Annotated in this window: 52 protein-coding genes and 3 pseudogenes (2 of these 55 cut by a window edge); 26 read left to right on the top strand and 29 right to left on the bottom strand. The window is 60.3% G+C overall.

Annotated features, from left to right (window positions below; genetic code table 11):
* Positions 1–295, bottom strand: the start of a protein-coding gene (locus DQ405_RS09450; protein WP_168423974.1) for a hypothetical protein. Its footprint begins 491 nt before the window's first position; 295 of the gene's 786 nt are visible here — the first part of the coding sequence; the start codon lies at positions 293–295; the stop codon falls past the left edge of the window.
* Positions 296–363: 68 nt separating this feature from the next.
* Complete coding sequence (locus DQ405_RS09445) at positions 364–1,329, bottom strand: alpha/beta hydrolase family protein (protein ID WP_168423973.1); 966 nt, start codon at positions 1,327–1,329, stop codon at positions 364–366.
* Between the two features lie 151 nt (positions 1,330–1,480).
* On the opposite strand from DQ405_RS09445, the gene aroC reads away from it, so the two are divergent.
* The 7 genes from aroC to DQ405_RS09410 all read left to right on the top strand — a co-directional run bounded on the left by aroC (position 1,481) and on the right by DQ405_RS09410 (position 6,208).
* On the top strand, positions 1,481–2,572 hold the full coding sequence (gene aroC, locus DQ405_RS09440) for a chorismate synthase (protein WP_168423972.1): 1,092 nt from the start codon (positions 1,481–1,483) through the stop codon (positions 2,570–2,572).
* A gap of 75 nt (positions 2,573–2,647) precedes the next feature.
* Positions 2,648–3,799, top strand: coding sequence for an MFS transporter (locus DQ405_RS09435; protein WP_168423971.1), 1,152 nt, complete (start codon positions 2,648–2,650; stop codon positions 3,797–3,799).
* Positions 3,796–4,416: a methylthioribulose 1-phosphate dehydratase gene (locus DQ405_RS09430; protein WP_168423970.1), complete on the top strand. Its 621-nt coding sequence runs from the start codon at positions 3,796–3,798 to the stop codon at positions 4,414–4,416. Before DQ405_RS09435 ends, DQ405_RS09430 begins: the two co-directional genes overlap by 4 nt.
* A gap of 82 nt (positions 4,417–4,498) precedes the next feature.
* A complete protein-coding gene (locus tag DQ405_RS09425) occupies positions 4,499–5,047 on the top strand; it encodes a 1,2-dihydroxy-3-keto-5-methylthiopentene dioxygenase (protein ID WP_168423969.1) in 549 nt (182 codons plus the stop codon).
* Positions 5,047–5,730, top strand: a complete 684-nt coding sequence (gene mtnC / locus DQ405_RS09420) for an acireductone synthase (protein WP_168423968.1) — start codon at positions 5,047–5,049, stop codon at positions 5,728–5,730. Before DQ405_RS09425 ends, mtnC begins: the two co-directional genes overlap by 1 nt.
* A gap of 73 nt (positions 5,731–5,803) precedes the next feature.
* A complete protein-coding gene (locus DQ405_RS09415) occupies positions 5,804–6,013 on the top strand; it encodes a PLD nuclease N-terminal domain-containing protein (RefSeq protein WP_168423967.1) in 210 nt (69 codons plus the stop codon).
* A 3-nt stretch (positions 6,014–6,016) separates the two neighbouring features.
* Positions 6,017–6,208 (top strand): PLDc N-terminal domain-containing protein, encoded by a 192-nt coding sequence (locus DQ405_RS09410; RefSeq protein WP_168423966.1) that lies wholly within the window; start codon positions 6,017–6,019, stop codon positions 6,206–6,208.
* An 8-nt stretch (positions 6,209–6,216) separates the two neighbouring features.
* Here DQ405_RS09410 and DQ405_RS09405 read toward each other — a convergent pair whose 3' ends face one another.
* On the bottom strand, positions 6,217–7,212 hold the full coding sequence (locus tag DQ405_RS09405; RefSeq protein WP_446730872.1) for a DNA-3-methyladenine glycosylase family protein: 996 nt from the start codon (positions 7,210–7,212) through the stop codon (positions 6,217–6,219).
* Positions 7,213–7,347: 135 nt separating this feature from the next.
* Between DQ405_RS09405 and speE the strand changes: the two genes are divergently transcribed.
* Both speE and DQ405_RS09395 read left to right on the top strand, forming a co-directional pair.
* A complete protein-coding gene (speE, locus tag DQ405_RS09400) occupies positions 7,348–8,208 on the top strand; it encodes a polyamine aminopropyltransferase (RefSeq protein WP_168423965.1) in 861 nt (286 codons plus the stop codon).
* Positions 8,209–8,638: 430 nt separating this feature from the next.
* A complete protein-coding gene (locus tag DQ405_RS09395; RefSeq protein WP_168423964.1) occupies positions 8,639–8,980 on the top strand; it encodes a ribonuclease E inhibitor RraB in 342 nt (113 codons plus the stop codon).
* 11 nt (positions 8,981–8,991) lie between these two features.
* On the opposite strand, the gene DQ405_RS09390 is transcribed toward DQ405_RS09395, so the two are convergent.
* Complete coding sequence (locus tag DQ405_RS09390) at positions 8,992–9,948, bottom strand: LysR family transcriptional regulator (RefSeq protein WP_168423963.1); 957 nt, start codon at positions 9,946–9,948, stop codon at positions 8,992–8,994.
* A gap of 105 nt (positions 9,949–10,053) precedes the next feature.
* On the opposite strand from DQ405_RS09390, the gene DQ405_RS09385 reads away from it, so the two are divergent.
* Positions 10,054–10,809 carry a sulfite exporter TauE/SafE family protein gene (locus DQ405_RS09385; RefSeq protein ID WP_168423962.1) on the top strand — a complete coding sequence of 252 codons (756 nt, stop codon included), beginning with the start codon at positions 10,054–10,056 and terminating at the stop codon, positions 10,807–10,809.
* A 21-nt stretch (positions 10,810–10,830) separates the two neighbouring features.
* On the opposite strand, the gene DQ405_RS09380 is transcribed toward DQ405_RS09385, so the two are convergent.
* Positions 10,831–12,219 (bottom strand): MATE family efflux transporter, encoded by a 1,389-nt coding sequence (locus tag DQ405_RS09380; RefSeq protein ID WP_168423961.1) that lies wholly within the window; start codon positions 12,217–12,219, stop codon positions 10,831–10,833.
* Between the two features lie 121 nt (positions 12,220–12,340).
* Between DQ405_RS09380 and pdxB the strand changes: the two genes are divergently transcribed.
* The 9 genes from pdxB (at position 12,341) to DQ405_RS09335 (ending at position 23,159) form a co-directional block, all read left to right on the top strand.
* Entirely contained in the window at positions 12,341–13,486 is a 1,146-nt protein-coding gene (gene pdxB / locus DQ405_RS09375) for a 4-phosphoerythronate dehydrogenase PdxB (RefSeq protein WP_168423960.1), read from the top strand.
* 1,147 nt (positions 13,487–14,633) lie between these two features.
* Positions 14,634–16,373, top strand: a complete 1,740-nt coding sequence (gene ltrA, locus DQ405_RS09370) for a group II intron reverse transcriptase/maturase (RefSeq protein WP_168423959.1) — start codon at positions 14,634–14,636, stop codon at positions 16,371–16,373.
* Positions 16,374–16,524: 151 nt separating this feature from the next.
* Positions 16,525–18,567, top strand: a complete 2,043-nt coding sequence (dnaX, locus tag DQ405_RS09365; RefSeq protein ID WP_168423958.1) for a DNA polymerase III subunit gamma/tau — start codon at positions 16,525–16,527, stop codon at positions 18,565–18,567.
* Between the two features lie 15 nt (positions 18,568–18,582).
* Positions 18,583–18,909 carry a YbaB/EbfC family nucleoid-associated protein gene (locus DQ405_RS09360; protein ID WP_025241324.1) on the top strand — a complete coding sequence of 109 codons (327 nt, stop codon included), beginning with the start codon at positions 18,583–18,585 and terminating at the stop codon, positions 18,907–18,909.
* Positions 18,910–19,020: 111 nt separating this feature from the next.
* The gene (recR, locus tag DQ405_RS09355) at positions 19,021–19,620 is read left to right on the top strand and encodes a recombination mediator RecR (RefSeq protein WP_168424047.1); all 600 of its coding nucleotides are present in this window, start codon (positions 19,021–19,023) and stop codon (positions 19,618–19,620) included.
* Between the two features lie 217 nt (positions 19,621–19,837).
* Positions 19,838–20,827 (top strand): ABC transporter substrate-binding protein, encoded by a 990-nt coding sequence (locus tag DQ405_RS09350; protein ID WP_168423957.1) that lies wholly within the window; start codon positions 19,838–19,840, stop codon positions 20,825–20,827.
* A 97-nt stretch (positions 20,828–20,924) separates the two neighbouring features.
* Positions 20,925–21,671, top strand: a complete 747-nt coding sequence (locus tag DQ405_RS09345) for an ABC transporter ATP-binding protein (protein ID WP_168423956.1) — start codon at positions 20,925–20,927, stop codon at positions 21,669–21,671.
* Positions 21,668–22,441 carry an ABC transporter permease gene (locus DQ405_RS09340; protein ID WP_168423955.1) on the top strand — a complete coding sequence of 258 codons (774 nt, stop codon included), beginning with the start codon at positions 21,668–21,670 and terminating at the stop codon, positions 22,439–22,441. Before DQ405_RS09345 ends, DQ405_RS09340 begins: the two co-directional genes overlap by 4 nt.
* Before the next feature lie 13 nt (positions 22,442–22,454).
* The gene (locus tag DQ405_RS09335; RefSeq protein ID WP_168423954.1) at positions 22,455–23,159 is read left to right on the top strand and encodes a transporter substrate-binding domain-containing protein; all 705 of its coding nucleotides are present in this window, start codon (positions 22,455–22,457) and stop codon (positions 23,157–23,159) included.
* An 18-nt stretch (positions 23,160–23,177) separates the two neighbouring features.
* On the opposite strand, the gene DQ405_RS09330 is transcribed toward DQ405_RS09335, so the two are convergent.
* The 4 genes from DQ405_RS09330 to hemN all read right to left on the bottom strand — a co-directional run bounded on the left by DQ405_RS09330 (position 23,178) and on the right by hemN (position 26,581).
* Positions 23,178–23,777 carry an SCO family protein gene (locus tag DQ405_RS09330; RefSeq protein WP_168424046.1) on the bottom strand — a complete coding sequence of 200 codons (600 nt, stop codon included), beginning with the start codon at positions 23,775–23,777 and terminating at the stop codon, positions 23,178–23,180.
* A gap of 20 nt (positions 23,778–23,797) precedes the next feature.
* The gene (locus DQ405_RS09325; RefSeq protein ID WP_168423953.1) at positions 23,798–24,346 is read right to left on the bottom strand and encodes an adenine phosphoribosyltransferase; all 549 of its coding nucleotides are present in this window, start codon (positions 24,344–24,346) and stop codon (positions 23,798–23,800) included.
* Positions 24,347–24,362: 16 nt separating this feature from the next.
* Positions 24,363–25,097 carry a fumarate/nitrate reduction transcriptional regulator Fnr gene (gene fnr / locus DQ405_RS09320; RefSeq protein ID WP_168423952.1) on the bottom strand — a complete coding sequence of 245 codons (735 nt, stop codon included), beginning with the start codon at positions 25,095–25,097 and terminating at the stop codon, positions 24,363–24,365.
* Positions 25,098–25,201: 104 nt separating this feature from the next.
* A complete protein-coding gene (gene hemN / locus DQ405_RS09315) occupies positions 25,202–26,581 on the bottom strand; it encodes an oxygen-independent coproporphyrinogen III oxidase (protein ID WP_168423951.1) in 1,380 nt (459 codons plus the stop codon).
* A gap of 201 nt (positions 26,582–26,782) precedes the next feature.
* Here hemN and nadE point away from each other — a divergent pair, with 201 nt between their 5' ends.
* Positions 26,783–27,610 (top strand): ammonia-dependent NAD(+) synthetase, encoded by an 828-nt coding sequence (gene nadE / locus DQ405_RS09310; RefSeq protein WP_168423950.1) that lies wholly within the window; start codon positions 26,783–26,785, stop codon positions 27,608–27,610.
* Between the two features lie 57 nt (positions 27,611–27,667).
* Here nadE and DQ405_RS09305 read toward each other — a convergent pair whose 3' ends face one another.
* The 12 genes and pseudogenes from DQ405_RS09305 to ccoN (DQ405_RS09250) all read right to left on the bottom strand — a co-directional run bounded on the left by DQ405_RS09305 (position 27,668) and on the right by ccoN (DQ405_RS09250) (position 39,751).
* Entirely contained in the window at positions 27,668–28,393 is a 726-nt protein-coding gene (locus tag DQ405_RS09305) for an urease accessory protein UreH domain-containing protein (RefSeq protein WP_168423949.1), read from the bottom strand.
* Positions 28,386–28,595, bottom strand: coding sequence for a cbb3-type cytochrome oxidase assembly protein CcoS (ccoS, locus tag DQ405_RS09300; protein ID WP_168423948.1), 210 nt, complete (start codon positions 28,593–28,595; stop codon positions 28,386–28,388). Before ccoS ends, DQ405_RS09305 begins: the two co-directional genes overlap by 8 nt.
* A gap of 46 nt (positions 28,596–28,641) precedes the next feature.
* Positions 28,642–31,086 (bottom strand): heavy metal translocating P-type ATPase, encoded by a 2,445-nt coding sequence (locus tag DQ405_RS09295; RefSeq protein WP_168423947.1) that lies wholly within the window; start codon positions 31,084–31,086, stop codon positions 28,642–28,644.
* A 7-nt stretch (positions 31,087–31,093) separates the two neighbouring features.
* Positions 31,094–31,597: a FixH family protein gene (locus DQ405_RS09290; RefSeq protein ID WP_168423946.1), complete on the bottom strand. Its 504-nt coding sequence runs from the start codon at positions 31,595–31,597 to the stop codon at positions 31,094–31,096.
* 10 nt (positions 31,598–31,607) lie between these two features.
* Complete coding sequence (ccoG, locus tag DQ405_RS09285; protein ID WP_168423945.1) at positions 31,608–33,020, bottom strand: cytochrome c oxidase accessory protein CcoG; 1,413 nt, start codon at positions 33,018–33,020, stop codon at positions 31,608–31,610.
* A 134-nt stretch (positions 33,021–33,154) separates the two neighbouring features.
* Positions 33,155–34,072, bottom strand: coding sequence for a cytochrome-c oxidase, cbb3-type subunit III (gene ccoP / locus DQ405_RS09280; RefSeq protein WP_168423944.1), 918 nt, complete (start codon positions 34,070–34,072; stop codon positions 33,155–33,157).
* Positions 34,073–34,255, bottom strand: a complete 183-nt coding sequence (locus DQ405_RS09275) for a cbb3-type cytochrome oxidase subunit 3 (RefSeq protein ID WP_168423943.1) — start codon at positions 34,253–34,255, stop codon at positions 34,073–34,075. It abuts the gene before it with no gap.
* 6 nt (positions 34,256–34,261) lie between these two features.
* Positions 34,262–34,873 carry a cytochrome-c oxidase, cbb3-type subunit II gene (ccoO, locus tag DQ405_RS09270; RefSeq protein WP_168423942.1) on the bottom strand — a complete coding sequence of 204 codons (612 nt, stop codon included), beginning with the start codon at positions 34,871–34,873 and terminating at the stop codon, positions 34,262–34,264.
* Between the two features lie 11 nt (positions 34,874–34,884).
* Entirely contained in the window at positions 34,885–36,312 is a 1,428-nt protein-coding gene (gene ccoN / locus DQ405_RS09265) for a cytochrome-c oxidase, cbb3-type subunit I (RefSeq protein WP_168423941.1), read from the bottom strand.
* A gap of 357 nt (positions 36,313–36,669) precedes the next feature.
* On the bottom strand, positions 36,670–37,605 hold the full coding sequence (ccoP, locus tag DQ405_RS09260) for a cytochrome-c oxidase, cbb3-type subunit III (protein ID WP_168423940.1): 936 nt from the start codon (positions 37,603–37,605) through the stop codon (positions 36,670–36,672).
* A 100-nt stretch (positions 37,606–37,705) separates the two neighbouring features.
* Positions 37,706–38,317 carry a cytochrome-c oxidase, cbb3-type subunit II gene (gene ccoO / locus DQ405_RS09255; protein ID WP_168423939.1) on the bottom strand — a complete coding sequence of 204 codons (612 nt, stop codon included), beginning with the start codon at positions 38,315–38,317 and terminating at the stop codon, positions 37,706–37,708.
* A gap of 10 nt (positions 38,318–38,327) precedes the next feature.
* A pseudogene (gene ccoN, locus DQ405_RS09250) lies at positions 38,328–39,751 on the bottom strand (cytochrome-c oxidase, cbb3-type subunit I).
* An 83-nt stretch (positions 39,752–39,834) separates the two neighbouring features.
* On the opposite strand from ccoN (DQ405_RS09250), the gene DQ405_RS09245 reads away from it, so the two are divergent.
* Positions 39,835–40,518, top strand: coding sequence for an alpha/beta family hydrolase (locus DQ405_RS09245; RefSeq protein WP_168423938.1), 684 nt, complete (start codon positions 39,835–39,837; stop codon positions 40,516–40,518).
* 79 nt (positions 40,519–40,597) lie between these two features.
* Here DQ405_RS09245 and DQ405_RS28525 read toward each other — a convergent pair.
* From DQ405_RS28525 to acnA, 3 genes and pseudogenes are all read right to left on the bottom strand, one after another.
* Positions 40,598–41,137 (bottom strand): annotated as a pseudogene (locus DQ405_RS28525) (methyl-accepting chemotaxis protein); the annotation flags it as partial.
* A gap of 696 nt (positions 41,138–41,833) precedes the next feature.
* A pseudogene (locus tag DQ405_RS28520) lies at positions 41,834–42,166 on the bottom strand (PAS domain-containing protein); the annotation flags it as partial.
* Between the two features lie 195 nt (positions 42,167–42,361).
* The gene (gene acnA / locus DQ405_RS09235) at positions 42,362–45,037 is read right to left on the bottom strand and encodes an aconitate hydratase AcnA (RefSeq protein WP_168423936.1); all 2,676 of its coding nucleotides are present in this window, start codon (positions 45,035–45,037) and stop codon (positions 42,362–42,364) included.
* 298 nt (positions 45,038–45,335) lie between these two features.
* On the opposite strand from acnA, the gene rlmM reads away from it, so the two are divergent.
* Together rlmM and tusA are read left to right on the top strand one after the other, a co-directional pair.
* The gene (gene rlmM / locus DQ405_RS09230) at positions 45,336–46,385 is read left to right on the top strand and encodes a 23S rRNA (cytidine(2498)-2'-O)-methyltransferase RlmM (protein ID WP_168423935.1); all 1,050 of its coding nucleotides are present in this window, start codon (positions 45,336–45,338) and stop codon (positions 46,383–46,385) included.
* A 64-nt stretch (positions 46,386–46,449) separates the two neighbouring features.
* Positions 46,450–46,701: a sulfurtransferase TusA gene (gene tusA / locus DQ405_RS09225; protein ID WP_168423934.1), complete on the top strand. Its 252-nt coding sequence runs from the start codon at positions 46,450–46,452 to the stop codon at positions 46,699–46,701.
* A 120-nt stretch (positions 46,702–46,821) separates the two neighbouring features.
* Here the strand turns inward: tusA and DQ405_RS09220 are convergent, their stop codons facing one another.
* The 3 genes from DQ405_RS09220 to coxB are packed head-to-tail and all read right to left on the bottom strand — an operon-like array spanning position 46,822 to position 50,602.
* On the bottom strand, positions 46,822–47,181 hold the full coding sequence (locus DQ405_RS09220; RefSeq protein ID WP_168423933.1) for a hypothetical protein: 360 nt from the start codon (positions 47,179–47,181) through the stop codon (positions 46,822–46,824).
* A complete protein-coding gene (gene ctaD, locus DQ405_RS09215) occupies positions 47,181–49,712 on the bottom strand; it encodes a cytochrome c oxidase subunit I (RefSeq protein ID WP_168423932.1) in 2,532 nt (843 codons plus the stop codon). The genes DQ405_RS09220 and ctaD overlap by 1 nt, the downstream gene beginning before the upstream one ends.
* A complete protein-coding gene (coxB, locus tag DQ405_RS09210; RefSeq protein WP_168424045.1) occupies positions 49,709–50,602 on the bottom strand; it encodes a cytochrome c oxidase subunit II in 894 nt (297 codons plus the stop codon). Before coxB ends, ctaD begins: the two co-directional genes overlap by 4 nt.
* Before the next feature lie 147 nt (positions 50,603–50,749).
* On the opposite strand from coxB, the gene DQ405_RS09205 reads away from it, so the two are divergent.
* Entirely contained in the window at positions 50,750–51,214 is a 465-nt protein-coding gene (locus DQ405_RS09205) for a DUF2231 domain-containing protein (protein ID WP_168423931.1), read from the top strand.
* Between the two features lie 65 nt (positions 51,215–51,279).
* On the opposite strand, the gene DQ405_RS09200 is transcribed toward DQ405_RS09205, so the two are convergent.
* Both DQ405_RS09200 and DQ405_RS09195 read right to left on the bottom strand, forming a co-directional pair.
* The gene (locus DQ405_RS09200) at positions 51,280–51,693 is read right to left on the bottom strand and encodes a CopD family protein (RefSeq protein ID WP_168423930.1); all 414 of its coding nucleotides are present in this window, start codon (positions 51,691–51,693) and stop codon (positions 51,280–51,282) included.
* Positions 51,694–51,843: 150 nt separating this feature from the next.
* Positions 51,844–52,695 carry an ion transporter gene (locus DQ405_RS09195; protein WP_168423929.1) on the bottom strand — a complete coding sequence of 284 codons (852 nt, stop codon included), beginning with the start codon at positions 52,693–52,695 and terminating at the stop codon, positions 51,844–51,846.
* A gap of 239 nt (positions 52,696–52,934) precedes the next feature.
* On the opposite strand from DQ405_RS09195, the gene moaA reads away from it, so the two are divergent.
* Together moaA and smc are read left to right on the top strand one after the other, a co-directional pair.
* Positions 52,935–53,930, top strand: a complete 996-nt coding sequence (gene moaA, locus DQ405_RS09190; protein WP_168423928.1) for a GTP 3',8-cyclase MoaA — start codon at positions 52,935–52,937, stop codon at positions 53,928–53,930.
* A gap of 485 nt (positions 53,931–54,415) precedes the next feature.
* Positions 54,416–56,251, top strand: the 5' portion of a protein-coding gene (gene smc / locus DQ405_RS09185) for a chromosome segregation protein SMC (protein ID WP_168423927.1). 1,653 nt of this gene lie beyond the right edge of the window; 1,836 of the gene's 3,489 nt are visible here — the first part of the coding sequence; the start codon lies at positions 54,416–54,418; the stop codon falls past the right edge of the window.

Genomic DNA, 56,251 nt, shown 5'->3' with positions numbered 1-56,251 from the left:
AGCGCAGCTCTTTAGCGCGATGATCCGCCCAGACTTCCAGTACATTGTGCTTCTTCGACAAGACCTGACCCGGTAGCCGCACGAACAGCTTCAACAGGCTCTGCTGTGGCGTATGCCGTTCGACTTGAGCCAGCTCAACGAACCTAAGCGGCCGTGGACCGGTATCTCGGTCGGTCGGCAATGGCGCCAGGCGCAGCAACCGAAACCGATCCGGGGTTAGCGCTGCCCAGGGATGCGGCGGCGGTGTGTCAGGCGCGGGGGCCTCGCTGTTGGGTAATGGTGAGTTGTCAGTCATGTCGGCGTCCTGGGCCTGCTCCGGTCGAGTCGTTGCGGCAGGCAAGAAGCGTATCGGCCGACGAGCGGCTAACTGGAGGCTGGCGATATGCGGTGTTTGTGCAGGAATTGACTAATCCGTTCCGTCAGTGCGTGAGCGATAGGCAGCTCGGGCCGATCGTAGGACGCGGTTTGCCCTGCAGGATCCATCGGGACGATGCGCAGCACGTGATTCATCCCTTTTATGAGCGTCAACTCGGCGTCTTTTCGGGCTCGCTGCAGCGCTTCGGCATCCTCGCGTCCGACCTGAATGTCGTGCGTGCCCTGAATGATCAGCGCAGGCGCGGTCGTGTTGCCAAAGGCTCTCGCCGGATCCTGGCGAAACAGTGAGATCAGATAGGGCTGCACGCTGGGGCGAAACAGCACCTGTAGTGCATCCGGCACCTGCTCGTGGATGCGCTCCGCCTTGAGTTCATCGATCAGGTAATGCGCGGTCGCCAGCAGTGGCGGCGGCAGTCGGCCCTGGAGCTGCTCACGCAGCACCAGGTCGATGGGCCGACCGCTGCCTGCAATGCTGATCAATGCGGCGGGATCGACAGCCGCCGCAGCCAGGCTGGCAAATAATGCGCCTTCGCTGTGGCCGATCAGCACCACATTGGAGAAGCGTGAATCCGAGTTCAACAGCCGTGCCCAGGCCACTGCGTCAGTGACGTAGCTATCCACGCTCAATTGGCTTTCATCGGGCGCTGCAGCGCGGCTCTGGCCAACGCCGCGTTTGTCATAGCGCAGACTGGCTATGCCGTGCTTGGCAAGCGCTTGCGCCAGTCGCTTGAGGCTATCGTTGCGGCCCATCGGGTTGTTGCCGTCCCGGTCGGTGGGGCCCGATCCCGCGATCAGCAGCGCAACCGGAACGGGCTCGCCGGTCTTCGGTAGTAGTAGGCTGCCATGCAAAGTGCCATCCGGCACCTGCACGGCCATGGTCTGGTTGAGCAGCGTTCGTGACTGTGCGTGCGGGACGAGCATGGCGAGGAGGGCAAGCAGTAAGAAGAAACGCATGAGCTGAATTCAATCATCAGTGATCGGGTTGGACGCGAGGCGAACCGCTTGGTTCGCCGAAGCAGTGCGCGTCGCCACCAGAGACGGTGAAACCTGCAGCGGCTCGGGTATACTTCCGGCCCCTGTTTAGGTCGATCGCGGAGCGCCCTGCATGTCCGGCAACACATACGGCAAGCTGTTCACCGTCACCACCGCTGGTGAAAGCCATGGTCCAGCGCTGGTCGCCATCGTTGATGGTTGCCCGCCGGGGCTGGAGCTGACCGTTGCAGACCTGCAGCGAGACCTCGATCGGCGCAAGCCCGGTACAAGCCGGCACACCACCCAGCGTCAGGAAGCGGACGAGGTCGAGATTCTTTCCGGCGTGTTCGAGGGGCGCACCACCGGCTGCCCGATTGGTTTGTTGATTCGCAACACTGACCAGAAGTCCAAGGACTACTCGGCGATCAAGGACCAGTTTCGTCCTGCCCACGCCGACTACACCTATCACCACAAGTACGGTCTGCGTGACTACCGAGGCGGCGGCCGCAGCTCTGCACGCGAAACTGCCATGCGAGTCGCCGCCGGTGCCATCGCCAAGAAGTACCTGGCGTCGCTGGGGATTCAAGTGCGTGGCTACATGAGCCAGCTGGGACCGATCGAAATTCCGTTCAAAACCTGGGACAGCGTCGAGCAGAACGCCTTCTTCAGTCCTGACCCAGACAAGGTGCCGGAACTGGAAGCCTACATGGACCAGTTACGCCGTGATCAGAACTCAGTCGGCGCCAAGATTTCGGTGGTCGCCGAAGGCGTGCCACCCGGTCTTGGTGAGCCGATTTTCGATCGCCTGGATGCAGACCTGGCTCACGCCCTGATGAGTATCAATGCGGTCAAGGGCGTGGAGATCGGCGCCGGTTTCGCCAGTGTCGCTCAGCGCGGCACCGAGCATCGTGACGAGATGGCCCCAGACGGCTTCCTGTCGAACAATGCCGGTGGTGTGCTCGGCGGCATTTCCTCCGGCCAGCCGATCATCGCGCACCTGGCGCTCAAACCGACGTCCAGCATCACTACGCCGGGCCGCTCGATCGATGTCGACGGTAATTCGGTGGATGTCGTTACCAAGGGCCGGCACGACCCCTGCGTCGGCATCCGTGCCACGCCGATTGCCGAAGCGATGATGGCCATCGTGCTTCTGGACCATCTGCTGCGTCATCGGGGGCAGAATGCCGATGTGTTGGTGCGCACCCCGGTGCTAGGGCAACGATGAGCGTGAAGCTGGAAGCCTGAAGCCGGAGTTTCACTTTATGCGGCGGCTTCGCTTCCAGCTTCTGGCTTTCAGCTTATGACTGCTTCTCTTCCCTACTGGCGCCTGTCCGGCTTCTATTTCTTTTATTTTGCGCTGCTCGGTTCTGCCGCGCCGTTTCTTGGTCTGTACTTCGATCACCTCGGTTTTTCCGCCGAACGCATTGGCGAACTGGTCGCCATTCCGATGCTGATGCGCTGCCTGGCTCCGAACCTATGGGGCTGGCTCGGGGATGCTACCGGCCAGCGCCTGGTGATCGTGCGGCTTGGTGCGCTTTGTACGCTGCTTTCGTTTAGCCTGATCTTTTACAGCAAAAGCTACGCCTGGCTGGCGCTAGTGATGGCATTGCATGCGTTTTTTTGGCACGCGGTGCTGCCGCAGTTCGAGGTGATCACCCTGGCGCATTTGCGCGAGCAGGCTTCACGCTACAGTCAGATCCGCCTGTGGGGCAGCATTGGCTTCATCGTTGCGGTGGTGGGGCTTGGTACCCTGTTCGAACGTTTGAGTCTGGATATCTATCCCGTGGCAATGATGGTGGTCATGGCCGGTATCGTCATCAGCAGCGCATGGGTACCCAATGCGGCGCCGGAGCAGAGGCCGGAGCTGGATGGGCAGGGTGGCTTTCTCCGCCAGTTGTGCCGCCCCGGCGTGCTGGCATTCTTCGTCTGCGTCGGTCTGATGCAAGTCAGCCACGGTCCTTACTATACCTTCTTCACGATTCATCTCGAAGCGCTTGGCTATGGTCGCGGCATCATCGGCTTGCTTTGGGCGCTGGGCGTGGTCGCCGAGATCCTGCTTTTTCTGGTGATGGCTGCGCTGATGGCGCGCTTTTCGTTACGCCAGGTCCTGGTGGCGAGTTTCGTGCTTGCGGCGATACGCTGGCTGTTGCTGGGCACGCTGGCCAATCATCTGGGTGTGCTACTGATTGCGCAGTTGATGCATGCGGCCACGTTCGGCAGTTTTCATGCGGCGGCGATCCATTTCGTCCAGCGCAGCTTCGGCCATCGGCAGCAGGGGCAGGGGCAGGCTCTGTACGCGACCCTCGCGGGTGTTGGCGGGGCGCTAGGTGCGCTCTACTCCGGCTACAGCTGGGCCAGCCTTGGTCCGCTATGGACCTTCGCCATTGCCAGTCTGGCAGCGTTGGCCGCAGCCGTTATCATTGCCATCCCCAAGCAGGAGAACCGGGCATGACCGCTACTCGCCAACACTTGTCCCAGGCCATTATCGATGCGGGTCGTTTTCTCTACGGCCGCGGTTGGTCGCCAGCCACCAGTAGCAACTACTCGGCGCGCCTGACCAGTTCCGAGGCGCTGCTGACCGTGTCGGGTAAGCACAAGGGGCAGCTGACAATGAATGATTTGTTGGCAGTCGACATGGAGGGACGCAGCCTGGAAGAAGGCAAGAAGCCGTCCGCCGAAACCCTGCTGCACACCCAGCTTTATCGCTGGCAGCCCGAGATTGGCGCCGTGTTGCATACCCATTCCGTAAATGCCACCGTGCTTTCACGTGCCTGTCTCAGCGATTCGCTGGTGTTCGCTGACTACGAGCTACAAAAGGCGTTCGGTGGGATAGCGACACATGAATCGCAGGTGCTGGTGCCGATTTTCGACAATGATCAGGATATCGAGCGGCTCGCCTCAAACGTCCAACCCTGGCTGGATGCACATCCCGATTGCATCGGCTATCTCATCCGCGGGCATGGCCTCTATACCTGGGGCGCCCAGATGAGTGATGCGCTACGCCAGATCGAGGCGTTCGAGTTCCTGTTCGAATGCGAGCTGAAGATGCGCATGCTGCAGCAGGTGTAGCCAGTTTTTTAACGCACGTTCTGCGTGCCCAAATAACCGAAGAGAGGCCCGGGCAGCCACCCCCCGGCCGGAGACCATCACCATGAGTATCCTTAGCGTTTATCAGGACACTGCTCCCGAACAGCCACTCAAGGTTCTCACTCATGTCGACGACATCGCCGCCACCTTGGCCGACGTCGGCGTGCATCTTGAGCGCTGGCAGGCGAGCGCACCCATCGCTGCGGGAGCCAGCTCGGAAGAGGTGACTGCCGCCTATCGTCCCCAGATCGACCGGCTGATGAGTGAGCGTGGTTACGTCACCGTCGATGTGATCAGTCTCGCCAGCGACCACCCGCAAAAGGCCGAACTGCGCGCCAAGTTCCTAGAGGAGCACCGCCATGCTGAAGACGAAGTGCGCTTCTTCGTTGCCGGCCGCGGGTTGTTCACGCTGCACATCGAGGACAAGGTATACGCCGTACTGTGCGAGAAAAATGATCTGATCTCAGTGCCGGCAGGAACCAAGCACTGGTTTGATATGGGTGAAAACCCCCACTTCGTCGCCATTCGCCTGTTCAATAATCCTGAAGGCTGGGTCGCGCAATTTACCGGCGAAGATATCGCTGGTCGCTTTCCGCGGCTGGAGGATTGCTGATGCCGATCAAAGCCATTCTTACCGACATCGAAGGCACCACCAGTGCGGTGAGCTTCGTCTTTGACGTGCTGTTTCCCTATGCCCGAAAGCATCTGCCTGCGTTCGTGCGCAATCGTGCGACAGAGCCGGCGGTGGCGGAACAGATCGAGGCGGTACGCCGCGAGAGTGGCGAGCCGGATGCGAGTATCGAGCGTGTCGTCGAGATTTTGCTGGAGTGGATCGCCGCGGATCGAAAGGCTACATCTCTCAAAGCACTGCAGGGCATGGTCTGGGCCGATGGGTATCGTGCTGGCCAGCTCAAGGGCCATGTCTATCCGGATGCGGTCGCCGCACTGCGACGTTGGCAAGAGCAGGGTTACGCCCTGTATGTCTATTCGTCGGGGTCGGTTCAGGCTCAGAAACTGATTTTCGGCTGCGCCGAGGCGGGTGATCTGACACCGCTGTTCTCCGGCTATTTCGATACCGGCAGCGGCCACAAGCGCGAAGTGGATTCGTACGTACGAATCGCCGCTTCGATCGGCTCGCAAGCTGGTGAAATCCTGTTTCTTTCCGATGTGGTGGAAGAGTTGGACGCCGCGCGCCAGGCTGGCATGCAGACCTGCGGGCTGGTTCGCGAGGGCGGCTCGCTGGCAGGTCATGAGGTGGTTGACAGCTTCGATGCGATCGATCCCGCTCGTTACTGAGCGGATCGCCTACTGAACCCTCAAACCGCCCGGGCATCCTAATTACGAACCCACCGTAAATTGGAGCCTTGCCATGACCGATGCCTTCGGCGGTATTTTCGGCCTGCTTATCCTGGCGCTGGATATCTGGGCCATCGTCAGCGTGATCCGTAGTGATAGCACCACCGGGAAAAAAGCCCTCTGGGTGCTGTTGATCGTCATTCTGCCGGTCCTGGGGCTAATCATCTGGGGCATCATGGGCCCGCGCGGCAATCGTCCTGATGATCGGAACCTGAGGCCCTGACGCGTGGAAACCTGGAGTGCGCTGCTAGCCCTGATCGTGCTGGTGTCTGACGTAGTCGCCATCGTTCAGGTCTGGCGTACTCGCATCGAGGTGGGGCGCAAAATCATCTGGAGCCTCGTCATCGTGCTATTGCCGGTGGTGGGATTGATCATGTGGTTCATCGCCGCCGGGCATTTCGCCAAAGTCAGGTTGTAGCGACGGTCTCAAGCTGGGGCTGGCGATTGACGGCCCAACGCTGGTGCTCGCGAAGATCCCACCGCTTTCGGCTGTTTTGGTTTGGTTATCGCGGCGGCTTCGCCATAGTTCTGCCAGATATGCACGGCGGCGTAGGCCCGCCACGGTCGCCAGGCCTGCGAACGCGCCAGCAGCTCTCTAGCTGAAATGCCCCCGCTTCCCCACAACGGCGCCTTCAGCAGTCCGAGGTCGGCGGCCGGAAAGGCGTCTGCCTCGCCAAAGCCGCGCAAGGCGATGTACTCGGCGGTCCAAGAGCCGATGCCGGGCAGCTCGCAGAGCCGGCTGACCAGCTCATCGGCGCCGTTTCGTATATGGAGTTCAAGCGCGCCCTCGGCCACCGCAGCTGCCAGACGCTGCAACGTCTCGACGCGCTTGCCGGGCATGCCGATATTGTCCAACCGAGCGTCAGCTATCGCCTCCGGGCTGGGAAATAGCCGGTGCAGGCCATCAGCTTCGGCTGGTGGTGCGTGAGGCAGCTCTTCGCCTAGCCGCTCCACCAGGCGCCGAGTGATGGTCACAGCAGCCTTAACAGTTACCTGCTGGCCGACGACGGCTCGCACGGCTTGTTCGAACGGATCGAAGGCGCTCGGCAAGCGCAATCCGGGCGCGGCACTGACTAGTGGCCCGAGCAGAAGATCGTCCGCGAAATGCCGGGCTATGGCTGCCGGATCGGTATCCAGATCGAACATCTTGCGGACCCGCAACGCCAGCAGGGCCGCATGATCCTGCAGCGAATCGCAAAGCGTCAGCTCTAAACAGGCCTCTCCAGGCAGCGGTCGAACGCTGATCCAGCCGGCATGCTCGCCGATGCGCACAGTACGGCTGTAGCCCTCGGTGCTGAGCGACTCAACACCAGGCAGCAGACGTAGCGAGAAGTGCTGGTCAAATTGCAACCAGCTCCAAGGGGCTGTGTAGCGAAGGCGAATTGGCGTCATGAATCGACGATAGCCAGGATTTATAGCCATGTCTTCACCGCAATGCGCTTTCAAAGTGGATGGTTCCACCTGTCATGAGACCAAAGTAGAATGCGCCCTTTGCAAACGGACAACCCGCGCGGCCTGCGGGGCGGTCTGTCACGCCATCCATCAGGGAGACACCCCATGAGCGATTATCAGGAAACTCTCTACGAGGGATACGGCCAGCGTTTCAAGATCGACAAGATGCTGCATGAAGTGCGCACCGAGCATCAGCATCTGGTGATCTTTGAAAATGCCCGCATGGGGCGCGTCATGGCGCTCGACGGAGTCATTCAGACCACTGAAGCGGATGAGTTCATCTATCACGAGATGCTCACCCATGTGCCGATTCTGGCCCACGGTCTGGCGCGGCGTGTGCTGATCATCGGCGGCGGTGACGGTGGCATGCTGCGCGAAGTCGCCAAGCACCGCGACGTGGAAAGCATCACCATGGTCGAGATCGACGGTACCGTAGTAGAGATGTGCAAGGAGTTTCTGCCGGAGCATTCGAAGGGGGCATTCGATGATCCGCGGCTGAATCTGGTAATCGATGACGGCATGCGCTTCGTGGCGACCACCGAAGAAAAATTCGACGTGATCATTTCCGATTCGACCGACCCCATCGGGCCTGGTGAGGTGCTGTTTTCGGAAAACTTCTATCAGGCGTGCCGCCGTTGCCTCAACGATGGCGGCATTCTGGTCACGCAAAACGGCACGCCGTTCATGCAGCTGGCCGAAGTACAAACCACCGCCAAGCGCATGACCGGGTTGTTCCCTGATTGGCATTTCTATCAGGCGGCAGTGCCTACCTATATCGGCGGCGCCATGACCTTCGCCTGGGGCGCCTGCGATTCTGCCAGCCGCAAAGTGTCGCTGGAAATTCTCTGCCAGCGTTTCGCTGGCAGTGGAATTGTCACCCGTTACTACAATCCACACGTCCATCTTGGCGCGTTCGCGCTGCCTCAGTACGTGCTCCAGGCTATCAGCAAGCCGAGTAACGACTAGGTCGCTCATCGCCGCGGCCCTTGCTGCGGGGCGCTGACCCGCTCGCTGAAAACCAGACCGGACGATTGCATCGACCGGTCGGTTGCGTCTGATACAGCTCCGCACCTTCTGTATCCACCGTCCCCATTGCGGCGGCGATGCATACGCCGTATGTTCGAAGGGCAACCTATGCTGTTGTATGCGTAGCGCCGGTAGGGAAGGCTGAGTCATAAGGCTCATCAGCGCTGCGGTCGGCGTGATCCCGGATCAACCGAACTACCTGGCGTCGTCGAGGCCATATTGGTATGGCGCGCCTCTTTTACGCACGCGGGGTTTCCGCGTCTTCAGGCAACCCACGGCTGGCACTGTCCGGTCGATATCCGCAACGAGGCTGATTAAAAGCTTTTCCATTCCTGACATCGTTCATCCATGAGTGCGAGGAGGTTGTTTTATGAGTACCACCTTCCATGAGGATGTGAGCAGCAACGTACTGATGAGGATGAAAGAAGGCGGTTTCGATTTCGCCCGCGTGCATCCCATCGAGTTCTATGCCGTATTCCCTGATCGAGAGCGTGCGTGCGCCGCGGCGAGTAATTTCCGCGGTGAGTGCGTCAATGCGCAGATTGCTCCCCGTGATGACGGAGCCTGGGATCTGCAGGTCAGCAAGGTAATGTATGCCACCTTCGACGGTATTGGTGACTTTGAACAGGATCTGGAAGATCTGATCGAGCCGTTGGGTGGTGTGGTCGATGGCTGGGGGGTGACACAGGAACTCTCCGGCTGCGCTGTTTGATCAAACTCCCTTCAACCAAAGCCGAGTCCGCTCTGCAGTGCCTGGTCCCAAGGAGGGACCGGGCCGAAGCGATTCCGCAGAAACTCCAGCAGTAGCCGGCTGCGCGAGTCCGCTTCGCGGGTCAGGCGCAAGGCGTAAATCCCGCTAGGTTCCGGTTTTGGTAGTCCCTGTTCGCAGAACAACGGCAGCAGTTCTCCACGCAACAGGTGATCGCTGACCAGCCAGGTCGGTAGATGTGCAATTCCCAGACCCGCCAAGGTACCGCAAAGCAGCGCTTCGGCATTGTTCGCGATCATCCGCAGACGCCCCGGGCGCAGCAGTTGTTGTCTGCCTTCGTGCTCGAATCGCCATGCATGCGGCGGTGCCAGGGCCTCCCAGTCCAACCCATCGTGTTCCGGTAGATCGGCGACCGTCTGGGGAACGCCTCGCTTCTGTAGATAATTCGGGCTGGCACAGACGATGCGCATCATCGGCGCCAACGGTGTAGCAACCAGGCGCGTATCTACCAGCGGGCCAATGCGTAGCACCAGATCGACTTCGCCGAGGTGCTCGCCATGTAGATCAACAAAGCTGTCTATCAGGCGCAGCTGGATATCGACCCCCGGATAGGCCTGCAGGAATTCCGCAAGCGCGGGCGCCAGATGTCGGCGTCCGAACGGCGCCGGCGCATCGATGCGAATACGGCCTTCCGGTGTGTTGTGCAGAGACGCCATCTCGGCCCGTGCCAGATGCAGTTCGTGAACGATGCGGCTGGCGCGCTCGGCGAAGGCCTGGCCGGCGGTGGTCGGTTTGATCGAATGAGTGCTACGGCTGACCAGCCGACAATCGAGCGAACGTTCCAATGAATCGATGCGCCGCGCAACGGAGGACGGCGTAAGGCCATGCAGGCGGGCCGCGGCCGAAAAGCTGCCAGCGGCGATGACATCGAGAAACAGCTTGAGCTGATCGGTGAGGACATTCGCATCCATGGGTTCCACTCGCCTTTGCAATAATCGCAAAGCCATTGTGCATGCTTATGCGTATGCCTGCCAGGAAGCGCTGGGTAGCATGACGGTTTTGCTCAGGAAGCGAACATGGACCTCCTCGGATTCGGGCTGAATGTTGTGCTGGGTTTGGCGTTGGGAACGCTCGGCGGCCTGTTCGGCATCGGCGGCGGGCTGATTGCGATTCCAGTGTTGGGTGTGCTGTTCAATCTTGATCAGCAGGTTGCGCAGGGCACCGCACTGGTGATGGTTGTGCCCAATGTGTTGCTTGCCATCTGGCGCTACCACCAGCGCAACCGCATCGACCCACGTCATGCCGCGGCGTTGGGCATCGCCAGTTTCTGTTTTGCCATTGTCGGCGCCGCGGTTGCGGTGTCGCTGGATGCCGGGCGAATGCGGATCGCCTTTGTCGGTTTTCTCGTCGCCTTGGCTATCTATACGCTATCGCGGGTCTTCTTCCGTCCTCAGCCCGGCGGGACCGAGCTGCGCCACGCCTGGCCGTGGCTGGGAATGCTGGGCGCCGGTGCCGGAGCGCTGGGTGGGCTTTTCGGTGTTGGCGGCGCGGTACTCGCTACGCCGGTGCTTACCGCCGTATTCGGTACCTCGCAAGTGGTGGCGCAGGGGCTTTCATTGTCACTGGCGGCACCCAGCACGGCTGTCACCTTGTTCACCTATGCCACCCATGGGCAGGTGGACTGGTCGTTGGGGGTGCCACTCGCCATCGGTGGCCTGCTCAGCATCAGTCTTGGCGTGAAGCTGGCGCATGCGTTGCCGGAGCGTCTGCTTCGTATTCTGTTCAGCGGCTTTCTGCTGCTAAGTGCGGTCATGCTGGCGCTCGAGGTTTGAATATGCCGAACTAAGCCAGTGTTACGCTACGGCTTGATTCGGCTGTCGGCGAATTTCACGCCGGGCGCTGCGTACCAGGCGGATGGTCAGCAATATCGCTGCGCAACTCAATCCGGCGATCAGCCCCTGCCAGAGCCCGGCCGGGCCGCTCGCCTCCCCGAATCTATCGGTAAGACCGAGCAGGTAGCCCACCGGAAGGCCGATCCCCCAATAGGCGAACAAGGTGAAGATCATCGTCATGCGCGTGTCCTGGTAGCCGCGTAGTGCGCCTGCTGCGGTGACCTGTACCACGTCGGAGAACTGGAATAGCGCGGCATAGAAGAACAGGCCGGCCGCGACCGCGATTACCGCCGGGTCTGTAGTGTAGATGCGGGCGATCTGCTCGCTGAATAGCAGCATGGAGCCTGCTGAGAAGCAGGCATAAACCAGACTCGAGACGATCCCCACCCCTGCAGCGAAGCGTGCGTCCCGCGGTGCGCCGCGTCCCAGCGCCTGACCGATGCGGATGGTGATGGCCATGCCCAGCGACAGCGGAATCATGAAAATCAGCGAGGTGAAGTTAAGCGCGATCTGGTGCCCGGCTACAACGGTGGCGCCCAGGCCGCCAATCAACAATGCAATGACCGAGAAGATGCTGGCCTCGGCGAAAACTGCGACGCCGATCGGTACGCCAATCGACAGCAGGCGGCTCAGGACCGACCAATCTGGCCAATCGAAACGGGCGAACAGCCGGCTTGGTTGGTAATACTTGGCCCGCCGTACCCAGAACAGCATTGCCAGCAACATGAAGCTCATGACCAGTGCGGTCGACCAGCCGCAGCCGACGCCGCCCATGGCCGGCAGGCCCAGCTTGCCGTAGATGAATATGTAGTTCAGCGGGATGTTCAACGTCAGCGCGAGGATACCCACCACCATGCTCGGTCGGGTGTGGCCAAGCCCGTCGCTGAAACAGCGCAGCACCTGATACAGAGCCACCGCGGGAAATCCGCAGGCGACCGCGCGCAGATAGGCCATGGTGGGATCGATCAGAATCGGTTCAACCTGCATGAGATGCAGCACCGGCTCGGCATTCCACATCAGGAAGGCGAACAACGACCCGATGCCTAAGCCCATCCACAGCGCTTGCCGTACCAGCGGACCAATCTCTTCGTGCTGATCACTGCCGAAGCGCTGAGCAACATTGGGGGTCGTCGCCAGAATGATCCCGGTCACTAGCAGAAACACCGGAACCCAGATGGAATTGCCGAGGGCGACGGCGGCAAGGTCATGTGGGCTAACGCGTCCGGCCATCAGGGTATCGACGAAGCCCATGGCGGTGTTCGCCAGCTGGGCAATCATCATTGGTAGGGCGAGGGCGAAGAGGGTGCGCAGTTCAACGCGAACCCGTCTGAGTTTCAACTCAGTGGGCATTGCGGCTTTCCGGATTGTATACAGTAAGCAGCCTAGTCTACGCCGCGAGAGAGACTCTCGGGAAGACAGCATTGCGGCGCGACGCGGTCTAGAATGGGCGTACTAATGACGGAGCCCGCCAATGCGCATCCTTGCCGACGAAAATATCCCACTGGTCGACGCCTTTTTTGCCGAGCATGGCGACATTCGCCGCATGCCGGGGCGGAGTATCAATAAAGCGGCGCTTGAACAGTCTGAGGTGCTTTTGGTTCGCTCTGTCACCCGAGTCGATCGCGAACTGCTCGAAGGGAGCGCGGTACGCTTCGTCGGCACCTGCACCATAGGCACGGATCACCTCGACCTCGACTATTTTGAAGAAGCGGGTATCGATTGGGCGAGTGCCCCGGGCTGTAATGCCCGTGGCGTTGTCGACTACGTACTCGGCAGCTTGCTGGCGCTGGCCGAGGGACAGGGCGTCGGTCTGAAAGACCGGCGCTATGGGGTGGTGGGCGCGGGGGAAGTGGGTGGCAGATTGGTGGAAGTGCTGCGTGGCCTGGGCTGGGATGTACGTGTCTGCGATCCACCGCGCCAAGCGCGCGAAGTAGGCGAATTCGTCGGTCTGGACGAAATCCTCGCGGAGTGCGATGTCATCAGCCTGCATACGCCGCTGACCTTGGATGGCGACCATCCCACATTTCATTTGCTGGATAGGGCTCGCCTGGAACAGCTGCGTCCGGGTGCTTGGTTGATTAACGCGTCTCGTGGTGCGGTCGTCGATAACGCAGCCCTGCGTGAAGAGTTGGCCCGGCGACCTGACATCCAGGCAGTACTCGACGTCTGGGAGGGCGAGCCGCAGGTGGCCGTGGCGCTGGCTGAACTGTGCTGGATCGCAACGCCGCACATCGCCGGCTACAGCCTGGATGGCAAGTTGCGCGGCACCGCGCAGATCTATCAAGCGTTCTGCGCCAGCAAAGGATTGGAACCGACCATCGAGCTGGCCGCACTGATGCCGGTTGCGCCGCTGCGCGGGCTCTCTTTCGATGCCTCAGCCAAGCCTGCGGATATGCTGGCGACCATCTGCCGGGCTGTCTATGACCCCCGTAGCGACGACGCCGCGTTCCGTCGCACCCTGAGTGAAAGCGAGGAGCAGCGGCGTATCGATTTCGATCGGTTGCGTAAACAGTACCCGCCGCGTCGGGAAATAGACGGGCTGCACATCGACATCAGTTCTGCGCAGCCGCAGCTGGAGCAGCTCGTGCAGGCCCTGGGTGCGACCTTGAAGCGCTGATCTGGTGGCGAGTCCGATTGTGAGGCGCATTCAGGTTGCGAGCGACAGGTCGGATGCAATTTGCGGCCTGCTCCGCTAGCATTACCCGTCCTGTGCGACACGTGTGCACGTGTCGCGCTTGGTTTGGTTAACTGCACCATGGCTCCAAACCCTTTGTTTCAAGGGGTTAATGCTTAAAACAGCAGCTAATGTACCCGGCTCAGCCTGGTAATCCTACGCTTCGGACGCTCTGCGTTTTTACGAGGCTAGGCAATGAATCTGCATCAATTCGCACCCAAAATGGGTCCGCAATAGGGTGCAGAAACCAGAAAGTTGCAATCTAGCCTAGCTCGATTGTTACAAATAATGTCTAACCCAGAGGGTGAATTCCGCCCTCTGGGCAGATTTCGTCCCTCACGTTGGGCATCGAGCCTTTATCACCGTCGTGAGACGTTGGGGGACGTTAAACCAAGCGCGGAGCGTCAAGCTCCGAATCGCATTGCTCAGCTCTGCTTGTTCAGGGAGTACCGAGCCTGGCGTGTACCCGCCAGTTCATTAGATCGGCATGCGTCAGGGGCCAACCCTGGGGTGTGAAGCCCGATTAACAATGTCTCGCTCGCAAGAGGGTGTTATCCGGTGACGGAGAACGCTTCGCGTCCGAATTGCACGGACGTGTCGAGGCTAATGACCCAACCCGCATGGCTAACACATGTGAATCGTCGCCAGAACCCTCGTCATAATGGACGGGCCTACTGCAATTATTGGCCTCAGCCAAAACGGCAATGCAGTCGGTCATCACCGTGGGATGAGGTGATGCGGTACCGCAGACTGCCGGGGGAGAGACGAAGCCTAAACGGGGAATTGATGCGACTCGGGGAACGTGGCAATCCCGACCACTCGCCTGGCCAGCAACATCGGTCAGGCAGGCAAACCGCAAGGCGCGCTGATGGGTGTGGGGAATGGGAGGATGCAAAAAGCGAAGGGCTGCCTGTAATGGGTGGCATACCGGTTGAGACATTACCGGCAGGGGCAACCCTGGCTGACGTGCATCTGGTTTACGAGCGCAAAACATAGCCGCTGATTCCAGCGATAACAAACGACCCTATGGGCGACTACTGCCCATAGGGGAGTAGTCCGTCCTGAATGTCGTGCATATCAGGAGGTCTGTATGAAAACGCAACCAGCAACACCGGTCGCGTCTGCGTCCTTCGACGGGATGACGAACTGGCACGATCTGGATTGGGCCAGGATTCAACAAACCGTTCGGAAAGCGCAGCTAAAGATTGCGCAGGCAACTCGGGAAGGCGACTGGCGCAGGGTTAAACGCCTGCAACGACTGCTGACCCACTCGTTCTATGGTCGCTGTATGGCCGTAAGACGAGTCACGGAGAACCGGGGTCGCAAGACGCCGGGTGTCGATGGAGAAACCTGGGGAACGCCTCAGGCCAAGCTCCATGCCGTGGGACGTCTGTCGAAAAAGCGAGGCTATCGGCCCAAGCCGCTACGGCGGGTATGGATACCGAAGCCCGGCAAGCCAGAGAAACGCCCACTGGGTATCCCGACGATGTTGGATCGGGCCATGCAGGCGCTGTATCTGCAAGCGTTGGAACCTGTAATCGAAAGCACCAGCGATCCGAAATCCTATGGATTTCGCCCGGATCGTTCGACTGCTGACGCAATGGTCGAGCTTTTCCACCTGCTGTCGCCGCAAACGGCGCCGGTCTGGATTCTGGAAGGGGACATCAAAGGTTTCTTCGACAACATTAACCATGAATGGCTGTGCCGGAATGTCCCGATGGATAGGAAGGTGCTGCGCAAATGGTTGAAGGCCGGGGTTATCGACCGGCGACAACTCATGGCTACGGAGGCCGGGACGCCGCAGGGAGGAATTATTTCGCCCTGTCTGGCTAACGCTACCTTGAATGGCTTGGAGACTCAGCTAAAGCGCCATCTGGTGAAGAAGTTGGGGGCTCGGAAGGCCAAGAGCGCCAAGGTGCAGTGTGTGCGCTACGCGGATGACTTCGTCGTAACTGCAGCCTCGAAAGAACTGCTGGAGGAAGAAGTCAAACCCTGGGTAGAGCAATTCCTGTCGGTACGAGGGGTTGCGCTGTCACGGGCAAAAACGCAGATCACGCACATCCACCAAGGCTTCGATTTTCTGGGGTGGAATTTCAGGAAGTACGTGCCGAAATCGCTTTATAGGAAAGCCAAGCTGCTGATCAAGCCCTCGAAGAAGAATGCCTCGGCGTTCTATCGGAAAGTGCGAGATATCATCAAAGGCAGCGGAGCACTGACGCAGGACGCGTTGATCGGCCAGCTGAACCCGGTACTGAAGGGGTGGGCGCAATACCACTCCCCGGTCGTGGCAAAACAGACCTTCAGCAAGCTGGATAATCTTATTTTCTGGCGGCTCTGGAGGTGGGCGAAACGTAGGCATCCGAAGAAGTCGGCTGACTGGATCAGGAATAAATACTTCCGATCCATAGGCAGGCGGAACTGGGTGTTTGCGTATCCCTACAAGAATGGCAAGGGAGAAAGGCAGTTCCGACGGCTGTACGGGCTGGCGGAAACCGCCATCGTGCGTCACAAGCGTCTGCCGGGTGAGTATCAGCCCTACGACGCGACGCAGGAACTGAGGTGGGAAGCGCTGAGGGTTCAACGGATGCAGCTCAAGCTGCGTTATCGGGGACAGGTGCTCAGCATCTTCCGCAGACAGAAGGGGCTCTGCGCCCTGTGCGGGCATGCGATCAGCAGGGAAACCGGTTGGCACGACCACCACGTCATCAGGCGTGTGGACGGCGGGCCGGATACTTTGAGGAACCGCGTGCTGCTTCATCCCAACTGCCATGCACTGGTGCATAGCCAGCGTGAAAAGGTAACTCTGCGATACGGTGGCCAGAGATGCTAATATCTCGCGCCATATAATGTCGGTTAGCCTCTTGGCTGGCTTTTCGTAAACTTGAGCCGTATGCGGTGAAAGCCGCACGTACGGTTCTTAGGGGGGGACGGGCCAGTAATGGCCTGTCCCTACCCGACCTGCTTTATCCCGCGATGGTGTTATGAGTTATCAGGTACTAGCCCGTAAATGGCGTCCGCGCTCGTTCCGCGAAATGGTCGGGCAGACGCATGTGCTCAAGGCCCTGATCAACGCGCTGGACAGCCAGCGCCTGCACCACGCCTACCTGTTCACGGGGACGCGTGGGGTCGGCAAGACCACCATCGCGCGGATCATCGCCAAGTGCCTGAACTGCGAGACCGGCATCAGCTCTACACCCTGCGGCGAGTGCTCGGTCTGCCGTGAGATTGACGAGGGCCGTTTCGTCGATCTGATCGAGGTCGACGCCGCGAGCCGAACCAAGGTCGAGGACACCCGCGAGCTGCTGGACAATGTGCAGTACGCGCCCAGCCGCGGCCGTTACAAGGTTTACCTGATCGACGAAGTTCACATGCTCTCGTCGCACTCGTTCAATGCGCTGCTCAAGACCCTTGAGGAGCCGCCACCACACGTCAAATTCCTGCTGGCCACGACGGACCCGCAGAAACTACCGGTGACTATACTTTCGCGCTGCCTGCAATTCTCGTTGAAGAACATGCCGCCCGAACGCGTGGTCGAACACCTGACCCACGTGCTTGGCGTCGAACAGGTGCCCTTCGAGGAGGATGCGCTCTGGCTGCTCGGCCGCGCCGCCGATGGCTCGATGCGCGATGCCATGAGCCTGACCGACCAGGCGATTGCCTTTGGTGAGGGTAAGGTGCTCGCGGCCGATGTGCGCAGCATGCTCGGCACCCTCGATCACGGGCAGGTTTATGGCGTGCTGCAGGCGCTGCTCGAAGGCGATGCGCGGGCGCTGCTTGAAGCGGTTCGTCACCTTGCCGAGCAGGGCCCCGATTGGGGGGGAGTGCTGGCTGAAATGCTCAATGTTCTGCATCGTGTCGCAGTTGCCCAGGCATTGCCGGATGCAGTGGATAACGGGCAGGGCGATCGCGACCGGGTATTGGCGCTGGCGCAGGCATTACCAGCCGAAGACGTACAGTTCTACTACCAGATGGGCCTGATTGGGCGGCGTGATCTGCCACTGGCACCTGATCCGCGTAGTGGCTTTGAAATGGTCCTGCTGCGCATGCTCGCGTTTCGACCTGCCGACAGCGAAGGCGCACCGCGAACATCACTAAAGAGCTTGGGGATCAGTCCGGCCACGACTGATTCCACAACAGCGGACGTGGCCGGTACAGCAACATCGGCTGCGCCGGTTCATGATCCGGTTGCGGTATCGGTGATGCCGACGCAGCCCGCTGTCATTACCCCTCCCACCATGCAACAAGTGGAACCGATTCCCGTTCCGGTAGATGTCGTTCCCGCACCGAAACCGGTGCCCGCGAATGCCGTGGTGGTGGAGACTTTGCCCGAGCCTGCAACGCCGGAACCCGTGCCCCTTGTTGTCGACGTGCCTTGGAACGAGCCGCCGGACACCGCACCAATCGCGATAGAGCGCGAGGCATTGGAGCAGCGGGCCACGCCGGTTGCCGAGCCTGAGCATGTCACTGCAGTCGTCGAGGTAATCGAGCAGGACGATGACGAGCCGCCGTTGACCGACGAGGATTACTTCGAAGCCGAAACGCAGGCCGAAGCCTATCTCGATGGGTTGGATGATTTCACGCCGGAGCCGCAGGTCGCCGAGCCCGCCCCGGCGGTCGAGCCCGCGACGGGATTGGCTGCAAAATGGCTCGATATTTATCTCAAACTCGGTCTGGGCGGCTTGACCGGCAGCATCGCGGCCAATTGCACATTGATTTCCGTAGACGGCGATCGCTGGCTCATGCACCTGGATCCAGCGCAGAGTGCGCTGTTCAATGCAACACAGCATCGCCGCTTGAACGATGCGCTGAATCAGTACCACGGACGCACATTACAGCTGGATATCGAGCTGCAGGCGCCGCAGCAGGAAACACCTGCCCAGGCGGCTGCGCGTCGCCGCGGTGAGCGTCAACGGGCGGCAGAGCTGTCGATCCAGGCCGATCCCGTGGTGCAGCAACTGATGCAGCAGTTCGCCGCCGTCATTCGCGACGGTACCATCGAACCCGTAGAACACTCCGAACCCTGATCGAGGTAGATTCCCATGATGAAAGGTGGCATGGCCGGCCTGATGAAGCAGGCACAGCAGATGCAAGAAAAAATGCAGAAGATGCAGGAAGAACTGGCCAACGCAGAGGTAACCGGCCAGTCCGGCGCGGGCTTGGTGAGTGTCGTGATGAACGGTCGGCACGACGTCAAGCGCGTTAGCCTGGACGACAGTCTGATGCAGGAAGATAAAGAGATCCTCGAAGACTTGATCGCCGCTGCGGTGAACGACGCCGTACGCAAGATCGAGCAGAACAGCAAAGAGAAAATGGCCGGCATGACCGATGGCATGCAGTTGCCGCCGGGTTTCAAAATGCCGTTCTGAGCACCATGAGCTGCAAGTGAAGCGCTAAGGTTTGCTGAAGCGGTGGAATCAGTCGCGACCTTGCAGCTTGCAGCTTCAATGTTCAGTTTCACCGAGTTCACCGAGACCTTCATGTCCTTCAGTCCACTGATTCGTCAACTCATCGATGCACTGCGCATTCTTCCCGGCGTGGGCCAGAAGACCGCTCAGCGCATGGCGTTGCAGATGCTTGAGCGTGACCGCAGCGGCGGGCTTCGATTGGCTCAGGCGTTGACCCGAGCCATGGAAGAGGTGGGTTATTGCCGGCAATGCCGGACATTGAGTGAGGATGAGGTCTGTCCCCAATGTGCCGACCCACGGCGGGACGATTCACTGCTGTGCATCGTTCAGAGCCCTGTGGATGTATTCGCTGTAGAGCAGACAGGCTTCCGTGGCCGCTACTTCGTGCTCAAGGGCCATCTGTCTCCGCTCGATGGCCTTGGCCCCGAGGCCATCGGGATTCCCGAACTGCTCGTACGGGTGGCCGAAGGCAATTTCAGCGAGGCGATATTGGCAACCAATCCCACCGTCGAAGGTGAGGCTACCGCTCACTACATCGCCCAGTTACTGATTCCGAAGGGCCTGACGCTCAGCCGTATTGCCCACGGGGTGCCGCTGGGCGGCGAGCTTGACCTGGTGGACGGGGGCACGCTCGCGCACGCACTGGCCGGACGAAAAACCATCACGCTTTGAATCTGAAGCTGTAGAACAACTACGGCGGAGCGATGATCACGGTACTTAACAGCTGCTGATTTATAACCACATGTTTGTGGCTTATGGCTATTAGGCAGTGCCGGTTAGCAAAAACTTCGTGTAAAGTTCTAAGCCAGAAATGAGTTATAACTCCAAGCTATTACATGCTTTCTTTTAGTTATATAACCTGGCAATGACGACAAATTCGAGGTCGATGATGAAGGCAAAACTCTGGCTGGTACCCGCCCTGTTGTTGCTCAGTGCTTTTGCTCAAGCACAGGAAAAATTCAAAGTCGGTTACATCCGTGTCATGGATGACGCGCAGGCAATGGTGGCCTACGAGGGCGAGTTCTATAAGAAACACGGCCTGGATGTGGAGCTGGTTGAGTTCAGTTCCGGTACTGATCTGATCAAGGCCATCATCGGTGGTCAGCTGGATACCGGCGTCCTCGGCTTCACCAATGCGGTGGCCTGGGCCTCCAAGGGCGCTGACCTCAAGGTCGTTGGCGGCGCCCAGCAGGGTTATCACTCCATCGTGGCTCGCGAAGGAACCGGCATCGAGAAGATTGCCGACCTGAAAGGCAAAATACTCGCGTCTCAGAAAGAGGGCAGCACGGCTGATGCGGTGCTGCGTGGCGTCACGTTGAAGGCCGCCGGGTTGTCACCCAGCGAAGTGAACATCATGGGTACCAGCCCGGCGGTTGCGGTGCAGTCTCTCGTCTCGGGCCGCGCCGATGCAGCGTTTCTCTTCGAGCCTTATGACCGGATTGCCCAGCTGGTGGCGCCAGTGGAGCAGATATACGAAATCGGCGAGGTCTGGCCATTCCCTTGCATGGTGGTGATCACCTCCGGCGAAACCCTGGAAAAGCGAAAGGAAGAAGTCTGGAAATCCTTGGATGCCCAGCGCGACGCAATTGCGCTGCTGGAAGACCAGCCGGGCGAAGCAGCCAAGCTCATTGCTGATTACTTCATTGCCGAGCCGACGCTGAAGACACTTCATCGTGGCGAGCTACCTCGCGAAGTCGTCATCGAAGAAGCCATTGCCACTCAGACCTTCAGCGCCAAGCTTGGGGATGCCGACCTGGCACGTATTCAGGAGCTGGCAGATATCCTTCAGGAACTCGGCTCGCTTAAGACCCGCGATGGCAAGCCGTTCGATACAGGTGCGATTCTCGATCTGTCCTGGCAGCAGGCGCGTGAACTCTAACGCTACGGCAGATCGTTCCACACACTGCCCGGCCCTAGCGCCGGGCAGTGTCATTCAGCCCGCCAGTGGGCAAGATTCTTGAGGTCTTCAAAGCGTTATGCAGCTCAGGTTTGAAGAAGTAGACAAACATTTCGGGCAGCTCGAAGTCATCAAGGGCTTCAGCGGCGAATTTGCCCAAGGCGAGTTGGTCGCGCTGGTGGGACCATCAGGTTGTGGTAAGTCGACATTGTTGCACCTGGTCGCCGGATTGGAGAATCCGACTGCCGGGCGCGTGCTTGCCGACGGCAAGAAGATCCCTGGTCCGAGCCCTCGGCGTACCCTGGTTTTTCAGGAGCACGCTCTGTATCCATGGCTTTCGCTACAGGCCAATGTTGCCATGGCGTTAGAGCTTCAAGGGGTCGCCAAGGCTGATGCGTTCGAGCAGGCGAAGGCCTGGCTCGCCCGGGTAAGTCTGGATGGTTTCGAGCATTACTACCCGCATCAGGTGTCTGGCGGTATGCGCCAACGTACCGCACTGGCGCGAGCTTTCATCGCCAAGCCGGAAGTGCTGCTGCTCGATGAACCCTTCGGTGCGCTGGATGCGCTGACGCGTATGGCTCTGCAGGATGTGTTGCGTGAGCTGATCGATGAGCATCAACCCACAGTACTGTTGGTCACCCATGACGTTGACGAGGCGTTGTACCTGGCCGATCACGTACTGGTATTCAGCGCACGTCCGGCGCGAGTGCTTAAGACCTTCAATTTCACCCACTGCGAAAAAAGCCACGATCTTTCCGAATTTGCAGCCGAGCGGCGCGAGATTCTTCGGTTGTTGGGCATCAAGACGGAGGTAGGGCACCAATGAGCCAGGGACGTCGTCTTACCGGCCCGAAGAAGTATCTCGCTGTGGTATTGGCGATTCTTTTCATTTTGTTGATATGGCAGATCGCGGCATGGAGCCTGCCAGCGTTTTTGATGCCAGGTATTCCGGTAGTTTTTGAACGGCTGTTCGCCACTGTTCAGGAACCTGCGTTCCGTGACGGATTGTACGGCAGCATGAGCCGGCTGGGCAGCGGCTACAGCTTCGCGTTGCTGTTTGGTATCGGTTTTGGTTTGGTGGGAGGGGTGCTGTTCTTCTTCCGTGAAATTCTGCGCTCGGCCATCGTGATCCTTCAATCGATTCCGTCGATCGCTTGGGTACCGCTGTTTCTTATCGTGATGGGTTTCGGCAATCTGCCCATCATAGTCGTGGTTGCATTGGCCGCTTTCTTTCCGATGGCGCTGTCTGTGATGAACGCGACCGAAAGCGTACAGCCGGTCCATGTATCTGCGGCCCGGGTGATGGGTGCATCGCGTTGGCAGCTGCTGCGGCGCGTCTATCTGCCAGCCGTCATGCCGGAGCTGATCACCGGTGCACAGCTGGCCTTCGGTAACGCTTGGCGCGCGCTGATTTCGGCGGAAATGCTGATCGGTTTCGGTCAGGGCCTGGGACGTTCTCTGGCCTATTCCGGCGAGATTGCGGACATGGTTGGGGTGATGATGAACATCCTCGTGATTGCCATCCTCGCAACTCTGATCGATCAGGTGGTGCTGGAGAAATTCAAGCAACGGATGCTTCGCTACCAATACATCTGAGAGGTACGCGCTGATGACCTTTCTGCTGCGGCTGATGCTTGTGCTGACAATCCCGGTCAGTGCGCTGGCAGCGCCTCTGAACGCAGTGCCGGTCGGCGATTATCGACCGCTGAAAGCGGCGGAAGCGGGGTCGGTTACCGAGGGATTCGAAGCCTCTTGGCTGGCCGGTCTGGCTGAGGCGCTGGGGCGCGATATTGCGTTGGTCGACAGGCCCACACAAACTGATCTGCGTATCGGTGCGGTTGCATCGGGCCCTGCCTATTACTCCAGCGATATCGGGGCGCTAACAGCAGCTGAAGCGGGCCCTGCTGACTGGGCGGACCTAGCGGGCAAGCCATTCTGCGTCACGGCGGAAAGCTCTCATTCAGTTATCGTCGTGTCTCGCTTTGGCGGCATTGCTCGCGTCTATCCCAGTGCAGCACAAGCGCTGATCGGACTGAAACTCGGCGAATGCCAGGCGGTGGTGGATGATCGCCTGCTGCTGGAGCAGATCGCCGCTCTGCCCGAGTGGCGTCGCTACAACCGGCTGCTGCCCGTGTTGGAACAAGCCACTGTTACGCTGCGAATCAAGGCGGAAGACGCGGTACTGCAGCAGCAAATCGAGCAGATCATGGCCAGTGATCAGGGCCAGAGGACGCGGGCTGAAATCACTCAGTATTGGATCGATGAAGTCGCCTTCCAGGCCTATGTGCTCGCTGATACCTTGGATTGTCATTAGCGATTGTCTGGAAGGATCTCACTCGGCTTCGATTAACTGAGGCAAGGCCAGGCGCAACCCATCGAGTTTGAGCGGGGCGCGGATATGGCCGCGAAGACTTCCATCGGGACCGATGATCGCCAGATTTCCGCTGTGGCTGACGCTGTATTCGCCCTCGGTTTCCATTGCCGGGACGAAAGGAAGGCCCAGCGCTCTGGACAGTTTTTGCAGTTGCGCCATATCGCCCGTTAATCCCTTGAAGCCCGCTCGGTAATAACCCAGGTAAGTGCGCAGCGCTTCGGGCGTGTCGCGCGCCGGATCGGCGCTGACCAGCACCAGCTGGAGTTGGTCGCGAGCCTCCTGTGGTAACTGGCCGAACAGCCGGCGCATATCGCTCAGGGTGGTAGGGCAAACGTCCGGGCACGCCGTGAATCCGAAGAACAGGAGATGCCAGCGGCCGCGCAGAGCATCGGTACTGGTGACCTCACCCTGCTCATTTACCAGTTCCACATTCGGTAACTGCCGCTCGCGCGGCAGAAGCAGCAGATTAGCTTCATCAAGCAGGGCGTTGCGATCGAGCGCATGCGAAATCGAGCTGCAAACAAGCAGGCCCAGTAGCGCTGCACAGCGGGTGGCTATCGAAGTCTTGCGGAACACGACTAGCGCTCGTTCAGCTCGAACGCCGTGAGCGTGAAGGTGGGGATTCCCATGTCTTGCAGTTTGCGTGAACCCCCCAGCTCGGGCAGATCGATGATCGCAGCGGCTTCATGAATCTGCGCGCCCATGCGGCGAACCAGCTGCGCGGCGGCCACCAATGTGCCACCGGTTGCGATCAGGTCGTCCAGCAGCAGTACCGAATCGCCTTCGCAAAGGCTGTCTGCGTGGACTTCAAGAAAGGCTTCGCCGTACTCGGTGTTATAAGAGGCGGCCAGCACGTCGGCTGGAAGTTTTCCTTTCTTGCGGAACAGAATCAGCGGTCTGTTCAGTTCGTAGGCGATTATCGAGCCGATTATGAAACCACGAGCATCCAGCGCGCCAACGTGGCTGAAATTGGTCTCGACATAGCGCTGGATCAGGCTGTCCGCCACCATGCGCAGGGCTTTTGGCGATTGCAGCAGTGGCGTGATGTCTCGGAACACTACGCCTGGCTTGGGAAAGTCCGGGACCGGGCGAATCAGCTTCTTGATGGAAAACTCATCGAAAATCATACGGGCTCCGGGCGCGTCAGGCGTCCATGTTTCCGCCCGCAAGGGCGCATAGGCGAATGGAATCGAGGATGCGCACTTCCTTACCCTCGGCTTCTAGCAGGCCGTTCGCCTGGCAGCGAGTAAATACACGGGACACTGTCTCGACCGCGAGGCCCAGATAGCTGCCGATTTCATTGCGAGACATGGGTAGGCGAAACTGGTTGGCAGAGAAGCCGCGCGCGCTGAAGCGCGCCGAAAGGTTAACCAGAAAAGTCGCGATGCGCTCATCGGCTGTCTTCTTCGAGAGCAGCATCATCATTTGCTGATCATCACGGATTTCGCGACTCATGATGCGCATCAGCTGGCGGCGCAATTGAGGCAGCAGTACGCTGAGCTCATCTAGGCGATCGAAGGGTATTTCGCAGACCGAAGTGGTTTCCAGCGCTTGTGCGGATACCGGATAGGTTTCGGTGTCCATGCCGGAAAGCCCGACCAGCTCGCTGGGCAGATGGAAGCCCGTGATCTGCTCTTCTCCAGCATCGGTAACGCTGAAAGTGCGCAAGGCCCCCGAGCGGATGGCAAACACGGAGCTGAATACGTCACCTTGACGGAACAGCATTTCCCCCTTCTTCAGAGGACGACCCCGCTTGACGATCTCATCCAGCGCTTCCATGTCCTGCAGGTTCAACGAAAGCGGCAGACAAAGGCCAGACAGGCTGCAGTCCTTGCAATGCGCTTGCGGCTGCTTGCGGACCTTGATCGACTCGGACATAGGTGGTTCCTGAAAAACCTTACGGGACGTGCAAGATTACCTCAGGGAGCCTTCATAGGCCAATTGGCACACACGGTCGCAGGTCGGGTTGACCAGCGCCTTGCTCAGTTTGCGCAGGATGAGTACGGATTGGAGTGCTCGGGTATGTAGCGGTCGAACGACATGCAGACCAGATGTGCCAACAGGCGTCCGGCCGGCAGGATGCTGATGAGATTTTCCTTCAGTTGGATAACCCCCTCGGCAGCCAACTGTTCCAAGGCAGGCCAGCTCTGTTCGAAATAGCTCCTGAAACGGATCCCGTACTCTTTTTCGAGTTCATCGAAACGTAGCTCGAAATCACATGTCAGGGCCTGAATTATCCTGCGTCTGATCTGATCATCTTCGTTGCATCGCATCCCGCGAACCGTAGCAAGCTGGTCCTGACCCAGCGACTGCTGATAGGCGGTGACGTCGCTGCTGTTCTGGCAGTACAGGTCGCCGACCTGACTGGTCGCCGAAACACCCAGGCCGATCAGGTCGCAATGGCCATGAGTGGTATAGCCTTGAAAGTTGCGCTGCAGCCGTCCGTCTTCCTGTGCCATTGCCAGCTCGTCGTCAGGCAGGGCGAAGTCATCCATGCCGATATAACGGTAGCCGGAGCGGGTCAGTTGCTCCACGCCGTGTTGCAGCATTGCGAGTCTGTCGGCTGGAGTGGGGAGATCGGCTTGCCTGATACGTCGTTGTGCCATGTGCCGCTCAGGTAAGTGGTCATAGCCCGAAACGGATATTCGGTCCGGTTGCAGGGCTATGATTGCGTCTAACGTCCGTGCGAAAGCTTCGGGAGTCTGCAGCGGTAGTCCATAAAGCAGATCGACGTCGATCGTACGGTACTGCAGGGTGCGGGCGGCCTCGATGACCGTCTGGGTCTGTTCAAGCGTCTGCACTCGATTGATCGCCCGTTGCACGCCCGGATCCAGGTCCGGCAGGCAGATACTGACTTGGTTGAAGCCAAGCTCGCGCAACAGACCCATCGTCGGCCAGTCTGCCTCGCGAGGATCGATCTCGATGCTGAAGTCAGCGTGATCGTCGTCTTGAAGCGTGAAATGCTTGCGCAAATGAGCCATTAGCCTTCGCAGCTCGTCATGACCAAGAAAGGTCGGTGTGCCGCCACCGAAGTGCAACTGCTCGACCACCTGGTCAGCTCCGAGATGGCAGGCAGTCAGCTCGATCTCCCTCGCCAGACGCTCCAGGTAGGGCTGTGCGCGCCCCCGATTCTCGGTAATGACCTTGTTGCGACGGCAGTGATAGCAGGCACTCGCGCAGAATGGCAGATGAACATACAGCGAAAGCGGACGACTGGCCTGCCGGCTTCGACGCAGTGCATGCAGCAGATCGAAGGAACCCAGGCTGCCGAACTGGAGAGCCGTCGGATAGGACCAATAGCGTGGCTCAGCCTGATCGTAGCGACGGATCAGGTCGGCATCCCAGCGAATGGCGTCGAGCATCGTACGTTCTCGGGTTAAGTGCAGTGACGGGATTCTAGGGGGGGGAGGACCGACTAGACTTGACCTGTATCAAGTGAGTCTTGACGCTGCGACCAACGCGGGCATCGGTGTCAGGAAAGGGAGATTTATTCGCGGAAGTGTGGTCGGATTAGTCAAACTGGGAGCCCCAGCCGAATCGTTCCTTCCGCACAGGAGAAGTTCATGCACAGCCGCCAGCTAGAGATCGCTGCCGCACTCCATGTTTGCCAGCCCTTCGACGATCCTGCCGCTGTACAGGCGGAGATAGACCGGCGAGTCGCCTTTATCCAGGCGTGTCTGCGCGAATCCGGCCTGAAAACCCTCGTTTTGGGCATCAGCGGTGGTGTCGACTCGACCACTGCCGGCTTGCTCGCACAGCGAGCGGTCGAAGGGATGCGCGCAGCCGGAGAGGGCGACGACTACCGCTTCATTGCAGTTCGTCTGCCGTATCAGGTGCAGCATGACGAGGACGAGGCCCAGTTGGCGGTCGATACGATCAAGCCGGATGAATGCCATACCGTCAATATAGGTGCCGCCGTGCAAGGGCTGTCACGTGCTACCGAGGCGCTGGAAGCATTGACACCAGCGAAACGGGATTTCGTGCTTGGAAACACCAAGGCGCGGATGCGTATGGTGGCTCAGTACACCATTGCCAACGCTCGGCAGGGGCTGGTTATCGGCACCGATCATGCGGCCGAAGCGGTAATGGGGTTCTTTACCAAATTCGGCGACGGCGCCTGCGATCTGACACCCCTGGCTGGCCTGGTCAAGCATCAGGTGCGTGAGCTGGCCGCCGCGTTGGGGGCACCCGATCAGCTGGTGAAGAAGATTCCAACGGCCGATCTCGAGGAGCTTTCTCCAGGCAAGCCGGACGAGGAGGCGCATGGCGTGACCTACCAGAATATCGATGCCTTCCTGCAGGGTCGGTCGATACCTGATGAAGCGGCCCGCATCATCGTCGAAACCTACGACAAATCAGCGCATAAGCGTCAATTGCCGAAAGAGCCCTGACAAACACATGGTGTTAAAGCCGGAGCTTGCCGGGAGCTGCTACCTGCTTGCGGTTTTTCAGTGGTGAAGATGCGCCGGTTGCTGCTGAGCTGGACCACTGCCATGCCCCATCAGCCACTGCTGATGGGGCCCAGGGAGCGTCCAGACACCGAACAGGATGACTGTCACCCCGCCAAGTACCCGTACGCCGCGTTTACGCAGCACGGCGGTTAGCCGCTCGGCCGCCAGGCCGGTTGCCAGCAGTACGGGCCAGGTGCCAATACCGAACGCTAGCATCAGCAGCGCGCTGTCGAGCGCGTCGCCCTGGCTCGCAGCCCAGAGCAGGGTGCTGTAGACCAGACCGCAGGGAAGCCAGCCCCAGAGCGCGCCGAGCAACAGAGCGCGGGGTACGCTCCGGACCGGCATGAGCCGGCTGGCGAATGGCTGAATATGACGCCACAGTCCCCGTCCCAACGCCTCGACTCGTGTCAAGCCGCTCCACCAGCCGGCCAGATAAAGTCCCATGCTGATCAGCAGCAGCGCCGCTACGACACGCAGCGCCATAGCTGCTGGGCTGTTGGCGACCGCCCAACCGGCTAGCCCGATGAGTAGGCCCGCGCTGGCATAACTGAGCACCCGACCGAGGTTATAGGCGATCAGCAATCGCAACCGTTTGCCGCGCTGGTCCTGCGGAATCGCCATCGTCAGCGCGCCCATCAAGCCGCCGCACATGCCCAGGCAGTGCCCGCCGCCCAGCAGGCCGAGTACCAGCGCAGAGACCATCAGCGGAAGCAAGTCAGCCACGATCGGATTTTCCGTCGCCGTTGCTCTTTTCCGCTTGCTCGATGCCAGCGCGATGCTTGGGATCTTCCTCGTCGAACAGGATGCTATGAGCAGGGCCATCCAGATCGTCGTACTGGCCGCTATCGACCGCCCAGAAAAATACCCAGATGGCCAATGCAACCAGAACCACGGCGACGGGAATCAGAATGTAAAGCGCGGCCATAAGGGCCTCCAGAAACGGTACGGCAAGCACGGCAGAAGTGGTGGAGTTATCCTACGCCAGGCAAAGCCGATTGTCGGGTTGGGGGCTGATCGGGCAGGTGAATCAGCCGCATGGCGTTGAGCACTACCAACAGCGAAATCGCCGACATACCCAGCGCCGCCCATAGTGGCGTCACCCAACCAATGGCGGCGAATGGCAGGATCAGACCGTTGTAAAGGCTCGCCCAAGCAAGGTTCTCGATAATGATTCGGCGGCTGCGGCGCGCCACGGTGAAAGCCTGTACCAAGCTGCCGAGACGATTGCTGAGCAGGACAGCATCTGCGCTGGTCTTGGCCAGATCGGTCGCCGTCCCCATGGCCACGCTTATGTCTGCAGCAGCCAGGACCGGGGCATCATTGACGCCGTCGCCCAACATCAGTACCCGACAGCCTTCGGCTTGTAATCGCTGCAGATGAGCCAGCTTATCGGTTGGAGTCATTCCACCGTGCGCGTCCTCGATATTCAGCTCTCGGGCGATCTCGCCGACCATGGGTGAACTGTCGCCAGACAGTAGTACGGTTTTCCAGCCGCGCTGCTTGCAGGCACGCAGCAGCTCAGGTGCGTCCTCGCGCAGACGATCATTTAGCACCAGCCACGCCAGTGGTCCGTGGGTGTCGCCCAGCAGCAGCCATTGCCCTTGGCCTCCCGGAATGGCGGGAGCGGTGCCTGCGTAACCGGTCGCAACGAATTCGGGCTGACCAATACGCAGCGTACGTCCCGCGACCGTTCCTTGCAGGCCCAGGCCGGGAATGCTTTCCACCGTCTCAGCAGCTTGAGGTGCCCGGCCGAACGCTCTGGCAATCGGGTGCTCGGAGCGGTTTTCCAGCGCGGCGGCCAGCTCCAGACAGACATTGGCGTCCAGCCCGGCCAGCGGGCGAACCTCGCGCAAGGTCAGACGTCCTTCGGTCAGCGTGCCGGTTTTGTCGAAGATCACCGTGTCAATGTGGTTGAGCCCCTCCAAGACGTGCCCGCGGGTAAGCAATAGCCCAAGTTTATGCAGCGTTCCGGTGGCTGTGGTCAGGGCGGTCGGAGTCGCCAGTGACAGGGCACAGGGGCAGGTGGCGACCAGCAAGGCAAGAACGATCCAGAACGCGCGTTGCGGGTCGATCTGCCACCAGACGAGGCCGATGACAGCGGCCGTCAACAGCACGATCAGCAAGAACCATTGCGCGACCCGGTCTGCCAGTTCGGCGAGGCGTGGTTTGTCCGACTGGGCGCGCTCCAGCAGGGCGACAATGGCCGACAGACGAGTGTTGTCACCCAGCGCTTTGACTTCGATGGTCAGGGCGCCTTCGACGTTGAGTGTTCCGGCGGTGACGGCGTCACCAACGCTTCGTGCCTGCGGCAGATATTCGCCGGTGAGTACTGACTCGTCGATGCTCGACTGTCCGCTGAGGATACGGCCATCCGCCGGGATCAGTGCGCCTGGATGCACCAGTACCTCATCGCCGAGTTGCAGCTCGCTGAGCAGAATGCGCACCGTTTGGCCGTCTTCGGCAAGTTTCAGGCAGGACGCCGGTAACAGATTGACCAGCTGTGCGGTGGCTGCGGCGGTGCGTTCCCGGGCGCGACGCTCGAGAAAGCGTCCGGCAAGCAGAAACAGTGCAAACATGCCCACGGCGTCGAAATACAGTTCGCCCTGACCGGTAACGGTCGACCAGATGCCGGCTACATAGGCACCGCCGATCGCTAATGAAACCGAAACGTCCATGGTCAGGTGACGGGTGCGTAAATCGCGCAGTGCCCCCTTGAAGAAATCGGTGCAGCAATAGAAAACGATAGGGGTGGTCAGCAGCAGGGCGGTCCAGCGCAGGATGCTGGCCATCCCTGGCGAAAGGTCGATATTGAATTCCGGCCAGGTCGCCATGGTCGCCATCATCACCTGCATCCATAGCAACCCGGTCACACCCAGTTGGCGCATGCTGCGTCGATTTTCCTGGGCAAGACGCTCGGCTGCCTGATCGGCCTGGTAGGGATGTGCGGCGTAACCGATGCGCCGCAGCTCGGCGAGCAGTTCGCTGAGCGGCAGGGTCGCATCGTTCCAGCGCACCCGCAAACGGTGGCTGGAAAGGTTCAGGCTGGCCTCGGTGATGCTGTCGAGTCCGCGCAGGTGTTTTTCGATCAACCAACCACAGGCGGCACAGCTGATGCCTTCGATCATCAGGGAGGTGGTGGCCAGCTCGCCTTCGTGTTGCACGAATGGCTGTTGCACGTCCTTACGGTCGTACAGCGCCAGCTCTTCGGTAAGTGCCTGCGGTAAAACGCCGGGATTGATGGAGGCATCGCTGCGATGCAGGTAGTAGCTCTCCAGCCCGCCCTGAACGATCGCCTCTGCGACCGCCTGGCAGCCCGGACAGCACATTGCCCGCTGCTCGTTGAGCACGCGGGCCTGATAAGCGCTGCCGACAAGGACCGGCAGGCCGCAGTGATAGCAGGGGGTTGGACTCGCCATTGATTGATCAGTAGCTCAGTTCGAGTGTCTGGCCGCTTACGATTTCCTTTTCCTCGAACAGGCGCCAGTCCTGATCACCCTCGCGACCGAGCAGTTCAACGAAGCGCCTACCGGTGACCGGCTCCTGCATCTGTCCCTGATAGAAGCCGTTGCCCTGAGGCTGGAGAACAATGCGGCGATCGCGTTCGGGCTGAGTCGGGGAGAGCAGGTTCAGCACTAATTGCTGCGGTCCGCTGTGACCGCTCAGCTGTACTTCGGCCAGTCCGCGCTCGTCGTTGAGCGTCAGCTGAGCTTGTAGTTGCAGACGCTCGGCGAGTTTCTCGCGCTCCAGTGACTGGTTGATGCCCTTGCCGGCGTCGTAATAGTTGTCTGACACCAGCGTGTCGGCATTGCGGATCGCGATGGTAAGCATCGAGGTGCCGAGAATTACCGATATCAGCAAGATGCCAATGACGAACCAGGCCCAGAACTGGGTGTACCAACGGGTGTTCTCTTGGTCTGAATTACTCATGTACTACCTGTCAGCGAATGCTTGGGCCGATGAAACGGCTTTCCGCTTCGTCTTCGATTGAGGAATCATCCGCCGACTTGACGTGGAAGACGATGTCGTTGGTGCTCGAGGGAAGCTGCTCGGGGGCAACCGAAAGCTCCACCGGAACGGTGACCAGTTCACCGGCCTCGGCGCGGATCTCGTTGCGTCCTTCGTATTGCAGACCATCCAGGCCAGTGGCCTCGATCACGAAGGTCTGCCCGTTTTGGGCCTTGTTCATCACTTTCAGCGTGTAGACGTTTTCGATCCTGCCTTGCTCGTTTTCACGGTAGAGCACGCGATCCTTGAGAACGTCTAGCTTGACCAGAGAGCGATCGGTGACTGCGTAGACGAACACGCCCATCATGGCGACCAGCGCAACGGCATAGCCCATCAGGCGGGGCCGGGCCAGGTGGGTTTTCTGCCCCGACAGGTTGTGCTCGGTGGTGTAGCTGATCAGCCCGCGAGGGTAGTTCATCTTGTCCATGATGGTGTCGCAGGCATCGATGCAAGCCGCGCAGCCAATGCATTCGATCTGTAGGCCGTCGCGGATGTCGATGCCGGTGGGGCAAACCTGTACGCACATGGTGCAATCGATGCAATCACCGAGTCCCATGGCCTTGTAATCAGTCTCCTTCTTCCGTGGCCCGCGGCGCTCGCCGCGACGCGGGTCGTAAGAGACGATCAACGTATCCTGGTCGAACATCACACTCTGGAAGCGTGCGTAGGGGCACATGTAGATGCACACCTGCTCACGCAGATAACCGGCGTTGCCGTAGGTCGCCAGGGTAAAGAAACCCACCCAAAACAATGCCCAGCCGCCCACTTGGAAGTTCAGCAGATCAGGCACCAGATCTCGGATCGGGGTGAAGTAGCCAACAAAGGTGACAGCAGTAGCCAGCGAGACGCCTAGCCAAATCGAATGCTTGGCCAATTTGCGTAGAAACTTGTTGGCACTCATGGGCGCCTTGTCGAGCTTCATGCGCTGGTTGCGATCACCTTCGGTGACCTTTTCAGCCCACATGAAAACCCAGGTGAACACGCTTTGCGGGCACGTATAGCCACACCAGACGCGGCCGGCGAACACAGTGATGAAGAACAGCCCGAACGCGCAGATGATCAGCAGCGCCGACAGCAGAATGAAATCCTGGGGCCAGAATGTGGCGCCAAATATGTAGAACTTGCGCTCGGGCAGGTCCCACCAGACAGCCTGGCGGCCGTTCCAGTTCAGCCACACGGTGCCGAAATAGAGCAGGAAGAGCAGCGCACCGCCTGCGAGTCGCAGATTACGGAACAGGCCGGTGAAGGAGCGGGTATAGATTTTTTCGCGAGCGGCATAGAGGTCGGATGATGCGTTGACCTTGGCCGGGGGGGTTACATCATGAACGGGGATTTGCTCGGACATCGAATACGTACCACGGCGGAGGGTGAGTGTCCCGGTCGATACATGCCGACCGGGATCCTTAACTGACCTGCTGCGAATGGTACGCCTCGATGGCTGACATCAGGTGCGACCGTGGGTCGCGCCTGGATTGCCTGTCAGTCCTCCGACTGTTGCGAGAGGCTGTACACATAGGCCGCCAGCAGGTGCACCTTGTCGTTACCAAGGATGTGCTCCTGGGCTGGCATGCGGCCGTTACGGCCGTAGCGCAGGGTCTGTTGAATCTGTCCGAAGCTCGAGCCGTAGAGCCAGACGTTATCGGTCAGGTCCGGTGCGCCCATGGCTTCCGTGCCTTTACCTTCAGATCCATGACAGGCTACACAGTTGGCGGCAAAGATCTTTTGACCCTGCTCAATGTCAGCGTTGATGCCTTCGGGTATCTCCCGGCCGGCCAGGGTGCGGACATACCCGGCAACGTTGCGAATGCCTTCCTCGCCGATGACATCGCGCCATGCAGGCATTGCAGCCTGACGCCCGCCCATGATGGTGGTCTTGATGGTCTCGGGGGCGCCGCCCCACAGCCAATCGTTGTCCGTCAGGTTGGGGAAGCCGTAAGCGCCCTTAGCGTCCGAGCCGTGGCAGACGGAGCAGTTGGATGCGAACAGGCGACCGCCCATCTTCAGGGCTTGCGGATCTTGAGCGACTTCTTCGACGGGCATCGATGCGAACTTGGCGTAGAGCGGGCCGTATTGCTCGTTCGCCTTGTCCATTTCGCGCTGCCATTCCTTCACTTGGGTCCAGCCACCTTCGTAACCCGGCATCACGCCTTTCCAGTTACCCAGGCCCGGGTACAGCACCAGATAACCGAGGGCGAAGATCACCGTGGCGACAAACAGCATGAACCACCAGCGCGGGAGCGGGTTGTCGTATTCCTCGATGCCGTCATAGGAATGGCCGACGGTTTCTTCGGTGCTGTCGTGGCGTTGTCCCTTGCGAGTCGCGAGCAGCAGCCAGACCAGTGCGGCAATGGTCCCCAGGCTCAGCAGGGTGATGTACCAACTCCAAAACGAGGTCATTTATTTCTTACTCCTGGAAGCTTCTTCATCACGCTTCTTGGCGTCGGGCTCGTCTGCGAAGGGCAGGTTGGCAGCTTCATCGAAGCTTTTCTTGCGCTTGCTGCTATAAGCCCAGAGCACGACGCCAATGAAGGCGACGAAAACAAGAATGGTGCCCAGACCGCGAAGAGTCCCGATTTCCATGGTGCGTTACCGTTTGTTGGTGAGTGCAGTGCCGAGTACTTGCAGGTAGGCGACGAGGGCATCCATTTCGGTTTTGCCCTTGACCGCGTCCTTTGCACCGGCGATGTCTTCCTCGGTGTAAGGCACGCCTACGCTGCGCAAGGCTTCCATCTTCTTGGCGGTGTCCTTGCCATCGAGGCTCTGCTCGACCAGCCAGGGGTAAGAAGGCATCTTCGATTCAGGCACGACGTTGCGCGGGTTGTAGAGGTGCGCACGATGCCAATCATCGGAGTAGCGGCCGCCAACGCGGGCCAGATCCGGGCCGGTACGCTTGGAGCCCCACAGGAACGGGTGGTCGTATACGCTTTCGCCGGCAACCGAGTAGTGACCGTAGCGCTCGGTCTCGGCGCGGAACGGACGGACCATCTGCGAATGGCAACCGACGCAGCCTTCGCGGATGTACAGGTCACGACCTTCGAGCTGCAGCGCGGTGTAGGGCTTCATCCCCTCAACCGGCTCGTTGACCACGTCTTGGAAGAACAGCGGAACGATCTGGGTCAGACCGCCGATGCTCACGGCCAGGACCATGAACAGCGTGAGCAGACCGATGTTTTTTTCAACTAATTCATGATTCTTCATTTATCGGTTCCTCAAGCGATCTGCGCAGCGGCTTCGTACTCGGCCGGCTTGGCGGCACGCACGGTGCGCCAGGTGTTGTAGGCCATCAGCAGCATGCCGGTGACGAAGAAGACACCGCCGACCCAGCGAACAACAAAGCCGGGGTGGCTGGCTTCCAGTGCTTCAACGAAGGAGTAGGTCAGCGTGCCGTCTTCATTGATCGCACGCCACATCAGGCCCTGGGTGATGCCGTTGACCCACATCGAGGCGATATAGAGCACGGTGCCGATGGTGGCCAGCCAGAAGTGGGCGTTGATCAAGCCGATGCTGTGCATCTGCCCGCGCGCGAACACCTTCGGAATCAGGTGGTATATGGCGCCGATGCTGATCATCGCAACCCAGCCGAGCGCACCGGCGTGAACGTGACCAATAGTCCAGTCGGTGTAATGGGACAGCGCGTTGACGGTCTTGATGGCCATCATCGGACCTTCGAAGGTCGACATGCCATAGAACGCCAGGGAGACCACGAGGAAGCGCAGGATCGGGTCGGTGCGCAGCTTATGCCAGGCGCCCGACAGGGTCATCATGCCGTTGATCATGCCGCCCCAGCTCGGGGCCAGCAGGATGATCGACATCACCATGCCCAGGCTCTGTGCCCATTCAGGCAGCGCGGTGTAGTGCAGGTGATGTGGGCCGGCCCAGATGTACAGGGTGATCAGCGCCCAAAAATGAACGATCGACAGGCGGTACGAGTAGACCGGACGGCCCGCCTGCTTCGGAACGAAGTAGTACATCATGCCCAGGAATCCGGTGGTCAGGAAGAAGCCCACGGCATTGTGGCCGTACCACCACTGAACCATCGCATCGGTCGCACCCGCGTAAATCGAGTAAGACTTGAACCAGGTCACCGGCACTTCTAGGTTGTTGACGATGTGCAGCATCGCCGTCACCAGAATGAAGGCGCCGAAGAACCAGTTGCCAACATAAATATGGCTGACCTTCCGTTTCATGATGGTGCCGAAGAACACCAGCGCATAGCTGATCCAGACGATAGCCAGCAAGATATCGATCGGCCACTCCAGCTCGGCGTATTCCTTGGAGCTGGTGAAGCCCTGCGGCAGCGTAATTACCGCGAGCACGATTACCGCTTGCCAACCCCAGAAGGTGAACGCTGCCAGGCCATCGGAGAACAGCCGTACTTGGGAGGTGCGCTGAACCACGTAGAGGGACGTGGCCATCAGAGCACAGCCGCCAAAGGCGAAAATGACAAGGTTGGTATGCAAGGGGCGCAGGCGGCCGAAGCTGGCCCACGGCAGGTCGAAGTTCAGCTGAGGCCACACGAGCTGTGCGGCAATGAACACGCCCATTCCCATCCCGATAATTCCCCATACCACCGTCATGATGGCTAATTGGCGAACCACCTTATAGTTGTATGCAGTCTCACTTATTGCTGTGCTCATGCAAGGCTTCCACGCTAAATGGCATATCAAGGGGGCAAAAACGGCGGCAAGTATGGAGAAAGGAGGGGGGCAATGCAATCAACGCCCAGGCCATCTCGTACCGTTCGGACCCTGATTCCAAGCGTTTTCCATGCTTTTTGCAGGGTCGTTTTCACATCAGGCCGATGTGTTGAATCGACGGCTTCGCCTTGTAGTTCTGCGGGGGGCGGCGAGTGGGGAAGGAATATAGAAGCAGCCAGGCTGAAGGGCAAACAGCGAAGGGATTGGGTGGTCTGCGACAGAGCGTCGCACTGTGGCTTTTTCGGACGAAACTTGTCTTAAAAACAGGGCGGTACGGTGATACCGCCCTGTAGTGATTTACTGCTTCGCCAGATGTTCTGGCTGTTGCGACAGGCTATACACGTAGGCGGCAAGCAAGTGCACCTTGTCGTTGCCCAGGTATTGTTCCTGCGCCGGCATTTGGCCGTTGCGCCCGTGACGAATGGTCTGTTGCAGCTGCGGCAGGCTCGAACCATAGATCCATCCGGCGGGGTTGGTCAGGTTGGGCGCGCCCAGCGCAGCCATGCCCTCGCCATTCGCGCCGTGACAGACCGAACAGGTCTGCGCGTAGACCTGGCCACCGACGGTTGTATCCGCTTCGACGCCTTCTGGCAGAGGGAGACCGGCCAGATCGCCGCGCACGAAGGCCGCGACGTTCTTGACGCCTTCTTCGCCGATAACCTGACCCCAGGCCGGCATCGCTGCAACGCGGCCGTGAAGAATGGAGGCCTTGATGGTCTCTGCATCACCACCCCAGCGCCAGTCGCTGTCCGCCAGGTTGGGGAAGCCGTTCGCGCCCTTGGCGTCCGATCCATGGCAGACCGAACAATAGTTGGCGAAGAGCCGGCCACCGATCTTCAACGCATGCTCGTCCTGAGCAAGTTGGGCGACATCCATGGCCGAATACCTGGCGAAGATAGGGCCAAACTTGGCGTCCGCTTGCTCGACCTCTCGCTGCCACTGCTTGTCCTGGGTCCAGCCGCCTTCGTAACCGGGCATTACGCCTTTCCAGTTACCCAGGCCCGGATATAGCACCAGATAGAGAATGCCGAACACCAAGGTGCCGATGAACAGCATGAACCACCACTTGGGCAGCGGGTTGTCGTATTCCTCAATGCCGTCGAAGGAATGCCCCATGGTCTTGTCGGTCGTGCCCTCGGACTCGCCCTTGCGAGTGGCAAAAATCAGCCAGAACAGAGCGACGATGGTGCCCAGCGTAAGCAGGGCGATGTATCCACTCCAGAAAGCGTTCATCTGTTACTCCTGGACAGCCCGAACGCTCGAGCTATCCGCGATGTTGAATCTCTGACGGCTGCCGCTGCAGCACATCGTTTTCGATATTTTGCAGCCCATCTCAGCGCTTGTTCTGCAAGGCGGTTCCGAGCACCTGCAGGTACGCCACCAGAGCATCCATCTCGGTCTTGCCCTTGACCGCGTCGTCGGCAGCCGCGATGTCCTCATCGCTATAGGGCACGCCCAGAGCACGCAGCGCTTTCATCTTCGTGGCGGTGTCCTTGCCGTCCAGAGTGTCTTCTACCAACCAGGGGTAGGACGGCATCTTCGACTCAGGCACGACGTTGCGCGGGTTGTAGAGATGCGCACGGTGCCAGTCGTCCGAGTAGCGACCACCGACGCGAGCCAGGTCCGGGCCAGTACGCTTGGAGCCCCACAGAAACGGGTGGTCATAAACGCTTTCGCCGGCGACCGAATAATGCCCATAGCGCTCGGTTTCGGCGCGGAACGGACGGATCATCTGCGAATGGCAACCCACGCAGCCTTCCTTGATATAGATGTCGCGGCCTTCCAGTTGCAGTGCGGTGTAAGGCTTCATGCCCTCGACCGGCTCGTTGACCACGTCCTGGAAGAACAGCGGAACGATCTGGGTCAGGCCCCCGATGCTCACTGCAAGGATCATGAAGAGGGTCAGCAGGCCGACATTCTTTTCGAGTATTTCGTGCTTCTTCATAGTCGGCTCCTTAGGCGATCTGCGCGGCGGCTACATATTCGGCCGGCTTGGAGGCGCTTACAGTGCGCCAGGTGTTGTAGGCCATCAGCAGCATGCCGGCGAAAAAGATCGCGCCACCGATCATCCGCACCACGAAACCTGGATGGCTGGCTTCGAGCGCTTCGACGAAGGAGTAAGTCAGGGTGCCGTCTTCGTTGATTGCACGCCACATCAGGCCCTGTGCGATACCGTTGACCCACATCGAAGCGATGTAGAGCACGGTGCCGATGGTGGCCAGCCAGAAGTGGGCGTTGATCAGCCCGATGCTGTGCATATGCGGACGGCCGAAGACTTTCGGGATCAGGTGATACAGTGCGCCGATCGAAACCATGGCGACCCAGCCGAGCGCGCCGGCATGCACGTGGCCGATGGTCCAGTCGGTGTAGTGGGAGAGGGCGTTGACGGTCTTGATGGCCATCATCGGACCTTCGAAGGTCGACATGCCATAGAACGCCAGTGACACGACCAGGAAGCGCAGGATCGGGTCGCTGCGCAACTTATGCCAGGCGCCCGACAGGGTCATCATGCCGTTGATCATGCCACCCCAGCTTGGCGCCAGCAGGATCAGCGACATCACCATGCCCAGGCTCTGCGCCCAGTCTGGCAGCGCGGTGTAGTGCAGGTGGTGTGGCCGGCCCAGATGTAGACGGTGATCAGCGCCCAGAAGTGAACGATCGACAGGCGATAGGAATACACCGGACGCTCGGCCTGCTTCGGCACGAAGTAGTACATGATCCCGAGGAAGCCAGCGGTAAGGAAGAAGCCCACGGCGTTGTGGCCGTACCACCACTGGACCATCGCGTCGGTCGCACCCGAATACAGCGAATAGGATTTCATCGCCGTAACCGGTATCTCCAGGTTGTTGACCACATGGAGCAGGGCGACGGTGAGGATGAATCCGCCGAAGAACCAGTTGCCGACATAGATGTGCTTGACCTTGCGGGTCGCCAGGGTGCCGAAGAACACGATTGCGTAGGACACCCAGACGATGGTGATCAGGATATCGATCGGCCATTCGAGCTCGGCGTATTCCTTGGAGCTGGTGAAGCCCAGCGGCAGGCTGATTGCCGCCAGCAGTATCACCAGTTGCCAGCCCCAGAACGTGAACGCCGCCAGCTTGGGTGCAAACAACGTGGTCTGACAGGTGCGCTGGACGGAATAATAAGAGGTTGCAAACAATGCACAGCCACCAAAGGCGAAAATCACCGCGTTGGTGTGCAAGGGGCGCAAGCGGCCGAAGCTGGTCCAGGGCAGGTCGAAGTTGAGAAACGGCCAGGCCAACTGCGCTGCGATGAAAACGCCGAGCCCCATCCCGACGATTCCCCACACCACCGTCATGATGGCGAATTGGCGGACCACCTTGTAGTCATAGGCGGTACTGGTTGCTGTGTTCATGTATGGGCTTCCATCCACGGTAATGAGCATGTTTTGTTGTTGCGGTGAGCAGACATTTCTTTCACGGGTAAGCGGGGGCAAGGATGGGGAAAGGGCATATGGCCGGTATTGACGCTGATCAATACTCGCAAGGCGGTGAAATTCCGTTCATGAGGGCTGATCAGCCGCCGGGCGGGGCTTTCGCCAGCTTGATCCTGGCCCATGGCGCGGGTGCGCCGATGGACAGTGATTTCATGCAGAAGATGGTCGAGGGGCTTCTGGCATGCGGTATTGCGGTCTTTCGCTTCGAGTTCGCATATATGGCCGAACGGCGAGCGACCGGACGCAAGCGTCCACCGAATCCGCAGGCGCAGCTGTTGCAGCAATGGCGTGAGGTGTATCAGTCGGTGCGACAGCAAACCGCAGGACGTTTGGCTATCGGAGGCAAGTCCATGGGCGGTCGAATGGCGAGCCTGCTGGCCGATGAGCTGGCGGTCGATGCGCTGGTCTGTCTGGGTTACCCGTTTTACGCCGCGGGCAAGCCGGAAAAGCCACGTGTAGCGCATCTCGCCGAGCTGCGCACGCCGACATTGATCGTTCAGGGGGAGCGGGATGCACTGGGCGATAGGAATACCGTTGCCGGCTATTCCCTATCGCCGACAATTCGTCTCAACTGGATGGCTGCCGCGGACCATGACCTCAAGCCGCTGAAGCGCTCGGGGCTGACTCACGAGCAGCACCTTCAGAGCGCCGCGCAGGTCGTTGCCGCGTTCTTGCGTCAGCCTTGATTTGCCCTGCCTGCTACAAAGCAAACGCCCGCTGCAGCGGCGCTGCGAGCGGGCGTTGTCTGAGCGTTGCCAAGCCGGTTCAGCGGTTGAAGCGCTCCACCAGGGTGTACTGCGATTGTGCGGTTGCGGCCAGGTCCTCAGAGAGCAGCGCTGAGCTCTGGGCGTCTCCGGAGGTCTGATCGGCGAGGCGGGCGATATTGCTGACGTTGTGGCTGATTTCCTCTGCGACCGCACTCTGCTGCTCGGTCGCAGAAGCAATCTGCGAGGTCATATCGATGATGCGTCCCACTGCCGTGCTGATGCCTCCCAGTGCCTTGTCCGCATCGATCACCCGTTCCACGCCACGGCTCGCCTGTGCACGACCCTGCTCGGTCGTTTCGACCGCCTGGCGCGCCTGCAGCTGGAGCTTTTCGATCAGCTGATGGATCTGGCCTGTTGCGGCACCGGTACGTTGGGCCAGTTGACGGACCTCGTCGGCTACGACCGCGAAGCCGCGACCGCTCTCCCCGGCGCGGGCCGCTTCGATCGCCGCATTGAGCGCGAGCAGATTGGTCTGGTCGGCAATGCTCTTGATCACGTCGACGACGGTACCGATTTCGTCACTGTTCTGCGCCAGTGCGGATACCGCATCGCCGGTTTCCGTGACCGCGTGAGCTAGCAGTTCGATGGCTTTGCGCGTTTGGGCGCTGATTTCCTGGCCCTGCGCGGTCAACTGGCTGGCTTGCTCGGTCGCCTCGGCTGCCAGCGTGACGTTGCCTGCAACCTCCTGAGTCGTCGCGGCCATCTGGTTGATGGCCGTGGCGACCTGCTCGGTTTCGTGATGTTGACGAGCCAGCCCGTCCGAGCAGCTGTGCGCGAGCTCATCGGCCCGCTTGGCCTGCTGCTGCAATTGCACGGCGCTGTCCTGCAGACGAGTGAGGCAGGTTTTCAGACGGGCATGCTCGCTGAGCATCGCCATTTCCAGGCGCGCTTCGACGCCCTGGCTGTCGGTATACATGCGAGCAATCAGCGGATCGCTCATCGATTGCTCGGCCAGGCGCACTAAGCGGTTCACTCCGCGCATCTGCCAATGGCGGCCGGCGAGGCCCAGCGGTACGGAGAGCAGCGCAGCCAAGGCGAAGCCCCACATGTGGTTGAGCCAGTAACCGACCATGAACCCGATCTGGCTGGTGAGAATGAAGGGCAGCCAGTTGGCCGCCAGGGGGAGCCATTTCTCCCGACGAGGCACGCCGCTCTTGCCCGCGTTGAGACGCGCATAGAGCGCTTCCGCACGCTGGATCTGCTCGCGGGTGGGTTTGGTGCGGACCGATTCATAGCCGATGACCTGGCGTTGCATGTCGACCACCGGCGTTACATAGGCGTTGACCCAGTAGTGGTCCCCATCCTTGCGTCGGTTCTTGACGATTCCCATCCAGGGTTTTCCGTCCTTGAGCGTTGCCCACATGTGAGCGAACACGGCGGACGGCACGTCCGGGTGGCGGATCAGGTTGTGCGGAGAGCCGATAAGCTCGCTATGCTCGAAGCCGCTGACTTCCGCGAAAATGTCGTTGCAGTAGTTGATCTGGCCTTTCAGGTCCGTAGTGGAAATCAGCCGCTGCTGGTCGGGGAACGCATATTCGCGCTGGGTGATGGGCTGGTTGTTTCGCATGAGATACGCCTGCAGTTCGAGGGGCTTGGTGCGTGTTTTCAAGACGTGGTGTGGTCAGGTGACCGGTATGTTTTGCTTAACGGCAGGCATTCCGATTAGTTGATTATCGACCGACAGATGGACGTCCGTTGCAAAGCAAAACGCCCGCCGCCGCAGCGCTGCGAGCGAGCGTTTTGGTGATGTGAGGCGCACGCTTCAGGCTGTGATCAGCTGCCGCAACACGTAATGCAGGATGCCGCCGGCCTTGAAGTATTGAACTTCGTTTAGGGTATCGATGCGGCAGAGCACCTGGAAGTTGTCCCTCGAGCCGTCTGCGCGCTCCACATCCACGGTCAATAGCTGACGTGGCTTGATATCCTCGCCCAGGCCGCGGATCGAGAGTTTCTCGTTGCCGGTCAGGCCCAGCGATCGCCGGGTCTGATCGCCCACGAACTGCAGCGCCAACACGCCCATGCCGATCAGATTGGAACGGTGGATGCGCTCGAAGCTTTCGGCGATCACCGCCTTCACGCCGAGTAGGTTGGTACCCTTGGCCGCCCAGTCGCGGCTGGACCCGGTGCCGTATTCCTTGCCGGCGATCACCACCAGCGGCACGCCTTCAGCCTGGTAGCGCATCGCCGCGTCGTAGATCGACATGCGCTCTGCGCTGGGTTGATGGAGGGTCTCACCGCCTTCTTCGCCGCCGAGCATCTCGTTTTTGATACGGATGTTGGCGAAGGTGCCGCGCATCATCACTTCGTGGTTGCCCCGGCGCGAGCCGTAGGAGTTGAAGTCTTCGGGCTTCACGCTCAGTTGCTGCAGATACAGTCCGGCTGGCGAACTGGCCTTGATGTTGCCGGCTGGCGAAATATGGTCGGTGGTAATCGAGTCGCCAAACAGCGCCAGGATACGTGCATTCTCGACATCCTTGGGCGGCGCGGGCGGTTGGCCGATGTCTTCGAAGAATGGCGGGTTCTGCACGTAGCTGGAGTTGTTGTTCCACTTGTAGGTATCGCCAGCGGTCACGGCAATCGACTGCCAGTGCTCGTCGCCGCTGAAGACATCTGCATAACGGGTACGGAACATCTGCCCATCGATCTTGGCGACCGCTTCGTTCACCTCGGCGCTGGTCGGCCAGATGTCTTTGAGATAGACGGGCTGATTCTGTTCGTCGTAGCCGAGCGGTTCCTTGTCCATGTTGATCCGGGTCGTCCCTGCCAGGGCGAAGGCGACTACCAGCGGCGGCGATGCCAGCCAGTTGGCCTTGACCAGTGGATGCACGCGCCCTTCGAAGTTGCGGTTGCCGGACAGCACCGAGGAAACGATCAGGTCGTTGTCGGTGATGGCCTGGCTGATGGCCTCGGGCAGCGGGCCGGAGTTGCCGATGCAGGTGGTGCAGCCATAGCCGACCAGGTTGAAGCCGAGTTGATCCAGGTAGGTGGTCAGGCCGGCGCGTTCCAAGTAGTCGGTGACCACCTTGGAGCCGGGTGCGAGCGAAGACTTCACCCAGGGCGCACGCTTCAGGCCCCGCTCGAGCGCCTTCTTCGCGACTAACCCGGCGGCCATAAGCACGTTCGGATTGGAAGTGTTGGTGCAGGAGGTGATCGCCGCAATGACCACCGCGCCATGCTTGAGGCCAAAATCCTCGCCTGCCACGGGTACAGAGCTGCCGGCCTGCTGGGTCTTGCCGCTGGTTTCTAGCAGCAGGTCGAAGCTGGCGCCGATATCGCCCAGCGATACCCGGTCTTGCGGGCGCTTGGGACCGGCGAGGGATGGCTGTACCTGGCTCAGGTCGAGCTCCAGGGTGGCGGTGAAGACCGGGTCCGGCGAGTTGGTGTCGCGCCACATGCCCTGGGCCTTGCTGTAGGCCTCGACCAGGGCGATGCGGTCCTCGTCGCGCCCGGTCAGGCGCAGGTAATCGATGGTGATTTGATCAACCGGGAAGAAGCCGCAAGTGGCGCCATATTCCGGTGCCATATTGCCGATCGTGGCGCGGTCGGCGAGCGGCAGGTGGTCAAGGCCGGGGCCGAAGAACTCGACGAACTTGCCCACCACGCCATGCTTGCGCAGCATCTGCGTGACGGTGAGCACCAGGTCGGTCGCAGTCACGCCTTCATTGAGCTTGCCCGTCAAACGCATGCCGATCACTTCCGGGATCAGCATCGACACGGGTTGGCCGAGCATGGCCGCCTCCGCCTCGATACCGCCCACGCCCCAGCCGAGCACGCCGAGGCCGTTAATCATCGTGGTATGCGAGTCGGTGCCGACCAAGGTGTCCGGATAGGCGGTGGTTTCGCCGTTTTCTTCCTTGGTCCATACCACCTGGCCCAAGTATTCCAGGTTCACCTGGTGACAGATGCCGGTGCCCGGCGGTACCACGCGGAAGTTGTCGAAGGCCTGCTGACCCCAGCGCAGAAACTCATAGCGCTCGCCGTTGCGCTGCATTTCGATATCGACGTTCTGCTCGAAGGCCTTATCGCTGCCGAAACGGTCAACCATTACCGAGTGGTCGATCACCAGGTCGACCGGCGACAGCGGATTGATGCGCTGAGGGTCGGCACCGGCACGGGACACCGCATCGCGCATGGCGGTCAGGTCGACGACTGCCGGCACGCCCGTGAAGTCCTGCATCAGCACCCGCGCGGGGCGGTACTGGATTTCGCGTTCGGAGGTGTGGGTCTTCAGCCATACCGCCAGCGAGTTGAAATCATCGGCTCGCACCGTGACGTCATCCTCCCAGCGCAGCAGATTTTCCAGCAGCACCTTGAGCGAGGTCGGCAAGCGAGTGATGTCGCCCAGCTGCTTGGCCGCTTCCGGCAGGCTGTAGTAATGATAGGTCTTGCCGTTTACGTCTAGGCTTCGACGGCAATTCAGGCTGTCCAGGGATGGCATTCGTCTCTCCTTGTGCCCGCACGGTCGGGCTGATTGGGATGGGGAGCGTTATGTTGAAACTAGCCCCTGGCGGCGTGTTTCGCCACGAAACACGCCGCGGTCGTTGCCAGCGGCTATGGAACCGTACCCGGTATCTTGCAAGCGTCTGATAGGGCTATATCGGGCCGATTGATTTCCGAGTTGACTGTTCACTGGACCGGAGCACGGAGCCCGGGGTTCCCCACTCGGCTATCATGTCCGGCTTTGGTCGCAGGGCGCTTCGGCGCCATGCGCCTCGCGCCGACGATAAGGTTTATTCATGAATACATTGCTGCTGCATTGCCGCCCGGGCTTCGAAAACGAAGTCTGTGCCGAGATCAGCGATCAGGCTGCCTGCCTGGACGTGGTCGGTTACGCCAAAGCGAAACCGAACAGCGCATGCGCCGAGTTCATCTGCAGTGACGTGGGTGGCGCCGAGCGAATGATGCGCAACTTGCGTTTCTCCCGGCTGATCTTTGCGCGGCAATGGGCGAGAGGCGAGTACCTGGCCCTGCCGGAAACCGACCGCATCGGCGTGTTGCTCGAACAACTCAGTGCCTATCCGGTCTGCAGCAGCCTCTGGCTGGAAGTGCTGGACACCAATGATGGTAAGGAGCTGTCGACCTTCTGCCGCAAATTCGAGGCGCCGCTGCGCAAGGCATTGACGCAGGCCGGGCGGCTCAAGGAAGGGGCCGATGGTCCCCGCTTGCTACTTACCTTCAAGAGCGGCCGTGAGGTCTTCCTCGGCATTGCCGAAGCCGATAACAGCGCGATGTGGCCGATGGGCATTCCTCGGCTCAAGTTCCCCCGGCAAGCGCCGAGCCGCTCGACGCTGAAGCTGGAAGAGGCCTGGCATCACTTCATTCCTCGTGAACAATGGGATCAACGCCTGGCGGCCGGTATGACCGCGGTGGATCTGGGTGCTTCGCCGGGCGGCTGGACCTGGCAGCTTGTCAATCGAGATATAGAAGTGATGGCGGTGGATAACGGCCCGATGAACGAGGAACTGCTCGAATCCGGCCTGGTTGGTCATTACCGTGCCGACGGTTTTGCCTTCCGCCCGAAGCGGGCGGTGGATTGGATGGTTTGCGATATCGTTGAGAAGCCGGCGAAAAACGCCGCCTTGCTGGAGACGTGGATCGGTGAGGGCCTGTGTCGCGAGGCGGTGGTCAACCTCAAACTGCCCATGAAACAGCGCTACGCCGAGGTGAAGCGTCTGCTGGAACGCATCGCCGATGGGCTTGCCGAACGAGGGGTGAAGGCGAGTATCGGCTGCAAGCAGCTTTACCATGATCGTGAGGAAGTGACCTGCCATCTGCGTCGGCTGTGATGCGCAAGCGGGTGACCGCGCGATCTGTCTGGGCGACAATGCCGTCCTGTTTTAGGAGCCTGTTATGTCTCAATCTGCTGAACTGTCCGCCGACGCGGTGCTCGATGCCAGCGGTCTGAATTGCCCCGAGCCGGTGATGATGCTGCACAACAAGGTTCGCGGACTCGGCGGCGGCGAATTGCTCAAGGTGATCGCAACCGATCCATCTACCCAGCGCGATATTCCCAAATTCTGCGTATTTCTCGGCCATGAACTGGTGGAGCAGCAGACCGCAGAGGGGACCTACCTCTACTGGATTCGTAAGAAAACCGATTGATAGCGCCGCTCGAGTCGGGCACCTGCTGGATAGGTGCAGCCCCTCGAACCAGGCTGGAAGGTCGCGATCAGCGATGCTGTCGCAACGCGCTGCCTGCTCGGGACCTGATCGAGCGATCGCTCAAACGCAGGGCGGCAGAAACGCCAGCTGCAGCCCGACGAACACCGTCGCCAGCGCGGCGATGAAATGAATTCCCGAAGCGACTTTAGTGACGAACACCTGACGCTCGTTCAGGTCATGCGGTGGCCGTGACAGTTTCCACGAGCGATGGCCCAGCCATAGCAACAGGGCGACCACCATCAGGGTGAACACGCCGAAACTCGCGTTCAGCCAATTGAAGATTCCCTGATTGGGATCGGGCGGCGCGATGGAGCAGACTACAGCGTGCGAGCCGTACATCGTGGCGAACCAGAGGCTCCAGATGGTCAGCCCGAACGGGATCTGCATCGGATGAAAGACTGATGTGCGGCGGTACTTCATCAGGCACCTCCCCAAGCCGCCGGGAACAGAACGATCGCCGCGTAGGCACTCCAGACCACGCCCAGGTTGTAATACCAGAGCTGCTCGACCACCACCGGCTCGTAGGGCGCCTTTTTCCCCACATAGCCGTAATGCACCCGTAGCACCTGCAGCAGGGTGCAAATCGTCGCCAGGCCGCAGTGAATCAGGCTGTAGGCCAGAATCACGAAAATCACCGCGTCGTGGGCGGTTTCGGTGATCTGCAGATCGGCGCCAAGCAGCACCCACAACAACGTGCCGAATTGCACCATGCCGATGGCTGAAACCACACTCATGTTGCCGAGCAGTCCGCTGCAGTTGCCACGGCGAAGCCTCGCCGGAATCACTCGCATCCACAGCGTGCCGATCGTCAGCAGGATGGCGCTGGCCAGCATCAGCCAGCCATTGATGTCGGACTGTTCCGGTACTTGCCATTCCGGCGAAACGGTCCATAGATAGAACCAGCCGAACAGCAGCGACAGATACAGAGTACCGTTGGCCAGCAGGGTGACGCCCATGCCCCACAAGCCGGGGCCGTCGAAGGTCCGTGAATGCAGCGGCGGTTCACCCGGTTGGGTGCGCGCATCCGGCGCGGCGACGGGATGCGCGCCGTTCTCCCAAGACCAGCGGAATAGAACGATCAGCGTCGCCACGGTGGCGGCGAGGGCCAGCCAGTACGCCTTGCTCAACAGGCTCAGGCAGAGCACCGCGAGAAATACTGAGGCCACGAATGGCCACCAGCTGTTGCCGGGTAGGTGGATTACCTCCCGTACTTTGCCCGTCAAGGGGTCGGAGCCCCAGGTTTCGCGGCGCCCATGATCAATCGTCGTCAGTGCATGCTCGCCTCGGGCTATGCTGTGTGGCAGATCCGGGTCCTTCCAGAGGGGATGTCGGTCCGTGACGTCCGGCAGGCTGACGAAGTTGTACGGGCTTGGCGGCAAGCTCGTAGCCCATTCCAGTGTATCGGCGTTCCACGGGTTGGTCTTGGCCGGCTGGCCGAAGCGGAAGTGCAGCACGATATCCAGCAGGATGGTGCCGATGCCGATGGCCATGATGAAACTGCCGATGGACGAGATCAGGTTGGGAATGTCCCAGCCCAGGCCCGTGTCGTAGGTATAGACCCGGCGCGGCATGCCCAGCAGGCCGGTCCAGTGCATGATCAGGAAGGTGGTATTGAAACCGATGAAAACCAGCCAGAACCCCCAGCGACCCAGGCGCACCGAGGGCATGCGACCCGAGAAATGCGGTAGCCAGTAATACAGCCCGGCCATCAACGGAAAGAACATCCCGCCGACCAGCACGTAATGCATGTGCGCGACGACGAAGTGGGTGTCGTGTACCTGCCAGTCGAAGGGCACCAGGGCGACCATCACGCCGGTCAATCCGCCGCAGACGAAGACGATCAGGAAACCCACCAACCAGAGCATCGGCACGTGATACACCGGCTTGCCCAGCCACAAGGTCGCGATCCAGGCGAAGATCTGCACCCCGGTGGGGATCGCCACCAGCATGCTCGCTGCCGAGAAGAAGCCCAGTGCCAACGCCGGAATGCCCACCGTGAACATGTGATGGACCCAGAGGCCGAAACTCAGGAAGCCGGTGGTCAGCACGCCGAGCACTACCCAGCGATAGCCCACCAGCGGTCGCTGGCAGAACACCGGCAGCAGCGTCGAGACAATGCCTGCGCCGGGCAGGAAGATGATGTACACCTCAGGGTGACCGAACAGCCAGAACAGATGCTGCCAGAGCACCGGGTCGCCGCCCTTGGCGGTGTCGAAGAAGGGCAGGCCGGCGGCGCGTTCCAGTTCAAGCAAAATGCTGCCGAGGATCAGCGGCGGGAAGCCGAACACGATCATCAGCGCCATCACCAGAATGTACCAGGCGTAAAGCGGCATCTGATGCAGCGCCATGCCATTGGTGCGGGTGCGCAGGATCGACACCACCAGTTCGACCCCGGCGCTCACGGCGGAAATCTCAACGAAGGTGATGCCCAGCAGCCAGAAATCCGAATTGACTCCGGGCATGTGCGATGAGCTGGACAATGGCGTGTACATGAACCAACCGGCTTTTGGCGCAACGCCAAGAAACACGCTGGATAACAGGATGATGCCGCCGAACAGGTAGCAGAAATACCCCAACGAGGAGAGGCGCGGGAAAATCAGATCGCGCGCGCCGATCATTTTCGGGATGAGATAGACCGCCAACCCTTCCATCATTGGCACCGCAAACAGGAACATCATCACCGAGCCGTGCATGGTGAAGACCTGGTTGTAGACCTCCGGCTCCATCAGCACGTAGCCGGGCATCGCCAGCTGAGTGCGGATCAGCATCGCCATCAGCCCGCCGATCAGGAAGAACACACCGCCGGTGATAAGGAAGCGCAGGCCAATGCTGGTGTGGTTGACGATGGTCAGCGCGCGCCAGCCGCGCGGGTTGCCCCAGACATCGTTGAATTGGTCGTGAAGCTGATCCGGATCGGTAGACGGGGCGCTGCCCCTGAACGAAGCATTCATGGCGCGAGCGTCTCCAGCCAAGCAGCAATCTGGTCGAGGGTTTCAGGCGGTACGTCGTCATGCGCCGGCATACCATTGCCGAACTTGAGCGTCTTGTGTTCACGCAGCCAGCGTCGTAGCCCCTCGCTATCGTTTTCTATCACGCCGGCGCCCAGGCTGGGGCGACTCGCCAAGTCGGTCAGGTCCGGCGCGCGATCGCCACTACTGACGCCTGCGACGCGATGACATTGACCGCAGCGGTCGTTGAAGACCTGGCCGGCCTCACCGGGGGCGCGCTGCGTGATGCTGAGGTTCCCTCTCGCGGCGATCCATTCGCCAAAGCCGCCTTCATCGAGCGCTTCAACATGGAGTTTCATGTGCGTGTGCTGAAGCCCGCAGAACTCCGAGCATTGACCGTGAAAGATTCCTGTATGTCCGGCTTCGATGCGAATGACATTGGTTCGTCCCGGCAGCATGTCCATCTTTCCACCGAGCCGTGGTATCCAGAACGAGTGGATGACATCGGCGCTGGTGACATGCACATCCACCAGGCGGCCGGCCGGAATAATCAGCTGATTGGCCGTAGTGACACCGCTGTCGGGGTAGTGCACTTCCCACCACCACTGATGGCCGGTGACTTCAACCTTCAGCGGCTGCTCGCCTTCCACCGGTAGTGGCATCATGCTGCGGCCGGTCGGAATGCCGAATATCAGCAGCACGATAATGCTCAGGCTGGGCAGCACGATGCCGCCACCGATGACCCAGCGGCGGTTCAGCCGTATCGCTTGTTCCTCGCTGGTCTGGCGCGGCTTACGGGCCAGGGCATAGACCCAGAGCACGCTGACTGCCACCAGCACAAGGGTGGCGAAGGCGAACATGCCCCACCAGACATTCGCCACCTGGCGCGCCATGGGGCTGGCCGGGTCGAGCGTGGATAGCGGCCCGGCACAGGCGGTCAGTAAAGGAACTGACAGCGCCAGTGTGGTCCATTTCAAGAGGCTGCCGGCTCGTTCTGGTGATCGCGTGGCCCGTTCCCCTTTCTGCCGCTGGAGTGCCGGATGGCCAATTCCCATGATTCCATTCACAGCCGCGCCGCGATCGCCGGGCATCCCCTGCATCCGATGCTGATCCATTTCCCGGTTGCGGCACTGATCGGCCTGCTGCCGGTTGATCTGGCCCATATCTGGACACTGGATGATTTCTGGTGGCGTGCCGGGCTCTGGCTGGCTGGCGTTGGTGCGCTCGGGGGATGGGTGGCGAGCATTTTCGGCCTGATCGATCTGCTCAGCGTGCGTGAGATCCGCCAGAAGATCACTGCCTGGTGCCACGCGATACTGGCAGTGATGATGCTCTCGCTGGCTTCGCTCAACTGGTTGCTGCGCTACCAGAACGAGGGGGACAACATGCACCTCTGGGCCTTGTATTTGTCTGCGATCACGGCCGCCCTGATCTCGCTGGCGGCTTATCTCGGAGGGCGGCTGGTATACGAGCATGCCGTTGGGGTCGATCTGGACAAGATCTGATGCGGACTGCGGATGGGGTTTGAGTCGTTCGGTCATGTGCGCCATTCGGGTTGATCGAGCGGTTGTCAGAACGGCTTGGCCAGTACCAGCCAGAGCGTTGCCGTAATCAATGTCGCGATAGTTGCGCCGAGAACGCGGCAGCGAACGCTCACGCTCTGCTCAGGCGAGCGCTCGATGTGCAGGACCAGCACGCCACAGAGGGCGTGACACAACACCATGCCGGCGACGGTGCTGAGCTTGACGATCAGCCACCCGGCCATGATGCCGTCTCGTAGAAACAGGGCGGTGCCGGAGCCGATCGCGATCAGCGCAGCTGGCGTGCCGACGAGGTTGAACACCATGCGCGTAAGGTGGGCATGGTCCCGGTAAAAAAGCGGATCTGTGCGTCGGGTACCCGCGGCAATGAGCGCCGGCAGATACAGAAGAGTGCCGCACCAGCACAGCAGGCCCGCGAAGTGCAGCAGTTTGAGCAAGGGCATTCGCGTCTCCATCCGGCCCGCAGCAAGTCAGAGGTTGTGACAACCCTCGGACGAGGCGGTTCGGATGCTTTGACGCCGGCGAGCGGCCCCTAAATGGGTGAGGCGGGCACGATGACCGTCGACCAGCGCGCGTGGACGGGAGGCATGACCTTAGCTATCAGCCCCGTGTTCTGCCTGCTTGAAAAGCTGGCTACCGCAGCGACTGCAGAACGCTGCGTTGGGCTCGTGACTGAGCTTCTCGCAGGTCGGACAGCGGCGCTGCAAGGTATCGGCTCGCATGGCGGTCGCCAATTCCGCAGTAAAGATGCCGGTGGGCACGGCAATGATCGAATAGCCGGTGATCATTACCAACGTGGCCACAGCCTTGCCCAGCGGCGTATGCGGGACGATATCGCCGAAGCCGACGGTGGTAATGGTCACCACAGCCCAGTAGATGCTCATCGGGATGCTGGTGAAGCCGTTCTCCGGCCCTTCGATGACGTACATGAGCGTGCCGTAAATGAGCACCAGGGTCGTCACGCTGAGCAGGAAAACGATGATTTTCTGCTTGCTGCCTCGCAGTGCGACCAGCAGGAAGTTGGCCTGGCTCAGATACTGCGTCAGCTTTAGCACACGGAACACACGCAACATGCGAATGGCGCGTACCACCAGCAAGTATTCGGCGTCGGGTAGCAGCAGTGCGATGAACGCCGGAACCACCGAGAGCAGATCGATTGCGCCGTAGAAACTGAAGATGTATTTACGGGGCTCAGGGTGGCAATAGATGCGCACCAGGTATTCGATCAGGAAAATGCCCGTAAATAACCATTCGAGCCCATCCAGAACAACGCCGTGTCGCTCGCTGTAAATTGCCACACTATCGAACATCACCACGACGAGGCTGGCAAAGATGACGACCAGCAGCCAGGTGTCGAAACGTTTTCCCGCCGGCGTATTGGTAAAGAAGATGATCACGTACAGGCGCTCGCGCCAGCCCATCGATCGGAGGGCGTCGTTGTCCATCTACGTAAGCTCCGGTATCGGTAAAAGCGAAATTATCCCAGTGTTCGAACCGTAGTCGCAAAACTCGTTGCGGCCGGGGTTAGCAAACCGGACAGTTATCGTCCTGCCTCGGACCAGACGCGGAGGGTCGCAACCGCTCATTGGCGACGCGCCGGTAGAGACCATTCGGCTCCGCACCTTTGCCTCGCGCCACGTTCCGACATAGTCTTAGACATGCGCATCACGCCTTGGAGAGCGACATGCCAGATTCTCAGTTGGTCGATCCGTTCGGCCGACGCATCACCTACCTCAGACTGTCGGTTACCGACCGCTGCGATTTTCGCTGCACCTATTGCATGAGTGAAGACATGGTCTTCGCACCGCGTGCACAGATCCTCACGTTGGAAGAGCTCTACGCTGTGGCTGACGCGTTCATCAGTCTGGGCGTCAAGCGCATCCGAGTGACGGGTGGCGAACCGCTGGTGCGCAAGGGGCTGCCGAGTCTGCTGAGCCGCCTGGGCGCGCGTGAGGAGCTGGAAGATCTGGCCATCACCACCAATGGCTCGCAACTGCCAACGCTCGCACCGGTGCTGCGCGATGCGGGTGTGAAGCGCCTGAATATCAGTCTCGACTCGCTCAAGCGCGAGCGTTTCGCCGAACTTACCCGCCGTGACAAGCTCGATCAGGTCATCGAAGGCATCGACGCCGCGCGCAACGCCGGTTTCCGTCGGATCAAGCTCAACAGCGTGATCCAGAAAGGCCGCAATGATGACGAAGTGCTCGATCTGGTGAACTTCGCTGTCGAACGCGGCCTAGATATCAGCTTCATCGAAGAAATGCCCCTGGGCAACATCTCCAGCCATGAGCGCGAAATCACCTTCTGCTCCAGCGAGGAGGTGCGTGAGCGTATCGAGGTAGGCCATCAGCTGATACGCAGCAGTCACGTCACTGGCGGCCCGTCGCGCTATTGGCAGGTTGCCGGCAGCGAAACCCAAGTCGGCTTCATCTCGCCGCATAGCAACAATTTCTGCGGAAGCTGCAACCGCGTCCGTGTCACCGCCGAAGGCAAGCTGGTGCTCTGCCTCGGACATGAAGGCGCGCTGGATCTCAAAACATTGATGCGTCGCTATCCGGGCGACAGCGAGCGTCTGCGTCAGGCGCTGGTCGATGCGCTGCAGCTCAAGCCGGAAAAGCATGAGTTCCGTACCGATGAGCAGGTTCAGGTGGTGCGTTTCATGAGCATGACCGGGGGTTGAAACGCCGTAGGATGGCCGGACAGTCCCGTAGGGTGGGTCGGGCGGCGTTCCGCTTCAGTCCACCAGAAGCTGCCACACACGCGACCGTGCCTCGACCATCGGTGGGCTGAAGCCCACCCTACGTATGATGCCGACCTAGCCCCACCCAGTGTTTTTACAGTCCCTTAGCATGCGTGGGGGCGATTCCGTAGGGCGGGCCGGGCGGCGTTCCGCTTCAGCCCACGAGTCCGTCGCCGCATACACAGCGCCTTGCCGTCATAGCCGGCGGATCAGCGGGTCCTACACGAATATCGTGTCGGTTCATCTGTCGTCCATGCAAATTCGACGACGGCTTAGAAATACTGCGTATCCGTCCCCGCGATGGCTGCAGGACGGCGTGATAAACTCCGCCGTTTTCGCGCAGCAACCATTTGATGCCAGGAATCTCGATGTCCTCCGGCGACCTGCTTGTACATCCTCACGCCGACCGCCACGGATAGGCCTCCATGCGACTGAAAAGCATCAAGCTTGCCGGCTTCAAATCTTTCGTCGATCCGACCACCGTCAGCTTCCCAAGCAACATGGCCGCGGTCGTTGGGCCGAATGGTTGCGGCAAGTCCAATATCATCGACGCCGTGCGTTGGGTGATGGGCGAGAGCTCGGCAAAGAATTTGCGCGGCGAGTCGATGACGGACGTCATCTTCAACGGCTCCAACACGCGCAAACCGGTGACCCAAGCCAGCATCGAGCTGATCTTCGATAATTCGGACGGCACCCTGACCGGTGAATATGCGGCGTTTGCCGAGATATCCATCCGCCGTCGGGTCACTCGAGACTCGCAGAACACTTATTTCCTCAATGGTGTGAAGTGTCGTCGCCGTGATATCACCGACATCTTCCTTGGCACCGGTCTTGGCCCTCGTAGCTACTCGATCATCGAACAGGGAATGATCTCCAAGCTGATCGAAGCCAAGCCGGAAGACCTGCGCAATTTCATCGAAGAGGCGGCGGGCATCTCCAAGTACAAGGAGCGTCGTCGCGAAACCGAAAATCGCATTCGACGAACCCACGAGAACCTGGCGCGCCTGACGGACTTGCGTGAGGAGCTCGAGCGCCAGCTCGAGCGTTTGCACCGCCAAGCCCAGTCGGCGGAAAAGTATCAGGAGTACAAGGCCGAGGAGCGTCAGTTGAAGGCGCAACTGTCATCGCTGCGCTGGCAGGCGTTGAATGAGCAGGTCGGGCAGCGCGAGCAGGTAATCGGCGATCAAGAGGTCGGCTTCGAGGCGCTGGTCGCGGATCAGCGCAACGCAGACGCCAGTATCGAGCGGCTGCGTGACGGTCATCACGAACTGTCCGAGCGCTTCAATTTGGTCCAGGGACGCTTTTATTCGGTCGGCGGCGACATCGCGCGGGTCGAGCAGAGCATCCAGCACGGCCAGCAGCGCTTGCGTCAGTTGCAGGATGACCTGCGCGAGGCCGAACAGGCACGCCTGGAAACCGAATCGCACCTGGGCCATGACCGCACCTTGCTCGCTACCCTCGGTGAGGAGCTGGCGATGCTCGAGCCGGAGCAAGACATCGCGGGTGCGGCAGCCGAGGAAACCGCGGCGCAACTTGAAGAAGCCGAATCCGCCATGCAGGGCTGGCAGGAACAGTGGGAGCGCTTCAATCAGCAGAGCGCCGAGCCGCGTCGCGCATCCGAGGTGCAGCAGTCGCGTATCCAGCAGCTGGAGCAGAGCCTCGAGCGGCTTGCCGAGCGCCAGCGCCGCCTGGAAGAGGAACGCGCCTCGCTCGCCGGCGATCCGGAGGATGCCGCAGTAGCCGAGATGAGCGAACAGCTCGCAATCGGCGAACTGAGCCTCGAAGAACTAGCTGCTGCCCAGGAGCAGACCGATCAACAACTCGAGCAGCTGCGGGGACAATTGCAGGATTCCAGCCAGGCCGAGCAGAGCGCACGGGGCGAGCTGCAGCGACTGAACGGTCGCATCGCTTCGCTGGAGGCGTTGCAGCAGGCTGCGATGGACCCGGGTAAGGGCGTTTCGGAATGGCTTCATGAACGAGGGCTCGATCAGCGGCCGCGCCTGGCTGACGGGCTGCGCGTTGAGCCAGGCTGGGAACTGGCGGTCGAAACCGTACTGGGCGCGGATTTGCAGGCAGTGCAGCTGGACAGCTTCGACGACGTCGACATGAGCGGCTTCGAGCAGGGTGACTTGCGTCTCGTCAGCCCGGCGCAGGCGGCTAAGGCCATTAACGGCAGCCTGCTGGACAAGGTGGAGTCGGCCGCGGACCTTTCGCCCTGGTTGGGTCGGGTGCGACCGGTGAATGATCTCAATCTGGCCTTG

This window comes from Pseudomonas sp. SST3, from assembly GCF_003325755.1.
The sequence above is the reverse complement of the archived record's forward strand: the minus strand, read 5'-3'. Positions and strand labels throughout refer to the sequence as shown.

Excerpts from the sequence above, each read along its gene's own strand:
- moaA (WP_168423928.1), top strand. The coding sequence starts at position 52,935 with ATGCCAGATTCTCAGTTGGTCGATCCGTTCGGCCGACGCATCACCTAC.
- dnaX (WP_168423958.1), top strand. The coding sequence starts at position 16,525 with ATGAGTTATCAGGTACTAGCCCGTAAATGGCGTCCGCGCTCGTTCCGC.
- DQ405_RS09405 (WP_446730872.1), bottom strand. The coding sequence starts at position 7,212 with ATGGCTATAAATCCTGGCTATCGTCGATTCATGACGCCAATTCGCCTT.
- DQ405_RS09425 (WP_168423969.1), top strand. The coding sequence starts at position 4,499 with ATGAGTATCCTTAGCGTTTATCAGGACACTGCTCCCGAACAGCCACTC.
- DQ405_RS09200 (WP_168423930.1), bottom strand. The coding sequence starts at position 51,693 with ATGCCCTTGCTCAAACTGCTGCACTTCGCGGGCCTGCTGTGCTGGTGC.
- acnA (WP_168423936.1), bottom strand. The coding sequence starts at position 45,037 with ATGCCATCCCTGGACAGCCTGAATTGCCGTCGAAGCCTAGACGTAAAC.
- DQ405_RS09395 (WP_168423964.1), top strand. The coding sequence starts at position 8,639 with ATGAGTACCACCTTCCATGAGGATGTGAGCAGCAACGTACTGATGAGG.
- DQ405_RS09415 (WP_168423967.1), top strand. The coding sequence starts at position 5,804 with ATGACCGATGCCTTCGGCGGTATTTTCGGCCTGCTTATCCTGGCGCTG.
- DQ405_RS09340 (WP_168423955.1), top strand. The coding sequence starts at position 21,668 with ATGAGCCAGGGACGTCGTCTTACCGGCCCGAAGAAGTATCTCGCTGTG.
- aroC (WP_168423972.1), top strand. The coding sequence starts at position 1,481 with ATGTCCGGCAACACATACGGCAAGCTGTTCACCGTCACCACCGCTGGT.
- nadE (WP_168423950.1), top strand. The coding sequence starts at position 26,783 with ATGCACAGCCGCCAGCTAGAGATCGCTGCCGCACTCCATGTTTGCCAG.
- DQ405_RS09385 (WP_168423962.1), top strand. The coding sequence starts at position 10,054 with ATGGACCTCCTCGGATTCGGGCTGAATGTTGTGCTGGGTTTGGCGTTG.
- ccoS (WP_168423948.1), bottom strand. The coding sequence starts at position 28,595 with ATGGCCGCGCTTTACATTCTGATTCCCGTCGCCGTGGTTCTGGTTGCA.
- mtnC (WP_168423968.1), top strand. The coding sequence starts at position 5,047 with ATGCCGATCAAAGCCATTCTTACCGACATCGAAGGCACCACCAGTGCG.
- pdxB (WP_168423960.1), top strand. The coding sequence starts at position 12,341 with ATGCGCATCCTTGCCGACGAAAATATCCCACTGGTCGACGCCTTTTTT.
- ctaD (WP_168423932.1), bottom strand. The coding sequence starts at position 49,712 with ATGAATGCTTCGTTCAGGGGCAGCGCCCCGTCTACCGATCCGGATCAG.
- ccoP (WP_168423944.1), bottom strand. The coding sequence starts at position 34,072 with ATGACCTCGTTTTGGAGTTGGTACATCACCCTGCTGAGCCTGGGGACC.
- DQ405_RS09390 (WP_168423963.1), bottom strand. The coding sequence starts at position 9,948 with ATGGATGCGAATGTCCTCACCGATCAGCTCAAGCTGTTTCTCGATGTC.
- DQ405_RS09295 (WP_168423947.1), bottom strand. The coding sequence starts at position 31,086 with ATGGCGAGTCCAACCCCCTGCTATCACTGCGGCCTGCCGGTCCTTGTC.
- DQ405_RS09350 (WP_168423957.1), top strand. The coding sequence starts at position 19,838 with ATGAAGGCAAAACTCTGGCTGGTACCCGCCCTGTTGTTGCTCAGTGCT.
- DQ405_RS09360 (WP_025241324.1), top strand. The coding sequence starts at position 18,583 with ATGATGAAAGGTGGCATGGCCGGCCTGATGAAGCAGGCACAGCAGATG.
- fnr (WP_168423952.1), bottom strand. The coding sequence starts at position 25,097 with ATGTCCGAGTCGATCAAGGTCCGCAAGCAGCCGCAAGCGCATTGCAAG.
- DQ405_RS09290 (WP_168423946.1), bottom strand. The coding sequence starts at position 31,597 with ATGAGTAATTCAGACCAAGAGAACACCCGTTGGTACACCCAGTTCTGG.
- DQ405_RS09345 (WP_168423956.1), top strand. The coding sequence starts at position 20,925 with ATGCAGCTCAGGTTTGAAGAAGTAGACAAACATTTCGGGCAGCTCGAA.
- ccoG (WP_168423945.1), bottom strand. The coding sequence starts at position 33,020 with ATGTCCGAGCAAATCCCCGTTCATGATGTAACCCCCCCGGCCAAGGTC.
- DQ405_RS09220 (WP_168423933.1), bottom strand. The coding sequence starts at position 47,181 with ATGAAGTACCGCCGCACATCAGTCTTTCATCCGATGCAGATCCCGTTC.
- DQ405_RS09325 (WP_168423953.1), bottom strand. The coding sequence starts at position 24,346 with ATGATTTTCGATGAGTTTTCCATCAAGAAGCTGATTCGCCCGGTCCCG.
- DQ405_RS09380 (WP_168423961.1), bottom strand. The coding sequence starts at position 12,219 with ATGCCCACTGAGTTGAAACTCAGACGGGTTCGCGTTGAACTGCGCACC.
- speE (WP_168423965.1), top strand. The coding sequence starts at position 7,348 with ATGAGCGATTATCAGGAAACTCTCTACGAGGGATACGGCCAGCGTTTC.
- DQ405_RS09195 (WP_168423929.1), bottom strand. The coding sequence starts at position 52,695 with ATGGACAACGACGCCCTCCGATCGATGGGCTGGCGCGAGCGCCTGTAC.
- ltrA (WP_168423959.1), top strand. The coding sequence starts at position 14,634 with ATGAAAACGCAACCAGCAACACCGGTCGCGTCTGCGTCCTTCGACGGG.
- DQ405_RS09335 (WP_168423954.1), top strand. The coding sequence starts at position 22,455 with ATGACCTTTCTGCTGCGGCTGATGCTTGTGCTGACAATCCCGGTCAGT.
- recR (WP_168424047.1), top strand. The coding sequence starts at position 19,021 with ATGTCCTTCAGTCCACTGATTCGTCAACTCATCGATGCACTGCGCATT.
- tusA (WP_168423934.1), top strand. The coding sequence starts at position 46,450 with ATGTCTCAATCTGCTGAACTGTCCGCCGACGCGGTGCTCGATGCCAGC.
- DQ405_RS09205 (WP_168423931.1), top strand. The coding sequence starts at position 50,750 with ATGGCCAATTCCCATGATTCCATTCACAGCCGCGCCGCGATCGCCGGG.
- hemN (WP_168423951.1), bottom strand. The coding sequence starts at position 26,581 with ATGCTCGACGCCATTCGCTGGGATGCCGACCTGATCCGTCGCTACGAT.
- ccoO (WP_168423939.1), bottom strand. The coding sequence starts at position 38,317 with ATGAAGAAGCACGAAATACTCGAAAAGAATGTCGGCCTGCTGACCCTC.
- DQ405_RS09445 (WP_168423973.1), bottom strand. The coding sequence starts at position 1,329 with ATGCGTTTCTTCTTACTGCTTGCCCTCCTCGCCATGCTCGTCCCGCAC.
- coxB (WP_168424045.1), bottom strand. The coding sequence starts at position 50,602 with ATGGCGCGCCAGGTGGCGAATGTCTGGTGGGGCATGTTCGCCTTCGCC.
- ccoO (WP_168423942.1), bottom strand. The coding sequence starts at position 34,873 with ATGAAGAATCATGAATTAGTTGAAAAAAACATCGGTCTGCTCACGCTG.
- ccoN (WP_168423941.1), bottom strand. The coding sequence starts at position 36,312 with ATGAGCACAGCAATAAGTGAGACTGCATACAACTATAAGGTGGTTCGC.
- ccoP (WP_168423940.1), bottom strand. The coding sequence starts at position 37,605 with ATGAACGCTTTCTGGAGTGGATACATCGCCCTGCTTACGCTGGGCACC.
- DQ405_RS09245 (WP_168423938.1), top strand. The coding sequence starts at position 39,835 with ATGGGGAAAGGGCATATGGCCGGTATTGACGCTGATCAATACTCGCAA.
- DQ405_RS09275 (WP_168423943.1), bottom strand. The coding sequence starts at position 34,255 with ATGGAAATCGGGACTCTTCGCGGTCTGGGCACCATTCTTGTTTTCGTC.
- rlmM (WP_168423935.1), top strand. The coding sequence starts at position 45,336 with ATGAATACATTGCTGCTGCATTGCCGCCCGGGCTTCGAAAACGAAGTC.
- DQ405_RS09435 (WP_168423971.1), top strand. The coding sequence starts at position 2,648 with ATGACTGCTTCTCTTCCCTACTGGCGCCTGTCCGGCTTCTATTTCTTT.
- DQ405_RS09430 (WP_168423970.1), top strand. The coding sequence starts at position 3,796 with ATGACCGCTACTCGCCAACACTTGTCCCAGGCCATTATCGATGCGGGT.